Source organism: bacterium, assembly GCA_035307765.1.
GTDB lineage: Bacteria > Sysuimicrobiota > Sysuimicrobiia > Sysuimicrobiales > Segetimicrobiaceae > Segetimicrobium.
Genome location: DATGHU010000044.1, coordinates 286,443 through 344,113 on the forward strand (window position 1 = coordinate 286,443; position 57,671 = coordinate 344,113).

Sequence of the window (57,671 nt, forward strand, 5' to 3'; positions counted from 1 at the left end):
CCGAGCCCGCGGCGGCCGTCGGTCACGTATCCTCCGACGACGAATTCTTCGCGACGCCGGACGGGGATCATCACCCAGTCCGGCGATCTCGCCCCCGGCCGATAGACGCTTGCCCTCCGCTTCGCCACCACCCCTTCCAGCCCAACCTTGGCGCACTGGCGGAAGATCGCCCGGCCGTCCATTCCGGAGAGCGGCTCGGTCACGCGGACCACTTGCGAAGCGAGGGGGCGCGCCAACGCCCGCAGGACCGCATGTCGGTCCTCCAGCCCCCGGGCGATCAGTGAGTGGTTGTTGGCATACAGGCAGTCGAAAACCATGTACACCAGGTGTCCGGACGGTCGACGCGTTCCCGGGCGGAGCCACTGCTGGAGGCTCTCGAAATCGGGAAGTCCCCGTTCGTCGAGGACCACGACCTCTCCGTCGAGCACCAGCGACGCCGGAAAGCCCCGCAGGGCCTCGGCGACCGGCCGGAAGAGGTCGGTGAATGATAGGACGTTGCGGGAGAGGAGCCGGACCGAGCCGTCGCGGATCATCGCGATAACGCGGACCCCGTCCCATTTGGGTTCATACATCCACGCTGGATCGTTAAACGGGACTCCTGCCGATTCGGCCAGCATCGGCCGGATGACCTTGGGGAACGGCGAGTGCCCGGGAGGGTGCAGGCCTATCCGGACGAGGGCGCTGATCACCGTGAGGGGAAACACCATCGGTATTGATTATAAACCACCCGCGCGGGGGCAAGATGCCCGGGGTCACGTCCCGCGGGTTATCGCGCCGGAAGCATCCAGATGAGGACGAAATAGAACACGAGGGTGAACAGCCCAATCGGCGAGAGCACGATGGCGACAAAGTGCCCGAGTGCGAGCGCCGGCGAGAAGGATAGCCCGAAGACCGACACGGTGTACTGCATCGCGGTGCCGACGTGCCGGTCGCTGGAGAAGAGGTTGAAGAACGTCCCCACGTTCGTCTCGTTGTTTCGGATCAGGTTGGGGAAAAATCCGAAGAAGGTCAAGATCAGCACGATGAAGGCCAGACAGGCGAGATACCCGATGACATACCTCATGTTTCACCACCAGCCGACGGATCGCCGCCCCCTTCACTCTTATGCCCATCAGCCCTGAGTTGCAGACGCGGCGAGCGGGGGGCCTCCGCCCCCGCTGAGCCTTGCGCTCCTCAAACACTCCCAGGCAATCTCCACGAAGCTTCGTCTAAAGCTTCGCGACGCGGGGCATAGGGTACACCGGGAGCGGATCGATGGTGCGGGATCCGGGACCGGCCCGTCGGCCACCGCGGGAAGGGTGCGTAGATGAGCGTTGCGAGGGTGTTCTTCCATTCAACCCGGTCAGTGTGCCGATCCCGGAGTGGGCGCTGCCCCTCCGCCTCTCCGCGTACCGCCACGATTGCCGAGTGGGGGTGGCGCGGGATGATGACAGCGCCAAGGGGTTCCCGGATCGCACACCATCCACTGCCGAGTTGATGACGATAGACCCCGAACACTCGCCTGCTTCGTCGGCGCCCCCCGACCTGGAGATGCCGGGTCCCTCCCGGCCGGTTCCCACGAAACTGCGGGTGCTCATCGTCGAGGACCAACCCGCCGACGCAGAATTGACCGTGCGCGAGTTGCGTCGAGCCGGTTTCAACTTTGAATGGGCACGCGTTGAGGACGAGGCAGCGTACCGGCAACACCTCGCGCGCCTTCCCGATCTCATCCTCTCGGATTTTTCGCTGCCGAGGTTCAGCGCGGCGCGTGCACTGGAGGTGCTCCAGGAGAAGGGGCTCGACGTCCCGTTCCTCATCATCTCGGGGATGATGGGGGAGGAGACGGCGGTGACGCTGATGAGATGTGGGGCCACCGACTACCTCCTCAAGGATCGGCTGACACGACTGGGACAGGCGGTCGAGCGGGCCCTTGAGGATCAACGTCTCCGTCAAGAGAAGCGCAAAGCAGACGAGGATCTGCGGGCCAGCGAAGCGCGGTACCGGACCTTGTTCGAAGGCGTCCCCATCGGACTCTACCGAACCACCGTCGACGGAGAATTCCTCGAAACCAACCCGGCGTTCCTGCAGATCATGGGCTATCCAGATCGCGAGACACTGATGGCGGCCGGGGCCGCCGGCCTCTATGTCGACCCCGAACGTCGGAAGCACTGGCTGGCTCTCCTGGAGAGTGAGGGGGCGGTGACGGACTTTGAGAGCCAACTCCGCCGCCATGACGGGAGGCTGATCTGGGTGCGCGCCGGCGCTCGAGTCGTCCGTGACGCCACTGGCCGGAGCCTGTATGTTGAGGGGGCGGTTGTTGACGTTACGGGGCGGAAGCAAGCCGAGGAAGAGGCTCACCGGCGGGCCGCCCACCTCGAGACCTTGAATGCGATTATCGCCGCCTCGGGGGCCGCACAGGATGAGCCCGCCCTCCTGAAGGTGACGGTCGACGCGATCCTCAAGGCGCTCGGATGCGAGATGGGAGGGGTCTGGACGGAGCGGACCCAACTTGTCCGCGGGATGACCCACGAGGCTGGCCCCTCGATTCTCGGCGTCTTGGAGGCGGCGGGGTACACGCTGCTCAGCCCGCACGCGGTGGACGACTGGCGGATCTCAACGGGTTCGGAGATCGACGCGGCGGCGAGCGTCATGGGGCAGTTCGGCATCCGGGCCTCGATCGCCGCTCCCATTCGAACAGACGGCGGAATCCTCGGCGGCATCGCGGTTGCCTCCGCCGTCCCCCGCCGGTGGCTCCGCGACGAAGTCACGTTGGTAGAGGCCGTGGGCAAGCAGATCAGCGAAGCGATCGAGCGGCTGAAGTTGTCACAGGAGTCGCAGCGCCGGACCATGGAACTCGAGGCGTTCTACACACTGAGCCGCCAGTTGCGCGAAGCCCCGAGCGTCGATGAGATGTACCCGATGATCGTCGAACGCGCGATGACCCTTTTGGCGAGCGGCCACGGCTCACTCGCACTCCTCAACGCAGAACGTGAAGGATTCACGCGTGTCTACACGGTCGGGATCCCCACGGAGAGGATCGGGTCGACGTTTCCCGTTACCGGGACCCGGTCGGGGGAGGTGGTGAAGACAGGGACCGCCTACGTGAGTGAGGATTTCAGTGCCGAGCAGGTCCCGGCCATGCTGGACGCAGCGCAGTATCGTGTCCTTGGACCTTTTGCCATTGTGCCTATGCGGTCGGAAGAGGAGATCATCGGCACCCTCTGTTTGGCCCGCCCAAAGGCGCCGGAACATCCTGCGTTTACCGAGGCCGACATCCGCCTGCTCGAGGGGATCGCGGAAATCGCGGGCACGGCGATTCGTCGAGCTCGCCTCAATCACCACCTCGAGCAATCGTATATTGAGCTGGTGCTGGTGCTGGCGCGGGCGGCCGATGCCCGCGACAGCTACACGGCCGATCACAGCGAACGCATCGCGACCCGCGCGGTCACGCTCGCCCGAGCCATGGGGTGCAACGAGATCGACGTGCAGAATGTGCAATGGGGCGCGCTCCTGCACGATATCGGCAAACTGGGGGTACCCGACAACATCCTGAGGAAACCCGGCCCGCTGACCGAGGCGGAGTGGCACGTCATGCGGCAGCATCCGGCGATCGGCGAAGAGATCCTGCGGCCGGTCGATCGGATGCGCGACGTAGCCGCGTTGGTCCGGCACCACCAGGAGCGTTGGGACGGGGCCGGCTACCCCGATCATCTGCGCGGCGAGGAAATCCCGCTGGGCGCCCGAATCTTGGCCGTCGCCGACACCTACGGGGCGATGACCGATGATCGGGCGTACGGGAAGGGCCGGACGCTGGACGACGCGCTTGCTGAGATCTGTCGATGCGCCGGGACGCAGTTCGATCCCCGCGTGGTTGACGTGTTCTGCAGGATGCTCAGGGAGGGGGACGAGGGGGGGCGTCTGTCCATCGGCCGAGAACCCGATGCCGGGAAGGCGACGATCCGGCCGTCGGAGACGGCGATCGCTCGAGCCCTCTCGCACGCACGCCGGATCGGGCGCGTCGTCCCGGCGATGACGGATGTGGCGAAGCGCCTGTTGCGCCCCCTCGACCTCGCCGCCGTGCTCGATGAGATTCTCAGTCAGATCCAGGAGGTCTTTGGCTATCCGCTGTGCAGCGTGTTCTTCATCGATGGGCAAACCGGGGAACTCCGTGTCGCGGCCCAGCGCGGCGGCGATCCAGCGCTGACGGAGCCCCCCGCGGTCACGATAGGTGAGCAGGCAATCGGCAAATGGGTCTTGAACCACGGGGGGCCGTACTACGCGAGCGACGTCGACCAAGATCCAATGTACGTGACGGGCTCGCCTGGGGTTCGGTCTCACGTCGCCTATCCACTAATCGTCAATGATCGAGTCATCGGGGTCTTGCACGTCGAAAGCCCTCTGGTCGACGCGTTCCCGAAGGAGATCCGCGAACTTCTCGAGGCCTTTGTGTTTCTGGCCGCGCTCGGCATCCTCCGGGCGCAGCGCGATGAGGATCTCAGCCGCCTTGCCTTGACGGACGGTCTGACCGGATTGGCCAACCACCGGGCGCTCTGGGATGCGCTTGAACGCGAGGTCGCCCGCGCCAAACGCAGCGCCTCCCCCATCTCCGTCGCCATTGTCGAAGTCGACAAATTCAAGCAGGTCAATGATCGCTTTGGCCACCTGCAGGGAGACCTGGTCCTCAAGTTGGTCGCCGATGCCATGCGGAAGAACAGTCGCACCATGGATCTCGTGGCCCGCTTCGGGGGTGATGAATTCGTCCTCCTACTCCCGGATGTGCCGAAAGAGGCGGCGATTCAAATTGCCGAGCGGGTGCGGCGGCATGTCGAGGAGATGCTCGTCTCCGGCGGCCCCAGCCTTACGGTCAGCGTGGGCCTGGCCAGCATGCCCGAAGACGGCCAAACCGCGAATGCCCTGATGGAAGCCGCCGATCGGGCGATGTACACGGTGAAGCACATAGGGGGAAATCGCGTGTCCGTTGCTTGACCACCCCGACCGCACCACCGCCGCGCGGCGGCGCGGTCAGCCGCATTAGCCCTGCGTCCCCGCGTGAGCCCTCAGCCAGTCCGCCAAACCGTTCGGAACCGCATCATCCCGTCCGGCTGATCCACGTACCCACCGACCTTCTTGGAAATCAGCTTGTACTCCTTTGGAAAGTACATCCACACATACGGGACATCGTCGGCTAGGATTTTCGTTGCGTCCGCGTACAGGTTGCGCCGCTGGCTCATGTCGTACAGGGCGCGCGCGTGGTCGAGGATCTCCTGCACCTGAGGGTTCGTGTATCCGGCGAAGTTGAATGCGCCGATCCCCGACTTGGTGACGAAGGGATAGATGTCGAAGTCCGGATCCGGCCGCCCGCTCCAGTCGATGAACGCCGCCTGATTCTGCATCTGCGTGAGCCGTTGGACCAGCACGCCGCCCTCGAGGACCTCGATCTTCAGCTTCAGCCCGGCCTCGCCGACCATTGACTGCACGGCTTGCAGAATCGCCAGATGCTGCTGCCCGGGTGGAGTGATCACCGTGAACTCGACGCCGTTGGGCATTCCCGCCTGCTGGAGTTTCTCTTTCGCCAGCGCCACGTTTTGCGGGGGGAGCTTCCATGACGGGTCGAAGGCGGGCGTCCCGTTGGGGAAAAACGAATACGCTGGATATGCCGCCCCCTGCAACACGGCTCCGGCGAGCGCGTTCTGGTCGATCGCCGCCAGGAACGCCTGGCGTGCCAGTTTGTTGTCGAACGGCGGCGTGTTCACGTTCAACGACAGCGCGGCCCAGGCGATCGGCCCCCGTTCGATCAGGAGGAATGGCGAGGCGGGCTGCGCAGCCTGTTGGCCCAGGGTCTTCACCTGGGGGAGGGGGACCAGGTTGATGATATCCACATCCCCGGACTTGAGGTTCGCCACCCTGGCGTTGTCGTCGGAGAACGGTCGATAGACGAGCTCATCGAGATACGGCTCGCCCTTCGCCCAGTAGTCCGGGGCGCGCCGCAGGGTGATGTGGTCCTGCAGCACGCGCTCGACGAAGGCGAACGGGCCGGTTCCCACGGGATGCAGACCGAAGTCGAGCCCTGCCTTCCGCGCCGCCGTCGGGGAGACCATCATTCCCGCGCGGTCGGTCAGGACGTAGAGCAGGGGGCTGTACGCTTGGTCCATCACCAGCTTGATCGTGTACGCATCCACCGCAACCACTTGCTTCACCGGGCGAAGTTCGCTGCGCCGGACGGACGGGAAGGTGGGTTCGAACAGCATGCGGTGAAAGTTGTACACGGCCGCCGCGGCGTTGAACGGCGTGCCGTCGTGGAACCGCACCCCCTGGCGGAGTTTGAACGTGGCCGTCTTGCCGTCCGCGCTGATCGTCCATGAGGTCGCCAGCCTTGGCACTATCGCCAGGTGCGGATCGGTATCCACCAGCTTGTCATAGAGGTTCTGATACACCTGGCGCTCCACGTACGCGCCCGACCGGTGCGGGTCGAGCGTGGGGGGATCACCGTCGAGCCCGATCCGGAGGGTGCCCCCGCGGCGGACCCCCTGCGCGGACGCCTCTTTCTCCCCCGGCATCGCCAAGCTGAAGGCGGTGGTCGCCGCCACCCCGATGCCGGCCCGCAAGAACTCGCGCCTCGTCGGCCGCCCCGTCGCCTTACGGTCCATGCCGTCCCCCTCTCCGCTGCGCTACCCCTCGGATGCCAGCGTGCCGGACATCCTCGCGCATTCCAACCAGCGGGATTTTCAGGTGTGGACCGACGTTCTCCTCCCCCCGGCACGGTCCCATCTCATCGGCCGAGGCCGGTTTGGCGCACCGGACGTATCGGACGGGCGTGCCGGGCTGATCAGGTGCGCTCCCACCGGTAGCCCCCGGCGGCGACAATGCGCCCCCACGCCGGAAAGCGCTCGTGACTGAAGACGACCGTCGCGCCGCTCGTTGCCGCTTCCGCGAGCATCCAGCTGCGCGAGGCGCGTGCGGCCGCCACGTCGCGGTTGACCGGGACCCAGTCCGGGTGGGCCACCTCGCAGGCGTGATGGAACAGGTCCCCCACGTAGTAGAAGCTCTCTCCCGCCGTGCGGATGCGGACGACGCAGTGCCCAGGGGTCTCGCCCGGGGTAGGGATCATCGCCACGCCCGGGGCCACCTCGCGTGTCTCCTCGACGACCTCGAGGAGGCCCGCGCGGTCGATCGTCCCCAGCCGGATCGCCAGGTCCGAGGCCGGATCATGCCGCGCCGGATTGTCGATCCAATCTCGACCCCCGATGAGGTGGGTCGCCCGCGGAAACCGAACCGCGTCGTGTCCATCTCGTTCCACCGTGACCCCGGCGAAGTGGTCGGCGTGGGCATGCGTAATCAACACGTGCGTCACCTCGGCGGGGTCGACGCCGAGGTGGGCCAGCCCAGCCCGCAGGCCGGCGGAGCGTTGCAGCCCCGGCCATTTGGCGGCAAATCGTTCCTGCCACGACGATTCGGGGTCGTCGCATCCGGGATCGATCACAATCGAGGCGTCCCCGAGCGCGACGTACGCGAGATTGAGGCCCAACCTGAGCGTGCCCGTGTCGGTGAGCTCAGGGATCGCACGCCGGACCTCCTCCGCTGGAGCCTGCATCTTTGGCGCCCAGACGAGCGTCCCCTCGGAAATGACCGTCGTTGTGGCATCGCCGATGCGGCGCGTGGCGACAAAGTCCGTCCCTCCATCTGCTGCTCTCACGGCATCGCCCTCTCTCATACGTGGCTGGTATTGGTTCGCGCTTCCGAGGAGGTTCCGAAATGGGCTCGCAGTCTCCTCCCGCGCTTCCGGGATGTCTCGCCCCGGGGGGAATCCCTCCCGATCGATTCTAAAGGAGGGTCGCGGTGGTAGGGGGATGTATTTCATCGCCGGTTCGTGTCATCCCCCCCGGTGGCGACGGTAGTGGAAGCGAGCAGGGGACTGTGCACCTGCGGTCGGTGAATCCCAAACGCGACGAGCCGCGGAAGGAGCCCGCGGATCCCGGAGCGCGCAGAAGCAAGCGGAGAGCGGGGTAGTTGGCTGAGGCGTGGCCGGAGGAGGCCAGCACCGGCTTGATGCGACGCTGACGGATAAACGATTGCATCGCCTGGATGATGCGCAATCGCCTTAACTCGCCGGTGCTCCCGGCAAACGCGACGCTCGTGCCCAATATATCAACGGCCTGAGCGGATTCTTAATCGGTTACTTGTCCGTTGAGTTCGCGAACCTTTCGGGCGCGTCGGCCTCACGAAAACCGTTTGCATCATCTGCTTCTCCGGCCTGGGTCGGGATGCGCGATGGTCGCGATGCGAGATGCCTGGGGTAAGATGCCCCGGCGGTGGAGTCGGCATCGCAAGGGCCCGTCGGTGGTGCCGGAGAAAGGGCCATCGCGCAGGGGCACGGATCCCAAGGAGGCAGGACACATGAGCGAGTTCGCAAAAGTGATCGTGGAGGTCGCAGGAGCTACGGGCACGATCGTCGCGGATGCAAAGCAGTTCAAGACGGGATCGCGCGGGTTTTATGGGCAGGGTAAAGTCCAGGCTCCGGATGGGCGCCGATTCCAAGTCAGCGTCAACGTCGTTGAGATTGGGAGCAAAGGCAAAGCCACCACGTGATCCGGGAGTGATGAGTGCCGAGAAAGCCTCCGCGGGTCGCTGCCAATGTGTATTGGTCATAGCCTCCCATTCCCAGTGGCTTGCCCAAAGATCGCCGCCACCCGTGCGGGGGTTGCCGGGGCGGGTTTCGCGCGCTCAGTCCAGAAAATGCCGTTGGGGCGCGATAGATCCGTTACTGTGTGGCATCCCGATCGTGCTGAACAATCGAAGCTCGGCGGAACATTGACCAGAGCGCCAGATCATACAGGATCTTGATGCCACCGGCCAAGATAAATGGGAGGCCGTTGGCCGCCGCCTGAAAAGCAATGCCTGAGATCGCCGGCGCAAGACTGGCCGCCGCCGGGCGGACCGCATTGGTGAGGCCCGCTGCGGCGACCCGTTCTTCAGGGGCGACGAGGGCCATCGTGTAGGCCTGCCTGGTTGGGACGTCCATTTGCGACAGCGCATGACGCGCCAACAGCACAGCCGCGGCCACCGGCCACGTGGGCATGAACGGTATCAGGCCCAAGAGCACATTTGACGGGAGGTGAGTAAAGACCATCGTGTTGAGGAGGCCGACACGCGCTGCCAGCGCAGCCGCTACCAGAGACGAAAGAGCCGAAAGGAGGTTGGTGCCGAAGAACAGCGGCCCGAGGACCGCCAAACCGATCCCGAACCGTTGATGAAACCAGTACGCCACAAGGCTCTGCACGATCAGTCCCCCTGCCAGCGCATCGACGCCGAAGAGCGCAGTCAGGCGAAGAACGATGCCACGGGATCGATGGAGGCCGAGCAGGTGGCGTGGACTGCGCTGTCGCTGGCCCTCAATCGATGGGGAGAGGGGCAGGTACAGCCCGGCGAGGATGAGACCTATCACGGAGAACGCCCAGACCAGTGCCCGCTGAGCCTCCAGGGCGGACCACCCCGCGCCCTGGAGCGCTGCGGGGACCACCCCGGCGACCAAAGCGCCAACGGCGACGGCCAGGTAGCCGACGAGATTGTACCACGCATAGGGCATCACGTGGCTGGGATCGATGCTTGTCTCCGACAGGGCCGCCTGCTCCAGGGATTGGAACGGCCCAATTTCCTGGGCGGTCGGGCTCAGCGTCGCCAGAGCCGCGAAGATCAGCATCAGCGGGAACCTCCCTGTCGCCAGCGCGATGCCGCCGAGCGCCATGAGGATGGAAGAAGCGATTAAGATCGTGCGCCGTCCCCACCGGTTGGCGAAGATCGATACCCCTCCGGTGACGACGGCACCACCCGCGAGCGCCACGGTGAACAGTACGCCGATTTGAATCACCGAGAAACCCAGACCGGAGAGATACAGCGCAAGGACGACTGATAAGAACCCATAGGAAAACATCCGCAGCCCCCGCGCTGCGAGGAGCAGGTAACTATCTCGCGTAAGAATATGCCGGGTCGTCATCGTGTTTGAATTTGGCCTTTGCCGGGCCCGCTGCATGGCCGCGGCGTCCGCTCCCTACGATCGGCGCGCCTTCACGACCGCACGCGGGTGGTCTCCGAAAACACCGCGTGCGGGCCCTTGAGGCCGCGCCACCGAGTGGGCTTTGCCCGCCGGCTTCCGGATGCGCCTACCGCTCTTTAAGGAATGCGTGGACACCAGCTGCGCCCGGCGCGTGGAACCTTGTCGCCAATTTCGGCTTAGTGTATGACCTCGGCGAAGCGTGACGCCCGGACCGACCGAGGGCACCGCTCTTTATAACAGTATCATACATTGCTGTCGTGTGCAACACATATTACACTTCTTGCACCTCAGCCTGGCATGTGGATGGTCGGGGTCCAACACGAGTCCTTCTGGGTTCTCGAACAACTCGTGCAGCCGTGGCGTTGTCCGGCAGAGGCGATGAGAATTTTACCGATGCCGGCCGGGACGATCGGCATCGGGGGAGGTTTGCTTTGTTCCCGTAGAGCAAGGTGTGCGGTAAATCCGATTACCGAGAATTGGACGACCCATCGGTGCGCGCTTGCGGCAGGCGCCATAATTCTCCCAAATCACGGTCAAATTCTTTTGGACGGAAGACTGTCCTTCCAGCTCCGGGAGTCGTTGTGAGTTCCCCGAAATACACCCGATCTTCCGTGTCGTAGAAATCCGCTCGGATGAAGTCGATCCCATCGCCAAGGATCTCCGCGTACTCGATAATCTCGTTTAGGTGCTTGGGTCGATCTGCTTCTCCGCAGGCGCGCGTGGAGTTGATCGCCACGTGGACCTTGTTCCAAGATCTCCCGTAGATATACGCCGCATGGTCTTCAAACCTGCCGACGGTCACACTGATGAATTCTACCCTCCCATTGAACACGTATGGTTTGTATTCGGTCGGCGCCAAACCCGTCCCATCGCTTATGAATTCCTCGACGAGGATGCGTGGTTTGATGCGCCGGTACACCCATTCGCGATCGACATCATAATAATTCTGATTCAACCAGCGATTGCACGTGTCGAGAAACTCAAGCCTGTCAAGGATTGTTTTGTCTGGCACCAGGGTGACCCACCCGGATCCGTGCGTCGGCTTTACTACGAATTTGTCGGGAAGTTCATCGAGCGGGATCTTTGAAGGATCGGTCGTCGCGAAAAGCAATCTCGGCAGGACCTGTGGGCCAATTCGTTTCTCGACGTAGTCGCGTGCGGCCAGCTTATCCGCCAATTTCGACAATATTGCCCTGCGATCAAACAACATGCGATGTAGAACTTTCTCATTGAAGGTCCTGGGGTGCCGGATGTTTGGAAGCACTCCAAAGCGTCTTTTGTGTTTCCAGATGAGGTCCAGCGCCAACGTGGCACGTTCCGGCAGAATTCCTTCAACCACCATTTTGAGTGCGTCTCTCATTGCGGTCTTTCTCCCGGGACACGCGCAGGCACCACGGCCGATCCCTGTGGGGCCAGCGTACAATAATTACGGGAAGTCCTTGTCTCCTGCGTCCGGATGGTTCGCGTCGAGAAAGGATGAACGACGACTATCGAACGATAAGAAAAGGCCCGTGGGCAATGGGCCATTCCGCCTTTTCGCATCCCTCGGGTGGCCGCGGGGTGTCCCGCGGAACACCTTAGAGCGTCATCCTCGCATTTGGGCTGACCGGCGAGTGCGGTCTTGGGGTCGGCCGGCCGGTCACTCTTTTGGCTCGAGTTTCAGGGCGGCCGAATTGATACAATACCGCAGACCAGTCGGCCGAGGGCCGTCATCGAACACATGGCCAAGGTGCGCGTCGCACTTGGCGCAGAGGACCTCGGTGCGGACCATGCCGTGGCTTCGGTCGATCTCGCTTTCGACGCGGTCATCGGCGATCGGGGTTGTGAAGCTCGGCCACCCACAGCCCGCATCGAATTTGGCATCGGACTCGAAGAGTTCCTGGCCGCAGCAGATGCAGCGGTAAACACCGGGTGTGTCCGTCTTGTCGTACTCGCCGGCGAATGGCGGCTCCGTGGCCTTCTCGCGTGTGACGGCGTACTGCTCCGGCGTCAATTGCCTGCGCCATTCGCTCTCACTCTTCTTGATTTTCTCCGGCATCACGGCCTCCTGTCCATTCAGGGCTGATTCTTCTCCCCACCTTGAGCATGTCCTCTCGCGTCCGCGGCCCGCCGACCGAACCCTTCGGGGATGAGGTCGATGATGCCTGGTGCCCCTTGGCTTTCCGGACACCTGGCCCCTGAGCCTGCGGTCCGTCATCCGACCGACGATGCCCTTGGGGGATCGATCGAACCAACGCGGCAGCATCGCGTCACTCCGTCATGGGGTCGACGGGATCCACAAAGATATTTTCTCACGCGGCGCGTGTGGTGCCGACGGCAGCGACGCCGGTCAGGATGCTCCAGATCGTCAGGAACAAGTGCAGGAACCCGCCGCCGAGCCCGGGAAACCATCGGTCGATCTCCGAGCCAAGAACTGCGGTGCGCCCTCCCGTAGCTAGCCAGGGGACGCCGCGCGGAAGATCGTCGACCGGGAAAATTGTCATGCCGGGCCGGTCTACGTTGGGCCATCGGGAGCCAACGGTCTGGGTCAAGCACGGAATTCTCAGTCACGACTGAACGAGTGGGGATGTGACCCGGCTGCTCAAGTTTGACCTCTCGTCTTCCACGAAGCCAGCGATCCCCCGTGGGCAAAAGAGCCGGTTGCCTGCGGCCATCGGTCACCGGGCCGAGGACGATGGTCCCTGTCCGGATGGGACCGTGAGCACCTGCGGCTGCGGTCCGCGCGACCGATGAGCGGCAAATACGTCGGCACCATCATCCGCCGGCGCGAGGATCCCCGGCTCGTCACGGGCCGGGGTCAGTACGTCGATGATATTTCTGTTGACAAGTGTCTTCACGCGACTATTTTCCGCAGTGCCCATGCCCACGCTCGGCTGACCGCGGTGAGGCTTGAGCGGGCGCGCGCGCACCCGTCCGTCGTGGCGTGTTTCGGGTTTGCTGATCTTTCGAGCGTACTCCGCCCCCTCCCGGCGGCCGGCCAACCGACCCCGCCACTCGAATCACGTGTGAATTTTCTAGTGCAGGTCGCGGTGCAGATGCCGCTCGCCGCGCGATTGGTCCGGTATGTGGGCGAGCCGATAGCCCTCATCGCCGCTGCGGATCGCTCCGCGGCGGAAGATGCCCTGGCGCTCATTGAGGTGGACTACGAGCCCCTGCCAGCGGTGATGGATGTTGAGCACGGACTCGATTCCGACGGGCCGTTCATCCATGAAGAATGGGGCAATAATGTTGCGGTGCGTTTTGCGCTGACCATTGGTGATCCCGACCGCGTGTGTTCGGGCGCGCCGATTCGGCTGCAGGAGCGGTTCAAAGTGCCGCGATCCGCTGGCATGCCGATCGAGCCCCGGGGCGTCCTCGCGGTTCCAGATCCGCGAGACGGGGGTATGACCGTCTGGGCGTCGACGCAGGTTCCGCATCTGCTGCAGCGGTCGCTCATTGAAAATCTCGGGCTCGCGGCTCATAGGGTGCGGGTTGTCGCCCCCGATGTCGGCGGCGGGTTCGGCACGAAGTGCTCCGTCTATCCCGAAGACGTCCTGATTCCGATCATCGCCGCTCGCCTCCACCAGCCTGTTAAATGGATCGAATCCCGCCGGGAACACTTGCAGAGCGCTACCCATTCCAGGGAGCAGCTCCACGAAGCTGAGGTCGCTGCCGCTGCGGACGGCACCGTCCTGGCGTTCCGAGACCGTTTCCTGCTCGATCAAGGAGCATACAACCCCTGGGGGATTGTCCAACCGTACAACACCATCGCCCATATGCTCGGGCCATACCGCATCAGACACGCCGCCTTTGAGGCTCGATCCATCGTTACGAACAAGGCGCCGCACGCTCCTTATCGTGGCGCTGGCCGCCCGGAGGCGGTATTTGTAATGGAGCGGATGCTCGACCTCCTCGCGCGTCGGCTCGAGATCGATCCCGCGGATCTTCGCCGTCGCAACACCATCCGCCCAGAGGAGATGCCTTACGATGTCGGGTTGCTCTACCGTGACGGGAACCCGCTCATCTACGACACTGGAGATTTCTCCGGTACGCTCGAGCGGGCCCTGGCGGAGGTCGAGTATGATGCATTTCGCCAAGCGCAGCCGGCCCAGCGCGCACGGGGGGTGTACCGAGGAATCGGGATCGCCGCATATGTCGAAGGCACCGGGATCGGCCCCTACGAGAGTGCGACCGTGCGCGTGGACTCTTCTGGCGGGGTCGTCGTGGCGACGGGGGCCTGCTCGCAGGGCCAAGGACACGAGACGACGTTTGCCCAGATCGTCGCCGATTCCCTCGGCGTCGACCCTGGTGACGTTACCGTGATCGGCGGTGACACGAGGGAGGTCAGCGCTGGGGTCGGCACCTTCGCGAGCCGCAGCCTCGTCCTGGCCGGCAATGGCATCGCTCGGGCAGCGCAAGAGGTACGGCAGAAGCTCGTGCGGGCTGCTGCGGCGCTGTTGGAAGCGTCGGAAGCCGATCTTGAGGTGGCGGACGGCAGAGTTTTCGTTCGGGGGATCCCAAGCCGTGGGCTCAGACTCGCCCAGCTCGTACAGTCCAGCCTGCCCACGTTCCAGGGTCCGCGGGTGGCCGATCCGATTTTCGCCGCATCGACTTATCAGACCGTGCCGACCGTGACATTTGCGAGCGCCGCCCATGTCGTGTTGCTTGAAGTCGATCCGGAAACGGGGTTGGTCAGGATCCTCCGGTATGTGGTTGCGCACGACTGCGGTCATGTCGTTAACCCCAAGATCGTCGACGGGCAAATTCACGGCGGGGTCGCCCAGGGGATTGGGGGCGGCCTGTGGGAGGCCATCGTCTACGACGGGGGTGGGCAGCTTCTTACGGGATCCCTGATGGACTACGCCGTTCCCAAAGCTCGCGACTTGCCGCTGATCGAGACCATTCACCTCGACCATCCATCCCCAAGAAACCCCCTTGGTGTCAAGGGCGTGGGCGAGGGCGGCGCGATTGCGCCTCCGGCCGCGCTTGCCAACGCTATTGAAGATGCGCTCGCGCCCTTCGGGATCAGGATCACGGAAGGGCCGGTGACGGCCGAACGCATCGTCGCGCTCATCTCCACGTCCCAACCCCCCACATCAGGTTCAAGACAGGCGAGCCGTTTCAAATAAGACCGGGCGGCGAGTCCGGCGATGCCCGCCTCCCCCGTCGACGAGGCCATCCTCGAATAATTGGCCCCCGCCGGGACCATCCGGGCGACCCGTGGTCCTTGTAGCCTCCTCTGAAGGTCGCTCCCCCGAGCGCCAGACGGACGTGGGGGCGGCCGAGCATTGTCCACGGGGTGAGGGCGACGAGCCCCTGGGGTCGAACCAGAGGGTGCCTTTGCGTCTTTTAGTGCCGTGGTCTGGAGGACTCGCCGCGTGCTCGCCCCACTGACCCGGCTTTCCCTGGTCACCCTTGTTTTTAACCTGGGAGGGGGCTTGATCGCCCCGGTACTCCCGCTCTACGCCCGGAGCCTGGGCGCCGACTACCGCGCTCTCGGCGCTATCGGCGCCGCCTACGGCATCGCCTACGCGTGGCTGACCATCCCGCTCGGCCGAGCTTCCGACCGTTTCGGTCGCCGCACGTTGCTCCTCGCCTCGGCGCTGGCCATGGCCGTCGCCACCGGGTGCTACCTGGCCGCCCGCGGTGTGCTCGGCCTCGTTGTGGGCAAGCTCCTCGAAGCGGCCGGCTGGGCGGCTTTCTGGCCTGCGCTCGAGGCCTCGGTCGCCGAAGAATTCGGACGGCGCGCCGGCACGGCGATGGGCATCGTCTCCGGATCGTATGCCGCCGCTTTTGTCATCGGAACGTCGGCCGCCGGGTTCGTCATGGAGTCGGCGGGTCTCCGGGCGCCCTTCATGATTTACCTCGGAACGGCTTTGGCCGCCGTCGGCCTCCTGCTCGCCGCACCGGCGTACCGAACGATAGCCGAGCCCGCCGACGTCGGGCGCTCGGGCCCGCCGACGACGGTGCCGAATCGCAAGGGCCTCGATGCTCGCCAACGGTTCCTGGCGTACGGCACGGGGTTCGTCTATGTCTTCGGTCTCGGGACCGTGCTCTCGTTCCTCCCGGCCTACGCCGCGGATCGGGGGTTCACGCCGCATGCGGTGGGGCTGCTCCTCAGCGCCTACTGGGGGGGTCGGGTGCTGGCTTCGCTCACCGCCGGGCGTCTTTCCGACCGCTGGGGGCGTCGGGCGGTCCTCGTGCCGGCGCTGATCGGCAGCGCGCTCGCCGCAACCCTTGTGGCGGCACCCTTCGGGGCGGCGTTGCTGTTCCTCGGGACCCTTGCCCTCGGCCTCATGTCAGGGGCATGCGCGCCGGTCTGCATCGCGCTCCTCGCAGACCACACAACCCCCGACGACCGGGGCAAGGCCATGGGGCAGTTCGAAAGCGCCTGCGGGGTCTCGTTCCTCCTGGCCGGTATCCTGGGCGGCCAGGCCGCCTACGCCCTGGGTCCCGAGGTGCCGTACCTTCTCGTGGCCGGGCTAGCCGGTGCCTGGGCACCGATCCTCGCGCGGCTCCTTATCCCTTATCCCATCGGTCGCGCCGGCGACTGATTCGGAGGCGGCACAATGCTCCTTGGTGTCAATTTGGCCCTGCCATCCTGCGGAACTACCGCGATGCGTATGTCGAGGTTGATCAACGTTTGAAACATCGCCTGCCTGCCGCCGCCGGCGAGGGCCGATCCATCTTGGCAAGCTCCCGTGGGGGTTTGGTCCCTCGAACCTGTCTGACGCCCGCGAACGCGAGGCTGGTAACTGGACACCACCTCGCTTCTCAGCACGAATCCCGGATTCCACGCCACCTCCCTATGGATGGCCTTCAGGATCGTCGAAGTACCCTGAGGATCCGCCCCCCCGATTTTTCCTCGGCGTCCTTGACGATCCGCGCTCCGGCTTTGCTCGCCGTCCCGATGCGCCCAGCCGTCCCTTCGGGCCCGATGGGCACGGGCGACCCGCATCCCCTCGCGCTAGGTGCTCGCCTGGTTCAGGTGTGTAATCGATGCAGCATCGAGTTCGAGCCGGACCACTGCCGTCAGTTCGTTCAACTGCTCGACACTTGTCGCGCTGACGATGGGCGCGGTCAAGCCGGGACGCGACAACAGCCACGCCAGACCGACCGCAGCGGGGGTCGAACGGTGCTTCCGCGCGACCTCATCGAGAGCGCCCAGGATCCGGAATCCCCGATCGTTATAGTACCGCCGTTTCACCCCCTGACCGCGGACGCTCTTTGAGGTATCTTCCTCCGTGCGGTATTTCCCGCTCAGAAATCCGCTTCCCAAAGAGGAGTAACTGATCACGCCCACGCCCGCGGTCTGACACAGCGGCTCGAGCGCCGCCTCGTAATTGGCCCGATCGTAGAGGTTGTACAGCGGCTGCAGACTTTCATACCTGGGGTATCCGTGCTGCTTGCTGACCTGCAGTGCCTGCGTCAGCCGCTCCGCCGTGTAGTTCGACGCCCCAATCGCTCTCACTTTGCCCTGAGCGATTAGGTGGGCATAGGCGTCTAGGGTCTCCTCCAATGGAGTCTCCTGATCGTCGACGTGGGATTGATAGAGGTCGATGTAATGAGTCTGCAGCCGCTTCAATGAGGCGTCCACGGCGCGCGCAATGTAGGTGCGGGACAACCCCTTTCCCGGCGGGCCCATGTCCGAGCCTACTTTCGTGGCAATGATGACCTTGTCCCGATTCCCGCGCTGTTTCATCCACCTGCCGAGGATGGTTTCAGACTCGCCCCCCTGATTTCCCGGAGCCCACTTCGAGTAGACGTCTGCGGTGTCGATGAAGTTCATGCCGGCTGAGATGAAAGCGTCGAGCACTTTGAAGGATGTCGGCTCGTCCGCCGTCCACCCCAAAACGTTCCCCCCGAAGCACAGCGGGGAAACTTCCAGCCCGGATTGACCCAGCTTGCGCCTCCGCATCTCCCTTTGCACGGGTCCCCTCCTTGCCACACGAAGATCCCAATCTTGGCGACCTACGTGTAAGCCTCGATTACCTCAGATGACTAGATCTTACCACCAGCTCACGAGGGTTGCGGCAGAGGCGCGCAAGCCACGTTTAACTCCGGTGGGTGTGCCCTCCGTGGATCCCTGACCGTCGTTCCGGCATGACGTAGGGCGCAGGGGTCGCCGCCGCAGGGTGCCGTGTTCGGATCCGGAAGGGAGCGACCTTTCGGAGACTTGATTTTGGGTATGGAACGACGGTCATGCCCTGCCCTCTGGAGATCGTGGATCCGGCGGTCGTGGCGGACAGCTTTTGGATGTCTTGGTGCCAAGCACGGGGCGGTTCGAACAAGCACCTGTGGAACCGAACCGGGCGAGGCTCTGCGGTTCGCTTTACTCCTGCGCAGCGATCGATCCGGATCCTCCCAGGCAAACCGCGATGAGATCAAGGTCCGAGATCCTGCGGGGCGCCGAGCGGGCCGATCACCGACGCACTTGATGCCCTCGTCCCCGATGGCAAGTGTACGCGCCCTTCCTAAGAGTCCGATTTTTGGCACGTTTTCCAGGGGGGGATTTCCGCTCGGTTATCTAGAATACTACGCTGGGCGTGATTAGACTTTTTAGGCACCTCCTTTGCTCCTGATCCGTGCGACTTCTTCGTCCTCTGACTGGTTGTTCCAGCCCTTCAAGGAGGAAGAGGCGATGGACACAACATCGGGTAGAGGGCGGCAGGTAACAGAAGAGGTCGTCCACGCCATGATTCGATATCTTAAGGAGCGGATTGGGCGTGGCCCCGAGGGATACCGAACGTATGTGATGGATGATATGATCATCCTCCGCTTGCACAACGTCTTGACCCCCGTGGAATACGCCCAAGCGCAATCTCCTGAAAGCCGGAAGGTGATCAAGGACGCGCGGACGCGATTGATTGAAGATCTCAGGCCGTCCTTGGAAGAAGTCTTCCGGCAACTGACTGAGGCGAACGTCGTCAGCATGCACTCCGATCTGAGCACAAAAACCGGCGAAAGTATCATTATCTTTGTACTCGACCGTAAGTTGAGGGATGTGTCGGGGGGATCAGGCGGCGTCGCGTGACCTTCTGTCCTGGAAGGGACACCGCTACTGGACCGGGGCGATGCGCATCAACTATGCGGCTGGTATGCGGGGCAGCCTGGTCGTTGACCCGCCTGCTGCCCCGCCTCCCAGCCACCATCTCGGGTGAGGGTATCCCTCCCGCCACCGAAGGGTGACCCAGAGACGTTGGATTATCTCCGAGCCTCCCCCTACAGTCAAGCTTCGTGTATGCCCAATTTTTTTGTTAACTAGACTCTTCGAAATTCAGATGGCTCCGTCGAAGAAAATGGCTCCACCGTTGGAAGGGACGGATTCTGTCAGACCGTCTGCGGTTTGACACTCGACTTCCAGAGAGATCACGGCGAACTTTGTGTCCCTAAGGAACACCGCCGATGGCCGTGACAGGTGCCCCCCCCTGGGGCGAGTGAATCCATCGGCGTCTCCGCTGCCCTTGGCGAACTTCCCACGATCTTTGCCCTTTCCCTCCTGAACGCGCCTGCTTAACGACAGGCAAGCCGTGTGCAACTAACGCCCGGCGAAAGTGCAGCCCGACATCCCCATTTTGTACGCAGCGTTCCACGTTATGCGTCTAAGGAAGCCCGAAAATGGGCACCATACACACATCAAAGCGAGGTTCCGAGAGCACGGCACACGAGGCTCTCGAGCCTGGGAATACGGCTGGAAGACGAGGAGGGCGGGCTGCCGACTCCAACACAGCCCAGCCGCCCACGGTGAGCCAGTCGAGGGCATTCTCACTGGGTCCGAGACTTGTGGGAGGTGACCTCGTCTTGCAGCCACGTTCTGCTGAACCTGCACATCCATCCTCGCTTTGCCCCATCGTTCGATGCGGCGCCCTCACCGCGATTCCTTGGTCCTTTCTCGCGCGGTTACTGGGTGGGGTGTCCGGTTGCGGCCTGCCCGCGGCCTCCAGAGATCGTGAGAGGTTGCGCGGCGCCACCGAGACGCCGCGCCCGTTGCGGATTCCTCGCCAGAGCCGCCTCATTGAGACTGGAACGCTACCCCGTTGGGAGCCACGGAAGGGCGGCCATGGTGCCGTTCAAGATCGGGTCCTCTCCGAGAACCCTGATGTCATTCCCCCCATTGCCCGCTTCATGCGGTTCTGTGCCCTCTTAGCCGCTGAGGATCGTGTGCGAACATTTGAGGAAACGACTATTGTCGCTGAGTTGGGAGTGGTGGAAAGATGGCCAAGTCGAGCGGGCGGCGGCGTCACCGGCAGCCCCGCGAGTCGCAGGACGATGCCAGATGACCCCGGGCGTCAAAGCCTTCACAGAAAGAGAGTTCGGATGCACTCTCATTCGTGCCAAGCCATGAGCGCCAACAACGCGAGCGAGTTGGCATTTCCAGGGTGATGGAGGTGGGAAGCGTGAAGCGGCGCCCAGCTTTGGCGTTTGTCGCCAAAATGCTCAGCGTAGTCGCGTGGTTCATCGGGGGGTTCTTCGCCTTTGCGGGCATATATGTGTGGTTCGCGGGTTCTGTTCCAGAATACGAGGGGCAAGACCCCAGGTGGGTGGGGGTTGAATTGATCGTGGCCGGTGCATTAGCATGGATTGTCGTGAAGAGTGTCGCAGAAATCCTCGAAACCCTCATCAATATTGAGCGCAACACCTGGATTCTGGCGAAAGCGGCGACTGGGGACAAAGCGTCCGTTTCCAGGATCGAGCGGCGGACCGCCACGATGGTGTCGGGAGAGGCAAGTTAGAGAAGCGGTCACCAGGTCAAGAGATTGTTCTTTCGGAAGGTGCAGAATGGTGAACAGAGACACTGATGTTTCGGTAGGAAGATCCGCGAGTCGCGCGGCCTTGACCCTTTTCATGCAAGCCAACCAGTAAAACAGAACCGCCTTTCTCAAGTTGTTGGCCGGCGAGACAGGTTGCGCTTTGTCGTCAAAGCTAGAACTTCCCCTTCTCGGGCCGGCGGTGAATTTTCGATAGGGTCCATCATCGCCGGCCGGGTCCAGCCGCGCCACTCCTTGGCACAATCGCCGGAATCACGGTATTCCCGTGCTGCCCCAAACCAATGGCGGGGGTCATTATGACGGCATAACGGATCAACCGCCTGACGATGTGTCCTCACGAGTCAACCCCCGTTCGCCTTCAGTATGTTCTCTCCGGCCCCAGGTGGATTGCCGATCGAGCAAGGCGTAGGATGCCACCAAGCGTCTCCTGCGTCGTCCTCGCGGAGTCGGCATATCCGAGTGGAGACCCTTGACCGCATCTTGAGGATGCTCGTCCAATTCTTGTGCGCTTCTTGAGGCGATGTTGGAGCATAGTGAATGGCGGATCGCTGAGATCACGCGTCAATCGCTGTGAGGGGTGGTGTTGGTGTTGATGGATGTTGCCATGATCGCGTTGACGTTCCTGTTATTTGTGTCTGCGTTGGGGCTCGTGGGTGGTCTCACACGGTTAATGGGGCGGTGAACCCGATGGTCGGAGTCGCGACCGCGCTCTCGGTTGTGCTGTTCATCTATCTCGCCGTGGCCTTGCTCAAGCCGGAGTGGTTCGTATGAGTGGGAACGGTCTCATTCGCATTGTGCTGTACCTGGTAGTGTTGTCCTTGTTGGTCAAGCCGCTGGGCGGCTACATGGCGCGTGTGCTGGAGGGCAAGCGGACCGTCTTCGATCGGGCGCTCCGCCCCTTGGAGCACCTGCTGTACCGGGTCTGCGGGGTGAATCACGCGGAGGAGATGTCCTGGCAGACGTATTCGCTGGCATTGCTGCTGTTCAGCGTTGTTGGCATGCTACTCCTGTACGGGCTGCAGCGGTTGCAGGCGGTGCTCCCGCTGAACCCGCAGGGGTTTGGCGCGGTGCCGTACGATCTATCCTTCAACACCGCGGCCTCCTTTACGACGAACACCAACTGGCAGGCCTACGGCGGTGAGAGCACGCTGAGCTACCTTTCCCAGATGGCCGGGCTGACCGTCAAGAACTTCACGTCCGCCGCGGGGGGGATAGCGGTATTGGCGGCCTTGATTCGGGGCCTGGCTCGCGGGTCGGTGAAGGCGCTCGGCAACTTCTGGGTCGATCTCGTCCGGTGCAGCCTGTACATCCTCCTGCCGCTCTCGATTGTGCTGGCGTTGGTGCTGGTGTCGCAGGGCGTCGTGCAAACGCTGTCGCCGTACAGGACGGCGACGCTGGTGGAGCCGACCTCATACGAGCAGCCGATCACTGATGCCGCAGGCAAGCCCGTGCTGGACGCGAAGGGCCAGCCCACGACCAAGACGGTCAAAGTGAGCGAACAGTTGATCGCGGTGGGCCCCGCGGCCTCGCAGATTGCCATCAAGCAACTTGGCACGAACGGCGGCGGGTTCTTCAACACAAACTCGGCAACGCCGTTCGAAAACCCGACGCCTCTTTCGAACTTTCTGGAGATGCTGGCAATCACCCTGATCGCCGCGGCGCTGACGTACACGTTTGGCGTCATGATCGGCGACACCCGGCAGGGGTGGGCGTTGTTCGCGGCGATGATGCTGATCTTCATCCCGCTCCTCGGGGTGGCCGAAGGGTTCGAGCTCGGCGGGAACCCGCTCTTCAGGGCGGCCGGCGTGGATCAAGCCTCGAGTGCGCTGCAGCCCGGTGGAAACATGGAAGGCAAGGAGGTGCGCTTCGGCATCGTCGACTCGGCGTTGTGGGCCACCGCCACCACCGCCACATCCAACGGCTCGGTCAACGCGATGCACGATTCGTTCACACCGATCGCGGGGATGGTGCCGCTTGTCATGATGCACCTCGGCGAGGTGGTCTTCGGCGGCGTCGGCTCGGGGCTGTACGGGATGCTGGTCCTGGCGATCCTCGCGGCTTTCGTTGCCGGGTTGATGGTGGGACGGACCCCCGAGTATCTCGGCAAGAAGATCGAAGCCTTCGAGATGAAGATGGCGACAGTGATCGTGCTCATCATGCCGGCCGTGGTTCTGGTGCTCACGGCGCTCGGTGTCGCCACCGCCGCGGGACGGGCGGGGATCTCGAACCCGGGGCCGCACGGGTTCAGCCAGGTGCTCTACGCGTTCACGTCGATGGGGAACAACAACGGCAGCGCGTTTGCCGGATTGAACGCGAACACGCCATTTTACAATCTCGTCGGCGGCGTCGTGATGCTCATTACCCGTTTCTGGATCATCATCCCGACGCTGGCGATCGCCGGCTCGATGGGGGCGAAGAAGAAGATCCCGGTAAGCCCGGGCACCCTGCCGACGCACACCGGACAGTTTGTCTTGTGGCTGGTGGCGGTGACCATCATTATCGGTGCCCTGAGCTTTCTGCCAGCGCTGGCGCTCGGTCCGATCGTCGAGCACCTCCTGCTGCAGGCGGGCACGGTCTTCAAGTGAGGAGAGGGAGATGAGTGCACAAATGCAGCACGGGACACTACAGCCGGTCCAGACCGCCATGATCTGGCGGATCGCGGTCCGGGATGCGTTCCTGCGGCTGGATCCGCGCCAGCAGGTCCGAAACCCGGTCATGTTCGTCGTGGAAATCGGGGCGACCCTGACCGCGGTCCTATTCGTCCAGGCGTTGGGGGGACGGGGTGAAGCGCCCGCGCCCTTCATCGGCAGTGTCTCGGCGTGGTTGTGGTTCACGGTGGTCTTCGCGAACTTCGCGGAGGCCTTGGCCGAAGGACGGGGGAAGGCGCAGGCCGAGGCGCTTCGCCGGGCGCGCCGCGAAACGCCGGCGAGGCGCCTGCAGCGGCCCGAGCGCGGCGCCAAGGCCGAGATGGTTTCGTCGACCGGACTGCGGAAAGGCGATGTCGTGCTTGTGGAAACAGGGGAGATGATCCCGGCCGACGGCGAGGTCGTCGTGGGGATCGCGTCCGTGGACGAGAGCGCGGTGACCGGCGAGAGCGCCCCGGTGATCCGAGAATCCGGCGGCGACCGGAGCGCGGTTACGGGAAGCACGCGTGTCCTGTCCGACTGGTTGATCGTGCGCGTGACCGCGGATCCCGGCGAGGGGTTCATCGATCGCATGATCCGGCTGATCGAAGGGGCCCGGCGCCAAAAAACGCCCAACGAGATCGCCCTCAACATCCTGCTGGCGGGATTTACGATTCTGTTCTTGATCGTCTGCGCGACGCTGCTGCCGTACTCGGTGTTCAGCGTCGGGGTGGCCGGGCGAGGGACCCCCGTGACGATCACGGTGCTCGTGGCGCTCCTCGTCTGTCTCATCCCCACCACGATCGGGGGCCTGCTGAGCGCGATCGGCATCGCTGGGATGGACCGCATGATCAAACGCAACGTGATCGCGCTCTCCGGACGCGCGGTCGAGGCGGCGGGGGACGTGGACGTCCTGCTGCTGGACAAGACCGGCACGATCACGCTCGGCAACCGGCAGGCGGTGGAGTTCATTCCCGTCACCAACACGGACAACCGCCAGCTGGCCGAGATCTCGCAGCTCGCCTCGCTCGCCGACGAGACCCCGGAGGGCCGCAGCATCGTCGTCCTGGCGAAGGACAAGTACGGCCTGCGGGGACGTCCGGTGGGCACCGGGCCCGAGGCGCCGCAGGGCGCCAAGTTCGTGCCGTTCAGTGCGCAAACGCGGATGAGCGGGGTTGACTTCGACGGCCTGGTCATTCGCAAAGGGGCCGCCGACGCCATCGTGACGCACGTCCGTGCCCTGGGGGGGAGTGTTCCGGCCGAGCTCACCACCGTGGTCGACCGCATCGCCCGATCCGGTGGGACGCCCCTCGTGGTTTCGCGAAACAGCGAGATTCTGGGGGTCATTTACCTCAAAGACATCGTGAAGGGCGGGATCAAGGAGCGATTCCTCCAGCTGCGGAAGATGGGCATCCGCACCGTGATGATCACGGGCGACAACCCGCTGACGGCCGCGGCGATTGCGGCCGAAGCGGGCGTGGACGACTTCCTGGCGCAGGCCAAGCCGGAGGACAAGCTGCAGTTGATCCGTGAGCAGCAGGCCGGTGGGCGGCTTGTGGCCATGACGGGCGACGGGACGAACGACGCCCCGGCGCTGGCGCAGGCCGACGTGGCCGTGGCGATGAACACCGGCACGCAGCCCGCCCGCGAGGCCGCGAACATGGTTGATCTCGAGAGCAACCCGACCAAGCTCATCGAGATCGTCGAGATCGGCAAGCAGCTCCTGATGACCCGCGGCGCCCTCACGACGTTCAGCATCGCCAATGACGTCGCCAAGTACTTCGCGATCATCCCTGCGGCGTTTGCCTCGACGTATCCCGTGCTGGGAGCCCTCAACTTCATGCGCCTGGCGACGCCGCAGAGCGCGATCTCATCGGCGGTAATTTTCAATGCGCTGATCATCATTGCCCTGATCCCTCTCTCGCTGCGGGGCGTGAAGTATCGGCCCGCGGGGGCGGCGCGCATCCTGCGCGACAACCTGCTCGTGTACGGCGTCGGAGGGGTGATCGCCCCGTTCATCGGGATCAAGCTGATCGACGTCATTCTGATCGGGTTGGGCTTGCGGTAGGGCGTGGAGATGGAAGTAGGCGTGCTGACGGCGCGTCGCCCGTGGGCGGGCACCTGACGAGGAGTGTGAAGGGGATGCGTAGGCAGCTGTACCCGGCGATCATGATGACGTTGGCACTGACTGTCTTGTTGGGCCTGGTTTATCCGCTCGTCATCACCGGGCTGGCGCAGGTACTGTTTCCCCGGCAGGCCAACGGCAGCCTCATTGTCGAGCACGGCCGCACTGTCGGTTCGACGCTGATCGGCCAGCCCTTTGCCGACCCGAAGTACTTCTGGGGCCGGCCGTCGGCGACGTCCCCGCAAGCGTACAACGCCAGCGCGTCGAGCGGCTCGAATCTGGCGCCGACCAATCAGGCGCTCCTCGATGCGGTGAAGCAGCGCGTGGCGGACCTGCGGGCGGCCGATCCGGGAAACACCGCGCCGGTCCCGGTCGACCTGGTCACGGCGTCGGGCAGCGGGCTGGATCCGCACATCACTCCCGCCGCGGCCCTCTATCAAGTGGCCCGCGTCGCGAGGGTGCGCAAGTTGCCGGTGGACGCGGTGCGGGAGCTCGTGCAGCGGCATACTGAGGGTCGCCTGTTCGGCGTGCTCGGCGAACCGCGCGTAAACGTGCTTGCATTGAATCGAGACCTCGATCGCACCCCCTGAGTGGGGCGAGTGGGGAGGGGTTCCAGCAACCCGCACAGGTTCGCGCGCCCGTGCTACAGTAAGTGATAATCAGAACCAAGCGAGGTGGTGATCCCCCAGCCGGATGGACGTCGAATCTGATCGACCGCGCCCCGAGGCGCTTCTCGAAGCGGCGACGGCCGAGGAGCGGCGGAAGCGGAGGGGGAAACTAAGGATCTTCCTCGGCGCCGCCGCGGGCGTGGGGAAGACGTATGCCATGCTCGAGGCCGCTCAGGAGCAGCAGGCTCAAGGGCGGGCTGTGTTCATCGCCTACGTCGAAACCCATGGCCGGCAGGAGACCGAGGCTCTACTCACGGGACTGCCGCTGATCCCGCGGCGGCGAGTGGAGTACCGCGGGGTCACCATTGAGGAGTTGGATCTCGACCTCGCCCTCAACCAACACCCCCAGTTGGCCCTGGTCGATGAGCTCGCGCACACGAACGCGCCAGGGTCCCGGCATACCAAACGTTGCCAGGACGTTGACGAACTCCTCGCGGCGGGGATCGACGTCTACACCACCCTCAACATTCAGCACGTCCAAAGCCTCAACGATATCGTGGCGCAGATCACCGGCGTGACCGTGCAGGAGACCGTGCCGGACCGAGTCTTGGAAGAGGCCGACGAGATCGAGCTCGTAGACCTCTCGCCGGACGAACTCATCGTGCGTCTCCACGAGGGGAAGGTGTACCTGCCCGAGCAGGCGAGCCGGGCGATCGAGAAGTTCTTCCGGCCGGGCAACCTCAACGCCCTTCGGGAAATCGCGCTGCGCTACGTCGCCGGTCGCGTAGATCACCAGATGCGGACTTATATGGGTGCGCACGCGATCCCGGGACCGTGGCCGGCGGGGGAGCGGGTCCTGGTCTGCCTCGATCCCAGCCCGGTTGGGGAGCGGCTGGTGAGGACCGGCCGGCGTCTGGCCACCGGGTTGGACGCCGAGTGGATCGCTGTGCATGTGGAAACCGGCGAGGATAGTCGGTACACCGACGACGAGCGGGACCGGCTGGCCCGCCTGCTCCGGTTGGCGGAAGAGTTGGGCGCGGTCGTGGTCACGCTGCCCGGCACGGGCGTCGCCGAAGAGGTGATCCGGTACGCGCGCACCCACAACATCACCAAGATTATTGTCGGTGCGTCGCGCCGGCCGTGGTGGGCAGAGCTGGTGCGGGGAGCCGTCGTGGACCGCATCATCCGGGCCAGCGGCGCCGCCGACGTGTACGTGATCCGAGGCCCGGCGGAGCGGCTCCGGCACTTCCGCGCCGAGCGGCGCGTCCAGTCGCACCCGCGCGCGCACTACTTGTACAGCGCCGGCATCATCGGGCTGGTCACCGCGGGCAGCGCGCTGATCCAGACACGCCTCGACCCAACGAACCTGACGATGCCGTACCTGCTCGCCGTGGTGATCATCGCCTTGGAGTGGGGACGGGGCCCGGCGATCCTCGGCGCAGCGCTCGGCGTTGTGTCGTTCGATTTCTTCTTTGTCCCACCGTACTTCTCGTTCGCGGTGTCCGACACACAATATCTCCTGACCTTTGCCGGGCTCCTGGTGGTGGGCGTCGTCATCAGCTCGCTCGCCGGTCGGGCTCGGGAGCAGGCGCAGGCCGCCCGGCGGCGGGAAGCGTACACGGCCGCGCTCTTCGCCTTGAGCGGAGACCTGGCGGCGACAAGCGGCGTCGAGGCGATCGCCGCGGCGGTCGCCAGGCACATGGCGGCCACCTTCAGCCGAGAAGTCGCGGTGTTGCTGGTGGTGGAGGGACGGCTGCGGCCGATCTATCAGGCACCCGGCTTTCCTCTGGACCAGAACGAGCTCGCCGTTGCCACATGGGTGTACGAACACGGCGAAGCCGCAGGCTATGGGACCGATACGCTGCCGGCCGCGTCGGCCCGCTATCTTCCTTTGAAAACCGCGCAGGCCGTGCTCGGGGTGCTGGGCGTGCGCCCCCCGACGATCACGGAACCCTTGACTCCCGAGCAGCGCCAGCTCTCGGAGGCCTTCGCCAATCAAGCGGCCCTGGCCATCGAGCGCACCCAGCTCGCCGATGTGGCAAAACGCGTTGAGGTGATGCGCGAGACGGAGCGGCTGCAAGCGGCGCTGCTCGACTCGATCTCGCACGATCTGCGCACCCCCTTGGCCTCGATCACCGGGGCCCTGAGCAGCCTGACCGACCCAGGGACGGTTCTGGACGATGCTCAACGGTGCGAGCTGCTCGAGACCGCGAGGGAGCAGGCTACGCAGATGAACCAGTTGGTGGGCAACCTCTTGGAGATGACCCGGCTGGAAGCCGGAGCACTCAAGCTGCGCCTCGCCCCGACCGACATCCAAGAACTGATCGGCACGGTCGTGGGTCAGTTCGGGGACGCCCTCCGTGGGCGCGAGGTCACGATTGAGACGGCCCCGGACCTCCCCGCCGTGCCCATGGACTTCGCGCTCGTCACCCGGGCGCTGGCCAACATCCTGGACAACGCGTTGAAGTACTCGCCGGCGGGGTCGCCGATCGAGATCCGCGCCCGCATGGCTGGATCCGAGCTTCGGCTTCAGATCGCCGATCGAGGACCCGGTATCCCCCCAGGAGAGATGGAGCGAATCTTCGACAAGTTCTACCGGATCCGTCGGCCCGGGGACGCAGGCGGGGTTGGCCTGGGTCTCTCGATCTGCCGGGGGATCGCGGAGTTGCACGGTGGGCGTATTTGGGCGGAGCATCGGGAAGGGGGCGGGACCTCCGTGACGTTTGCCGCGCCAACGGCACTGGCCGCCGCTCCGGCTGCGCGCTAGCACGATGTCCGAATCGGGGCTGCGGGTGCTGGTCGTCGACGATGAGCAGGCGATCCGTCGGTTCCTCCGCGTATCCCTCACCGCGCACGGCCACAACGTTTTCGAGGCAGAAAACGGGGAGGCGGCGCTGGCAGCGGCGGCGGCGAACCGCCCCGACGTGATCATCCTCGATCTCGGCCTCCCGGACATAGACGGGGTCGCGGTCGCGAAACGGCTCCGGGAGTGGACCCGGACACCGATCATCGTCCTCTCGGTCCGTGATCAGGAAGACGCAAAGGTCGATGCGCTCGATGCCGGAGCCGACGATTACTTGACCAAGCCGTTTGGGGTCGGTGAGCTCATGGCCCGGATTCGGGTCGCGATACGGCACGCCACGCGGCCGGCCCAGGAGCCGGTTTTCACCGCGGGTGATCTTGTGGTTGACCTGACCCGGCGGCAAGTCACCGTCGGCGGACGCGAGGTGACCCTCACACCAACCGAGTACGACCTCCTGAAAGCGCTGATCACACAGGCCGGGAAGGTGGTGACTCACCGTCAATTACTGCACCAGGTCTGGGGAGCCGGTTATGAGCAAGGCGCCCATCTCCTTCAAGTGAACGTCAGCAACCTCCGCCGGAAGCTTGAGCCGGACCCGGCGCGACCTCGATTCATCCAAACCGAGCCGGGGGTTGGTTACCGACTGAGAGAGGGCGCCTGATCGAGGCGCAAACGGGCCCCGAGGATCCGGGGATGGGTGTCGCCGGGCGACGGACGCCCTAGGGGTTTTTGGGGGGGAATGTGTCACCGTATCGGAAAATCACCCTTCGAGATATGACAGCCTGGGGGACAATGAGCTCAATGGACGTCGTGGTGCGTCCGAATGTCAGGCGCGATGCCGGGACACCGGAACTCGTTCCTCTCGGAGGTCGATATGAGCGACGGGTTTCCCAGAGCACCTGCGCTGATGCAGAGCGGTTTAATTTCCTCGAAGTCGAGTGGGACGCTATCTACCGTTCTCCCCGACTCGATGGATCCTGGGGAGAAGGGCCCGGTTGGTGAGGTCGGATTGGGTTCGGTCTCGGTTCGGAATTGAAGCAGGGATAAGACTTACCGGGCTCCGGCTGAACCGGGCAAGTTCTCATCGTTTCTGTAACGCCCGGCGCACCAGGGTATCATGGAGCCTCGATCCAAAGCGGTTTGAGCGCAGGATTTCAACGCATCCGCGCGGAATGCCAGCGATCTAATGCGTGCACAGATTACTCAACAGGGAGCGAAAGTGCGGCTGATCTCAGACGAACGAAGCGGTGTCAATGGCGCCTGATGGCGTCGAGGTGCGAAGTGCCGCTCAGTGGCGCGGGCGACCTCAGGTACCGTACGGCTTGTACCTTGAGGAGCTGACCTGGGAAGAAGCCGAGCCAATCCTGGGGGCCGATCCGCTCGTGGTGATTCCCGTGGGTGCCGCAGCCAAGGAACACGGCCCCCATCTTCCCCTCGGCACCGATCGGATCATCGCGGAGTACTGTACGCGGCAGTTGGTAACGCGGCTCCCCGTCCTCGCGATGCCCACCGTGACGTACGGATACTTCCCACACTTCTCGCCTTTTCCCGGGAGTACACACCTCGAGGCTGATACGTTCGAGGCGATGATGAAAGAGCTGATCCTCTCCGTCCACCGGCACGGCCCGCGCCGCTTTTTTGTGCTCAACACGGGGGTATCGACATATCCCGTGCTGGAGATCGTCGCACGCGATTTGGATCGGTTCCACCGCATTGTCGTGGGCGTGACGCGCATCGGGGATCTTGGCGCTCACCGCACCTCGGGTCTGCTCAGCCAGCCCAAGGGCAGTCACGCCGACGAGCATGAGACCTCGCTGCTGATGGCGATTGCTCCGGCGGTGGTGCGGCGCGACAGGGCGCCGCGAGAGATTCCCGATCGGCCGGATGCCCGGGGACTGTTTGTGCCGCCAATGTACCACCGGGATCTTGGGCCGGGGCACTCCGCGACAGGCGTTTATGGAGATGCAACGCTTGCGACCTCGGTGAAGGGGGTGGCGATCGCCGAGGCGATTGTCGACGATCTCGTCACCGCTGCGGAACTGTTGCGAACGGTCCAGGTCGCGCCCGCGCGACCAGGCATTCCATATAGAGGGTCATGACTCCGGCAACCAAGGGACGTTGCTCGAACCTCGCGCGATCGATCAGGACGACCAAGGAGGCGCTGACTGTGCGTTACACAACATGGACCGCGATCGTGCTGTTGACCCTTGGGACCTGCGCCGCGACATACACGGCCGACGCACAAACCGGGGCGACACTTAGGGTGGCGGTGCAGGCCGATCCGGTCTCACTGGACCCTGCGTTGACCGACGATCCTACCGGCACCGCGATCCTTCACGACGTGTACAGCCCGTTGGTGGATGTCAATGGTCGAGGCGAGATCACAGCGCTCGCCGCAAAGAGCTGGACGGTGTCCCCGGACGGCATGACCTTCCGGTTTGTGCTGCGGGATGGCTTGCGTTTCCAGAGTGGTCAATCAGTGACCGCGACCGATGTCAAGTACACGCTCGACCGGCTCGCGAGCCCAAAGCTGAACTCGCCGAACGCCGATCTGCTATTGACCCCCATCGTAGGTTACGTGGATGAACAAGCGGGACGCGCGCCCGGACTCATCGGCGTACGCGTTGTTGGTCCGAATGAACTCGAGATTTCGGTTGATCCCACTCAAGGAGATATCCTGGCACGGCTGGCGAACGTCGCGACGGGGATCGTCTCCCGGGCCTCGGTCGAGCAGGGCGGGCAGAACTGGGGCACAACCCACTCGAACGGGACCGGACCCTACCGCGTCACCGAGTGGTCGTTGCGCAACCGGATAGTCCTTGATGCCAACCCCGGGTACTTCGGGGGCGCGCCGAAGATTCAGCACCTGACGTTCGAGATCGTCCCCGACCCCACCGTGGGGGTCGAGAAGTACGAGGCGGGTGAGATCGACCTGGTGCAGGTGCCGGGCACCGACTACACACGACTGAAGAACGATCCGAAGCTCGGTCATGAACTCATAGTCTACAGTCGGGCCGCGACCGTCTTTCTCGCGTTAAATCCGCTCGCGTATCCTCCGTTCAAGGACATTCGAGTCAGAAAGGCGATCGTGTACGCGCTCAACCGGCCCGCGCTGGTCAGTGCGGTCTTTGCCGGACTGTTCACGCCGGCCACCGGGATATTGCCGCCGCAGCTCCCGGGCTATCAAGCGCTGTCGGCGATCCCGTATGACCCAGCGCGGGCGCGCGCGCTCCTGGCCGAAGCCGGCTATGCGAAAGGCCAGGGGCTCCCGCCGCTGCTCCTGGGGCCGAACCCCCGGGGGTACGGTCCCCTGCAGGCGGCCCAGGTCCTCGCGGCTTTGATCCACCAGAACCTGAACATCGATGCGCGTGTGCAAGTGTACGATATTGCGAAGTGGCGGAGCGAGATGCACACGCGAACGGCCTTCTCTGCGGTTACGGGGTGGACGGCCGACTATGCGGATCCCAGCGATTATCTGTACGCGCTCTTCGGATCCAAGGCGCCGTTTGACTATTTCACCGGCTACGCGAACCCCGCGTACGATAAGTTGATTAGTACGGCCAGCCACCAACGGACACGCGCCGGCATGTTGCGGCATATGGGTGACGCCGAGCGCTATTTGATCTTGGATGACGTAGGCGTGGCACCGATCTACTACGTCCACGAAGCGATTCTCCGGAAGCCGTACGTCCGTAACATGTTGATCACCCCGTATGGCCTGGGGTTCATCGAGAATCTGCAGACGGCCGAGATCGTGCACTGACCGATCCCTCAGATGGGTGAGGCAACCGACTTCACGCTGAGCCTGCCCAATCGGGGAGTACTGCTGGGGTTCTTGACCGTGGGACAGCTACTGGACGCCGCCGAGGCCGCCGACACATCGGGGTCGTTCGGCGCCGTCAGCATCGGGGACAATCTCCTGGAGAAGCCGCGGGTCGAAGTCGTCGCGTTGTTGGGTGCACTTGCCGCCCGAACGCGGCGGCTTCGGTTGAACGTGGGATGCCTGTCCAGTTTCATCTTGCGCGACCCGATCTTGTTTGCCATTCAGTGGGCAAGCCTCGACGTGATCAGCGGGGGCCGGATGGAGCTCTGCGTCTGCATCGGCGGGGGAGATGACCGAGAGATGCGGCCGTACCACATGTCGAAGCGGGAACGCGTGCCCCGGCTTCTGGAGGCGATCAAGGTGGTCCGGCGACTCTGGGAGGAGGACCGTGTCAGTTTCGGGGGACGGTTTCACCGCTTCGAAGATGTCACCGTCCAACCCAAACCGGTGCAGCGTCACCTGCCGATCTACCTCGCCAACGCGCCGGATCCGGACGGGCCCACGGAGGTCGTGGACCGGATGTTGCTGCGCGCCCTGCGGCATGCGGACGGCTGGCATCCTACCGGACTGACGCCCACCCAGTTCGGGGTGCTTCGCTCGCGGCTCGAAGCGCTCGCGGCTGCGGAGGGGAAGGATCTTTCCACGTTCTCGATCGGCTGTGGGAGCCTGGTCAACATCCAGCCGGATCCCGTCAAGGCGCGACAGGAAGCGGAGGACTACGTCCGCCGATACTGGCCGGATACGTACGGACCGCGCAGCTTCGAACGGCTGATCTTCGGGCCGCCCGCCGCCGTGGCGGAGGGCATCCTGCGGTATTGGGAGGCCGGTTGCCGAAGGATCGCCGTCCGGCTAGGCGCTCTCAACTACCGCACCCAGATGCCGCTGTTGTTGAACGAGGTGATGCCCGCGGTGTGGGAGGGCGTCGCCGCCCGCGCCCGTTAGCCTGCACTACCGTCCGCCACCGTGGATCAAACATCTGGGCCACGCCCTCTCCCACGAATGTGAGCGAGAGAATGGCTGCGCACAGGACAAGACTTGGGACGACCGTTAGGTACGGGTACGTCCTCAGGTAGGGCAGACCCTCCGCGATCATCACCCCCCAAGACGGCATCGGGGGTTGCACACCAATCCCAAGAAAGGAGAGGGTCGCCTCCGCAAGGATGACGGGTCCGATGTCAAGCGACGCCCGGACGAGCGCCACGGTCATGATATTTGTGAGCACGTGACGTACCATGATGCGACGCTGCGGCGCACCGAGCGCCCGGGCGGCCGTGACAAACTCCTGCTCCCGAAGCGTGAGTACTTCCGCACGTACCTGACGTGCCATGCCCGCCCACCCGACCACGGAGAGGGCGATGATAATATTCAGAATGCTCGGTCCGAGCAATCCGGTAATGAGGATCAGGAACAGCAAGTCGGGGAACGCCAGAAAGATGTCCGTCACGCGCATCAGCCCGGCGTCGACCCGCCCTCCATAAAAACCCGCCAGCGTTCCCGCGGTCACGCCGGTCGCGGTGTGCACGACGACGGCAGTGCCGCTGATCAGGAAAGAGATGCGCCCTCCGTATGCCAGTCGCGTCGCAACATCGCGGCCGAATTGATCCGTGCCGAGCCAGTGGGTTCGGCTCGGGCCGTGGAACAACTGGGACAAGTCCTGCACATCGTACGCGGATCGCGTGGCGTACGGCAGGAGTACACAGGTACAGACGAGCGCCAAGACGGTGCCCGCCGCGAGGACGGTAGGTCGATCACGAAAGAGCGCGGTCATCTCATCACTCGTATCGCACCCTCGGGTCCAGCACCGCGTACGCGACATCGGTCAAGAGATTGAGGAGCAAGAACATCGCAGTGTACAGCATGACCACCGCCTGGATCACGGGATAGTCACGCTGAAGGATCGCGGTGACGGTCGCACGCCCCATTCCAGGGATCCCAAAGATCACCTCGGTGACGAACGCGCCGGTGAAGGCCAGACTGAGCGCGAGCCCGACCGTGGTGATGATGGTGATAGATGCGTTGCGCAGGGCGTGGCGGGAGGTGATGGTCCACGGGGTAAGGCCCTTTGCCCGTGCGGTGCGAATGTAGTCCTGCCCGAGGGTCTGGAGGACCGCGAGGCGCGTGATTCTGGTGATATAAGCCATCGGCCGAAGCATCAGCACCACAACGGGTAGCACTACATGCGCGGGATGGCCCCAGCCGGACACGGGGAACCACCGTAGGCGCAGGGAGAAGAGCAAGACAAGGCCCACGGCGACCACGAAGAACGGCACGGCAATGCCGAGAAGTGTGAAGAATCGTACGGCTTGATCGATCCCGGAGCGTGGATGCAGTGCGGCGAGCGTGCCGAGCGGCACCCCTAAGAGCACGGCGACGGCCAATGCGAGGATCCCAAGTACCAGACTTACGGGAAGCGCCTGCCGGACAACGGTGCCCACGCGAATCCCCGGGTAGGCGTAGGAGGTCCCGAGATCGAAGCGCGCAACGTGGACGAGAAAGCGCAGATACTGGAGGGGCAGCGGCTTATCCAATCCGAGCTGTGCGCGCGCTCGCGCTTCAGCGACAGGATTGCTGATATCGCCGAACAGGATCTGCACGGGATCCCCTGGTGCGAGCCGCCCGACGATAAACACGATGAGAGTGACGCCCAGGATAATCGGTCCCATTCCGGTGACTCGGTACGCGAGGTAACGCCACATTGCTACCAGCTGTCCTCAGGGGGTGGCATCTCTGAGCCCACAGAGGGCCACGGCGCCCAGATCACCGCCGGATGGCTCCTACGCACCCGGTCGCCGTTCGCGGGGAGCATGTGCTGAACTGCTGCAAGGGAAATGCCTTGCGGTCTGCTTTGGAGGCGTACATCGGTCCCTTGGGGGGCTTTTCGTGTGGCTGGGTTGCTGAAACCCTTGTCCTGCTTGGTCTGGAGCGGGAAACGGGACTCGAACCCGCGACCCTCTGCTTGGGAAGCAGATGCTCTACCAACTGAGCTATTCCCGCTCGTTTGTCGGCAATGCTGCTAGTTCGGCCATATTATATGCTCTCGGGCCTCCGGAGTCAAAGCCCTGAACGGCAGAGGATAGGTCCCGAATGTCCCGTTGCGCCGGGCGACCGAGAAGGCGCCACGCGCACCCGAGCCCGAGGGGCAGCCCATCGCCTGGGGACCTTCAAGTGAGATATTCCTGAGGTCGCGGAGAGGGGGCCGGAGCCGGTCGAGACTCCCTCAGAGCTGCGCGGTCCCCGGCGCGAACCGGCGGGCGCGCGCGGCGAACCGTCGCCCCGCGATGAGACAGCGGATCCGGCGGCGAGCTCGCGCAACGCCCACCCGGACCAGCAGCCCCGGTTCGCCTGTGGCGCAGCTTATTCAGAAACCCGCAAAGCTTTTGAAACGTTTATCTTCTGGAACTCCACGGCAAACGCCGACATATATTCGATGAACCGCTGGAGGCTTTCTCCGCCTCGACGCCGGAGTGCCTCCAGCCCACCCTTCTCGATTGACGGCGGGCTTTCAATGTCGATATCCCAGGCATCGACAGGAATGAGAATCTGCGCGCCTTGGTATTCGAAGTTGTTGAAGCCTAAGGGCGTGATTTTTTCGCCGAACAACTTTCTCATCGGGGGCGCGGAGCCCCACTCCCCCTTGTATCCTCCGGCTCTGAGGTCGGCGATCTCCGTCCCAGAGACAGCGAGCGCCACCGCAAACTCCCAGATGTGAGTGCCCTCGGGGAAGAGGTCGGGGGTCAGTTTCTTGCCTATCGTCCACCATTCCAAGATTGCGACCAGCATCCCAAGGTCTCGAACGTTGCGGCCGGTTCTCACCAGGGGCTCGCGGTTTCCGCCATGACCGTTAAGGAAAATGACCTTTCGAATGCCGTTTCGGTGCAGGCTCCGGCAGATGTCCGTGCAGAACGCTTCCATAACGTGGGGGCTGACGGTGAGCGATCCCGGGTATTCCTTCATCTTGTCATTTTCCCCGTAGGGGAGCAGCGGCAGTGTCATGAGCCCGGTTCTCTTCCCCACCTCATCCGCCATCTTTTGTACTGAGCTGCCATCAATACCGATGGGGGTCGGGCCATGTGCGTGCAGGGTCCCCACGGGCATGATCACCGTGTCGGTCTTCTTGAACGCCTCCGCGGCCTCCATCCAGGACATCTCATCCAGTCGGTGTTTCTTCATTCGGCGGCCCTCCGTGACTCTTGGCGGTAGAAAGATCTTCCCGATGGGCGATTCGGAAGCCTGCCTCCCGAAGTGCGTTGAGGGTGGCGACAAGCGCAGGGGGCGCGAGGACGCATCCGGCGCCGACCCAGAGGTCTTGAGATCTCGCCGGCGGAGCTACCCTGTTCGATACACCAATGGGCGCGGGCGGCGTGGTCTTGCTATCGGGGAACGTGCTTTCAAGAACTCAGCGGCGGATCATGCAAATTCGAGGAAGGCGCCCCGGCCTGTCGACGACGGCACGGGCGCGTCGAATGCTCGTGCCCGCTTCGTAGAGTCTCCAACACACAGGCATGGATCCGCCGCCCGAGCGGCAGGCGAAGCTGCACCATCAGCCAGGAGGGCCATAATGTGCCGGCACACCTCGCCGCCGCTCCACCCCAATGGCCAGCGAGGCGCCCCGCCGCCCCGCCGTCCACCTTCCGCCCGATCATGGAGTGCGTCGGGCCGTGAGTTGCAACTCCAATTGCGCCTGATTTTCTGCTTTCAACACGCCGAGAATCGATGGCGGATCGAACCCAAAATCGGTCATGAGAATGGCCGTGGTGGCGTGTCCGATCAACATGTCGCCCTCCAGCCTGACCGTGCCGGTGAAGGTGACCGGTTTCGTCACGTTCCGGACCTGTAGATCCCCCGCGATTTGGATCGGTACGTCCCGTCCATCGAGATACGTGTCCGGGAGTCCTTGGATCGACGTCGGTGCGAACACGGCCGCCGGATATTTGCTGGATTCGAGCCACTGCTGGCGGATGGCATTGTCACGTCGCCGGCTGTTCGAGGTGAGCTGGCTAATATCGACGGTGATGGGGCCCGCGCGGCTCTGACGGGGATGAGCCCGATCGATCAGGATCGTGCCCTGTATGCCGTGCGTGATCCCCACTGCGACGTTGAACTGGTTGTTTCGATCGATGAAGGTCTCGGCCACGCGATACAGGGCCTGGGACGCGGATGCGTCGATGACGTAGTGTTCCGCCCCCTGGGTCGCGGCGGGGGAGGCCGCCTGCGCCTGAGACGGGCCGGTCCCCGCATCCATGGCGGTCACGAAGAGGCCAACCAGCATCGTCGCCGCCACGGCTGCGCAGCGGGACGGCTGGGTCTTGTTCGAGATCTTTCCCTCGTGTCGTCGCATGTTCGTATCCTCTCCGCCGAAGTCCGCTTCGCCATCCTTGGAGGGCCATCGGTTGCCGAAACCCCTGGGGGGCCCCGCCTGTACCCGGTCGGGGCCCCCGCCCGATTTCCTATTGCCCCTGGTTATCGAGGTGCGCGTCGCGATATGGCCCAAGATCCTGCCCGGACGGCCCCGGGCCGGCGACGATTCCTTCGCCGCTTGCCGCGGGGAGGACAGTTGCGGGAGAGGCTGCCGGCTTCGGTTGGCCGGCATCGGTGTTGCCCTCGGCGAACGCTGTCGGCGCGGCGAGCGCCAGGATCGTCCCCAGGGTCATTGCTGCGAGTGTGCGGTGCATAGTGTGCCTCCTTTTCGTTTGTGGGGGCCGTCGACGCCCCCAGTGACACCTTACCCAGCGAAGGTATCGAGTTGATGACACAAAGGTATCAGAAGCTTATGACACTCCGATGACATGAATTTGCGCGAGGCTGGAAGAGGTCGCTATACTTTGAAACGACCCCCGGGATGACTGGTGGTCTGAGGGAAGAAATGCACCTCTTACTGGTTGAGGACGACAAGGCGCTCGGCGACGTAGTCCGCCGCGGCCTCGAAAGCTACGGGTACCAGGTCACCTGGGCGCGCGATGGGGACACGGCGTACGATCGCGCCTGCACGGGCACCTATGACGCGCTGATCCTCGACCTGATGCTCCCCGGGCTCGATGGGCTTGCCCTGTTGCAGGCACTGCGCGAAGCCGGTGTTCGGACACCGGTTTTGTGCCTCACCGCGCGAAGTCGCGTGGAGGATCGGGTCGCCGGGCTCGACGCCGGCGCCGACGATTACCTCGTCAAGCCATTCGCGTTTGAAGAACTGCTGGCCCGGCTGCGGGCACTGCTGCGGCGGCCGTCCGATCTGATCGTCCCTGAGATCCTGACGTCGGGATCGCTCCGCCTCTGGCCGACCGACCGCCAAGTCACCGTGGGGGATCAGGCGATCACCGTCCCGCTGCGGGAGTTTGACCTGCTGGAATTCCTGCTGCGGCATCCCGGGCGCACCCTTTCGCGCGAGGTGATTGTGGAGCGTATCTGGGGGGCGGGCGCGCCGCCACGGGCGAATGTGGTGGATGCCACCATCTCCCGGCTGCGGCGCCGGCTGCGGCGGGCGGGGTGGGACGGTCGGATCACCGCCGTTCCCGGTCTAGGCTATCGGATCGGCATTTCGATCCCGGGTAGCGCGTCGTGAAGGGGCTGGCACCGCACGTGCACCTTCGTTTGCTGCGGCGGAGTCGGTGGCGCGTCGCCGTGGTGGGCGCCCTCGTGGTGGGGATCATCCTGGCATGGCTCTCCGCCGGGGCGTATGTGGTGGCCAGGAAAGGCGTGTACGCGCACCTGCACGAGCGGCTGGAGCGCGCCGTGCGGCGGTACGGGGATCCAAGTCTTACGCCCGGGTCCCTCATCGTCGACGAGCGCGGGCGCCCGCTGCCGGACCTCGCGGTGACCGAGGGATGGGAGACCGGCGGGCAGGGGTTCCGCATCGTGTCCACCCCCCAACTCGGGGCGCTGGCCGTCCTGCAGCTGCCGACGCGCGGAAGCGGCCTGCGCGTCGTGGCCACTCCCGCCCAGGAGGAGCTTCGAGCGCTCACGATGTTTCTTCAGGTGCTCATCGCCTTGACCGTCACGGGGGGGCTTTTGGCCCTGCCGGTCGGATACGCGCTGGCCGGCCTGGCGCTGCGCCCGCTCGATGCGGCCGTTCGCGAGCGGAGCGAATTCGTCGCTCTGGCATCTCACCAGCTTCGGACCCCGTTGTCGGTGATCCGGACCGCGGTTGAGCTCGCCCGTGCGGGCCGCGGGGTGACGCGGGACGAAGCGCTGATCACGACCCTGGAACAGACGGAGCGCATGGAAGCGCTGGCGGCCAGGCTGACGGCGCTGGCGCGCGCGGAGGCGGGGTCGAAGGCAAGCGCGGAGCGCGCGGACCTCACGCGGGTGGCCGAGGCGGTGGTGACCGGCCTCAACCCGGCCGCACGCCAGGGGGGGGTGGGTCTGGCTCTGGATGCTCCCGGCCCGATCTGGGCGATTGTCGAACGGGACGAGGTCGCGGACGTCCTCACGGCCCTCGTCGAAAACGCGATCCGCTTCTCCCCTCGCGGAGGAGTGGTGACGGTATCCATTCGCGCGAATGATGCCCGGGCGATCGCCAGCGTGTCGGATCAGGGCCCGGGGATTTCTCCACAGGACCTCCCGCACGTTGCCGACGCCTTCTACCAGGGCCGAAACGCCACGGGCGGCCACGGGCTGGGCCTAGCCATCGCCCGAGCGATCGTTGAACGCCGCCGGGGACACCTCTCCATCGCGAGCTCCCCAGGGCACGGGACGGTTGTGCGCGTCACCCTTCCGGCCGGTCGCGACGCGACCGGTTGATCGTCCGCTGCGCCACCGGGATTTGGGAGAAATCCCATTTACGGATGCCGCGATCACGGCCGGGCCGTGCGCCGCGACGGCGGCCGGTCAGGTCACCGGTCAGCAGGGGACGCTCGGCGGGTGGGCACGATCACCCTAGGTGATTCCCAGGCGGCGGTCCAGGACATCCACCAGCGCCCGAGCGATCGACTCTTTCCCTTCCGCGACCCCCTCCACCTCGCCGTCGGGGCCCACCAGGTATCCGATGTGCGTCCCCCGCTCGATATCTCGGAGGTCATTTGCGATGACGAGATCTGCGCGATTGCGCGCCCGCCACGTGGTGGCGATGTCGATCAGTTCGGCTCGATGCTTTCCCACCTCCAGCTTGAACCCCACGAAAAACGTCTTGGGCGAGAGGGCGCGGATCAGCTGGGCGGCCTTCGCGGTTGGGACGAGGCGAACGACCCATTCCGAGAGGGCACTTGCCGTTTTCTCCTCGCGGACTTCAGCCGGCGCGAAGTCGAGGACCGCCATGGCATGAACGACCGCGTCGTAGCCCGTCGGCAGCTCCTGCTTGAAGACGACGATCAGGTCATCGACCGTATCGATCGGCACCAGCCGCAGTTGGTCTCTCCGCCCCCCCCGCACGGCCGGCGTGTCGCTCCCCCGACCGTAGACGAAAGTCACGTCGGCTCCATCCTGGACCGCGGCCTCCGCGATGAGGGATCCGAGCCGTCCCGTCGATTTGTTCGTGATGAACCGCACCGCATCGAGGGGCGCACGGGTCGGCCCCGAGGTGACGAGAATGCGACGGCCGCGGAGGCTCACGTGGCGTGCCCGGTGCTCGCGGCCAGCGCGAGGGTGATTTCTTCGCGCGCCGCCGCGTCCTTCTCGAGCGGAAGGCGCCTCTGGAGGCCGTCCCTTGCTCCTGCCGTTCCGATCCGGCCGAGAGCCCAGGCGGCGTGACCCCGGACCACCGGATCGCTCTCGTCGGCGAGGGCCCGCAGCAGCTCCGGTACGGCCGCCGGGTCTCCCGCGTTTCCGAGCGCCACCGCCACGTTTCGCCGCAGGCCGCTGCGTTTGGTCCGTTTGACCGGCGAGCCGCGGAAGCGCCGTTGGAACTCATGGTCGGTGATGTTCAGCAGGGGGAAGAGCTCGGGACGGGAGCCCACGCCGGGACGCGGGGCGAGTTCGGGATGCATCCGCGCGGCGGTCTTCGTGTTGTGGGGGCAGACATCTTGGCAGATGTCACACCCGAAAATCAGGTCCCCAATCGCGGGACGCAGCTCCCGAGGGATTGGGCCGCGGTGTTCGATGGTGAGATACGAGATGCACCGCCGCGCGTCGACCACGTAGGGGGCGACGATCGCCCCCGTTGGGCATGCGTCGAGACAGAGCCGGCAGTGACCGCAGTTCCCCTCCGCCGGGGTGTCCGGCGGGAGCGCCAGATCCGTGAGGATTTCCCCCAGGAACACCCATGAGCCGTGCCCGCTGCGGGTGATGATCAGCGTGTTCTTCCCGTACCAGCCCAGGCCCGCGCGTCGGGCCGCGGCCCGGTCGATGACCGGTCCGGTATCCACGTAGTAGCGGGCCACCTGCGCCCCTCGGTTCAGCAGGAACTGGGCCAGCCGCTTGAGGCGGGAGCCCATCACCTCGTGGTAGTCGTCCCCCCCCGCGTAGCGGCTGATCCGGCCCCGAGGTGCGGCCGGCTCACGGTCCGGCGCGGATGCGGCGTCGGAGGAACCGCCGTAATAGAGCCCCACCACCACCAGCGCGCGGGCGCCGGGCACCACGGCCGCGGGTCGGGGAGACCTGGTGGCGTTTCGGGCCATGTAGTCCATCTCCCCGTGATAGCCGCGGTTGATCCAGTCGACGAGCGCCCCACCTTCTTGGGGGAAAGGGGCGCTGGTCGTGATCCCGCACAGGTCGAATCCCACCTCGCGCGCTTCGGCTTTGACCGCGCGCGCAAGGGCCTGCGCGTCCGTGGGCAGGTGCGGGTCCATAGCTCCGCTTCAGTATAGCAAAGACGCTTGTGCGGCACGGCTCGGCCGGCCGGGAGGCAGAGGAGTTCGTCCCCAACGCTGGAACCTGTCCGGGCGTGGACGAACAGGTCACCACGCTCAGCGTGTCCGAGGTCGCCCGCGCGTTCGGCCGCCACGAGGTGCTCCGTGCCGTCTCCTTCGCCGTCCGCCGCGGCGAAATGGTGGGGATCGTCGGGGAGAACGGAGCCGGGAAGTCCACGCTGCTCAAGATCATCGCCGGGCTCCTCCGGCCCTCTCGGGGCCGCGTTGACGTCCGGGGGCGCATCGGCTACTGCCCTCAGGATCCCCAGGTCCACCTCGGCCTGACCGTCGCGCACAATCTGGAGTGGTTCCGCACCGCGTACCGCCTCGGCACCGTCCGCCGCGCGGAAGCCCTGATGGACGTGCTCGCGCTCAGTCAAAATAGGAACAGGCTCGTCAGCGACCTGAGTGGGGGCACGCGGCAGAAGCTCAACCTCGTCCTTGCCTTGATGCACGACCCCGACATTCTCCTGCTGGACGAACCGTATCAGGGGTTCGACTGGGAAACCTATCTGCGGTTCTGGGGGCTGGCGGAGGAGTTTCGCCGAGCGGGTCGGGTGATCGTGATCATCTCACACCTGTTTTTCGAACGCACCCGATTTGACACCCTCCTGCGCCTCCACGACGGGGTCATCACCCCGGAAGTCCGTTCGTGATCCGCCCGTCGCTCATCGCCTTCCGGCTCAGCCTGATCGAGCAGGCACACAACCGGTTCGCGATGCTGCTGCTCGCGCTCTACCTGCCCGCCTGGTATGGGACGATCTATGGCCTCACCGATGACTCGCCGATCGGGTTCAAGCTGCGGGCGTTCGGGGTGTTTGTCGCCACCAGCCAGCACCGCCTCGGGTTGCTCACAGGGATGCTGAACGCCACGACCCTGATCATCGGTTTTGTCTCCCTGAGCGCCGTCCGCCGGTCCGCCCTCGTGGACCAACGGTTGGTGCTCTGCGGTTTCCCGAGGGCGGCGCTCATCCTGGGGCGCCTCACGGCATTCGGCGTCGCCTCGGTGTTGATCGCCGCGTATGCGGTGGCCGTCCTGTCGGCGTTCACACCCCCCCGGCATCCAGCCGTGGTCTTCGCCGGGACGTTCGGAGCGGTGCTGACGTATGCGGCGATCGGCGTGGCGGTGGGGGTGGTGGCGCGGGGCGATCTGGAGGGGTTCTTCGTCATCATCATGTTGAGCCTCGTGGATACGTTCTTGCAAAATCCCATCGGGAACCCCGCCGCCAACCGGGCGGTGATCGAGTACTTTCCGTCCTACCTTCCCATGCAGATTGTGGCCGGCGGCGCGGTCGCCGACCACGTGGCCTGGTGGCAGCTCTGGGGGAGTTTCGCCTGGGCGGTCGCGTTTGGCGTTCTCGGCCTGGTGGGGTTCTGGCAGCGCACCCGGATCGCGCGGCCCCATCCCTGAGGACGAGGTTAGGCGGGACCCGCGCTGCGAAACCCCACGATCTGGAAGGTTCCCAAGCGGGTGTTTGAGGTCGGCTGCCAGTCTACCGTCACCGGGGCGGCGAAGTCCGGCGCGAGCCGCCCGTGCTCGATCCAGTACCGAGCGTGGGGATCGTTGAGGATTGCCGGACTCGCCTTCGCCACGAGCGTGAGCGGGCCGGCCACCACGTGAACCTCGTCCAATTGCTCAATCGCCCGTAGGGCCGCGGTCAGCCGCCCCCGCAGCTCTGCATTTGGGGCGGGCCGGACGTTGACCAGGCCGATGTTCCGCCCGAGCGGGCCGATGATCTTGACGTTGGCGAGATCGGGCGTCACCCCCGCCTCCCGCAGGACCGTCAGCACGACCTCGTTGGCCCGCGCGACGGCGCGCCCGTGGTACTCCGGCGCCGCGAGCGGTTTGAGGAGGTGCTTGAGCTTGCACCCCTCCCGCCCGGGGTTCTCGCCGATCCGGGGCGGGCGCACCCCAAGCGCATCGGCCAGCGTCCCAATTTCCGGTTTCTCCAGGTCGAGCAGCGGGGCGTAGTAGCCGTTGCAGACCTTGAGCCCGAACTGGCCCCACGTATCGCTGCGGTTGGCTCCCGTCAGGACCAGGCGCCCGCCGGCCACCGCCTTGACCATTCCCAGCTTGATCTCGCGTGTGCAGCGGTTGCAGGCCGGCCCCGCGGCCTGCACGCGGTGCTGCTTGAACTGTCCGAGTAGGCAGCGCTGGGGCAGGCCAAGCCGCTCGGCGACCTCCAAGACGATCTCGTTGCCGCGCGTGTACGCGTAGATGCCCATGTTAACGGTGATGAGCAGAACGCGGTCGCGGCCCAGTGCATCTCGGGCCAGCGCCGCGGTGACGGTGCTGTCCAAGCCCCCGCTAAAGGCCACCACGACCGGGTGCCCGTCCGTCGTGGTGCGGATCTCCTCGACCAAGGCTGCGTACCTGTCCACGCCCCAAGGGTAGCCGATCGACGTCCGGTTGTCACGAGGCTCGGGCGGAGAGAGGAGATGGAACGGTTCGGCGTGAAAAGGCGGATCGCGGGGTCGTCCCGGTGTCCCCCGGAGGTGAGCGATGACGCGGCGGATCCTCATCATGGTGCTCGCGGCGGCCTTTGCCGCCGGGCTGTGGCCGGCAGGGGCGATCGGTCAGGCCGGGGCGATGATGACGTTCTGGAGTTGGCGGGCCGAAGACCGCGCGTTCTACGAGAGCATGATCAAGAAGTTCGAGGCGCAGAACCCGGGCGTCTCGATCGAGTTCCAGACCTTCAAACCGACCGAATACAACACCGCGCTTTCTGCGGCGATGCAGGCCGGCAAGGGGCCGGACATTGTGCACCTCCGCGCCTACGGCGCCCTCCAGCCGTTTGCGCGACCGGAGTTCCTGGTGCCGCTCGACGATAAGGTCCCCGAACTGAAGACGTTTCCTCGCCAGTGGCTCGGCGGGGCGAGGAGCCAAGCCGACGGCAAGATCTACGGGGTGCCGTTTGCCGTGCAGGCGCTCGTGATCTTCTACAACCGAAAGCTCCTCCGGAAAGCCGGCGTGACCCCGCCCACCACCTGGGACCAATTCCTGGGCGCGCTCAAGGTGCTCAAAGACCACGGGATCACGCCGCTGGCGAACGGCGGCAAGGAGGGCTGGACTCTCGAGGTAGCGTTGGGAGTCCTCGGGCCCAACTTCTACGGCGGGTCAAATTTCTACGAGGCCGTGACCCGCGGGCAGACGACGTTTCGGAGCCCGCAGTTTACCGCCGCGCTGGCCAAGATGGAGGAGATCCGGCCTTTTATGCCCCAGGGGTTTATGGGGATTTCGTACACCGACATGCAGCAGTTGTTCATCAACGAGCAGGCGGCGATGTTTGTCGGCGGCATTTGGGAGCTGGGGTACTTTCAGAGCCAGAACTCGTCACTGGACATCGGCGTGATGCCGGGGCCGGTGGCGAAGGCGGGCGACACGCCCTGGGTCAGCAGTTACGACGACGGCAACTACGGGGTGAACGCGAAGAGCGCGCATATGGACCTGGCGCTGAAGTTCATCCGGTTCACCGCCACCAAAGACTGGGGGCAGGCGTTCACCGATCAGCTCAAGCAGATCTCGGCGGTGCCGGGCGTGACGATCCACGACCCCCAGCTCCAGCAGGTTCAGATGTGGATGCGCCACGCCACCCCCTATATCATGCTCGTGGGGTTCCGTTGGAAGAACCCGACCGGGAGCGAGCTTATCCAGAACGACCTGCAGGGGCTCTTCGCCGGGAAGATGACCCCGCAGCAGGTAGGCGACGACGTCACGCGCGGATTGGCCACATGGTTTGACCCCTTCCGCGGGCGCTGACCCTATCGCGACGCCGTCTACGCAGGATCCGCAAGGGCTGGGGGCCGGGGCGCGGTTCGCTCCCGGCCCCCGCCGCGTGCCCTACCGGACGGCCCGGGCGCTGTGGGTCGCCGCGTTTCTCGCGCCGGCGGTCCTCCTCTTCAGCGTGATCGTAGCGTATCCGATCCTGAGCGCATTGGCCTACAGCCTGTTTCAATGGGATGGGATTGTCCGCGGCGGCTACGTCGGCCTCGCCAACTTCCAGCGCCTCTTGACGCAGTATCCCTACAGCGTGCGGATGCTGACGGCGCTCTGGCATAATGTCTGGGCGTTCGTGTTGACGATGGGGGTTCAGAACGGCCTCGGCCTCGTCTTCGCGGTCCTCCTCGCCGGGCGTGCCTGGGGGGCGCGGCTGTACCGGGCAATCTTCTTTATGCCGGTGACCCTCTCGCTCGTGATCGTGGGGTTCCTTTGGCAGCTGTTCCTCAATCCCATCTGGGGCGTCGTGAACAAGGGTCTTGCGCTCGTTGGGCTCGGCGTCCTGGCCCGGCCCTGGCTTGGGGACACCCATACGGCCCTCATCACCATCGTGCTGGTCAACGCTTGGCGCTGGGTGGGGTTCCCCACCATCGTGTTCCTCGCCGGCATCCAGGCGATTCCCGACCAATACCTGGAGGCGGCCCGGCTCGACGGGGCCGGCGCGGGGGCGGTCTTCCGCCGGATTATCCTGCCCCTGCTGGCGCCCCAGGTGAACATCATCGTCATTCTCACGTTCATCGGGGCGTTCAACTGGTTCGAGCTCCCCTACGTGATGCAGGGCGTCACCGGCGAGCCCGACCACGCCACGGACGTGCTCGGGCTGCTCTTCTACCGTTCGGCGTTCGGGGCGGTGGACACCGGCAACCCCGATGTCGGGATCGGCTCGGCGATCGCGGTGGTGATGTTCGCGATCCTCCTCGTTGTCAGCGGCTTGGGCGCGGTCTACCTCCGCCGCCGGGAGGTCGAGATGTGACGCCCTGGCGGCGTTCCCAGCGCGCCCGCCCGGTGACGGCTGCGCTCGCGCAGGTGCTCCTCGCCGCAAACGCGCTCCTGGTGCTCCTGCCGCTTGCGTTCATGGTGATGTCCTCGTTCAAGACCACTCGCGAGATCTTCCAGCGTCCTTTCGCGCCGCCCGAGACCTTGAGCTGGCGCAACTACGCGGCGGTGTGGGAGACAGCGCACTTCAGCGTTTACTTCGTCAACAGCGTGATCGTCACGGTCGGGTCGATGGTCTTGATCCTGGCCACCGGCACGCTGGCCGCCTATGCGCTCGGGCGGTACCGGTTCCGTGGAAACGATCTGCTCTATCTGTTTTTCCTGACGGGGATCATGGTGCCGATCCGGCTGGCGATTATCCCGCTGTTCATCTTGATGCGCGACCTCCGGCTGCTCGACACCGAATGGTCGTTGATCCTCGTCTACGCCGGCTCGGGGCTCCCGAGCGCAATCTTCATTCTCACCGGATTCTTTCGCGCGCTCCCGCAGGATCTGGACGGCGCGGCGCGCATCGACGGGGCCGGTGAGCTCGGCATCCTCCTGCGGGTGATGCTGCCGCTCGTCCGTCCCGCGCTGGCGATCGTCACCGTCTACAACGTCATCCCGATCTGGAACGACTTCTTTTTCCCGCTCGTCTTCATCCATCAGGACCGGCTCAAGACCCTCCCGCTCGGCCTGACGGTCTTTTTCGGCGAGTTCGCGACCAACTGGGGGCTGCTGTTCGCCGGCCTGTCGCTCGCGGCGATCCCTGTGATCGGGCTCTACCTCGTCCTGTCACAGCAGTTCATCAAGGGGCTGACGGCCGGGGCGGTCAAGGGATAGGCTCAGACCCGGGGCGAGAAATCCGTGGCGGCGAGCAGGGCGGTGCGGATGTGCTCGACGATTACGCCCTGGGCATGAGACTGTTCGCGCGCCCGCTGCCAGTCCGGATCCGCCTGGAACGCGGCCCACCTTTTCCCCCGGTCTTCCCACGACGCGAACTTGGTTATGTAGATGAGTTCGTCTTGCTCGCCGACCAGGGTCTCCCAGAAGCCGACCACCTCGACGCCGTGTCGCTTGAAGAGTCCCATCGTATGGTCCCGGAACCGTGCGAGGACATCGCCCTTGCGTCCCGGCATGCACTGATAGATCCGGAGCTCGTAGAGCATTGGTGTCGACCTCCAGGAGAGAGAATATCCTAGGGGTTCGCATCGCTACATCGGCAGCCCTTTGCCCGGTCCCAACGCGGGGGCACCGAACGCCTGATCGAAAGGCTCGGGTGCCGCGTTGTGCGGGGCCGCGGCAGGACCGCTGTAGCCGGTTCGGGAATCGCTAAGGCGGCGCGGACAACTCGCACAACAGCATCCGATAGGGGTGAGGGGGTACCAATGGCGCGGTTTTTCGTTGGCGTGCTCCGGCGCGCTCTGCCGGCCCGGAGCGCGATCTTGGGTGGGTGCCTCCTCGGCCTGCTCACGCTCGGGTTCCCGCGGCTGGGGTCCACTCAGGGGGCTCCGGCCCGGAGCATTATTCACCTCGTGGTGATGAAGCTCGAAATCAGAGGCTATCAGTCCGCGTATCAGGACATCGCCGAGGGAACGGGGTTTTTCATCACCGCGAGCGGGATCGCCCTGACCAACAGCCACGTCGTCAGCCTCGCCCGGAAATTGCCCTCCACTTACAAGGTGATGGCCATCGTCGGCGGGGAGTTCTACGGCGCCGCACTGGTTTGTGCCGATGCGCTGGCCGATGACACCGGCGGGCGGCTCGTTCCCAGTCGCGATGTGGCGGAGATTCAGCTGATGCCGCCGGACCTTCCCTTTGAGGAGCTGAGCTTTCGGGGCGTTGGCTTCGCGCGAGCCCATCGCGGACCGCTGCCTGCGTTTTTCGCGTTGGCGTTGGGGGCGTCCCCCGCGGTCGGCGATCCCGTCCGAGTCCTAGGATTCGGACACCAGGGAGACGCGGCCCTTCCGTTGGAATGGTCGGCACCTGGAACCGTGCGCGATCTCGGTCGCGCAAGCGACGGGACGCAGATATTCGGCATCAAGTTTGAAGGCGAGGCCGAACCGGGGCACAGCGGCTCGCCGGTACTTAACAGGCAAGGCGAGGTGGTTGGGATTTTGACCTGGACCATCGCCTCCGATCGGACGTGGGGCATCGCCATCAGCCGCACCGCACTGGATCCTGTGTGTCTATGACTTCCTCGGCTTGGTCCGGAAGAAGGCGATGGGAGCTGCTGAGCCACCTGGCGGAGGGAGTGAGATTCGAACTCCCGAGGGGTTTCCCCTCGCGCGGGATGACGAACCCCCGTTGGGCGCGACTACTTCGTCCTACGCAAATTCTGTTTCACTCGAAACTTCACGAGCCGATCCACTAAAGCCAGCGGGAGGGGCTCGGTGTGCGGAAATTGTACGGTTCCCTTGGCGCCTTTATAATTTGATAGCGCCTCCTTAAATGCCCTGATCGCCGAACCTCCTGGATAGAATCCGACATGGCTCTTGTACGCCGCGAACCAGACCAGATTTCCGTTTAAGGTAAACGCAGGGATGCCATAGCTAATCGTTTCCTTTGTTTTGGGTGCGGCCTTTTTATGGTCAGGCGCATCTTCTTTAATCGTTGCTGCACGTCTTTCGGAAAGCGATTTACGTAGTGATCAATATTCTCCGGGATTTTTTCGTTTTTCCCCATACCTCGACTATACCCCCCAACACCATACCCCTTAAGCGGCTGACGGCATGGAGGCTCCGTTTGCCTTTCTGCGGCTCGGAACCCCATATTTTCGGGGTTCACCCCTAGATCCGACCGAACCAACGGCTCTCTCATAGTTAGACTCGACCACCAGAAGCGATCCGGGCTCGGTCAGAAGGGAGCGGCAAGCGTCCATTAGCGAAAACAAGGGGATGTGGCCGTTACCAGGAGGCGGCCCGGGTCGATAAGCCCTTGAGCGCATGGCGGAGGGAGGGAGATTCGAACTCCCGAGGGGTTTCCCCCTAGCGGTTTTCAAGACCGCCGCAATCGCCCGCTCTGCCATCCCTCCGCGGTCAGTATAACATACGCCCCCTGGCGAGAGCGGTGGATAATTGCCACGTCAGTGTAGCGAGCGCTCAAGCGGTTTCCTCCAACCTCCCCGTTTCCGGTATTCCCTTCAAGGCGATCAACACAGCCGCGGTCCCGATCGGCAGGCAGAGGACAAACGGACCCCACAATCCAAGGAGCGACGCCGCGCCGCCGATGAGCGGGCCGACAAAGAAACCTAGGTCGCCGGAGCTATTGTAGATGCCCATTGCGGTCGTGTACTTGTCTTGCGGAACCAACCGCGCAACGAGGGTTGTGAAAGCGACCGGGATCGTGCCGCCGACCAAACCATACAGAGCCCCCAGCGCAATGAACGCGGCCGAGCCGTTAGGATGAAGGAGGGGCACGAATAGGGCAATCACGGAGCGACCGATTACGCCAGGCAGGATCAGTCGCTGCGAGCCCCACTGATCGACCATCCTGCCGGTGGGCAACTGGACGAGCGCATAGGTCAGCCCTTGGACGGTCAACACCCACCCCACAGTGACGACCGAGAGCCCCTGGCGAGCGATGTAGAGCGGGAGGAAAGTCGTCCAGATTCCCGTCGCCGCGTAGTAGAGATGGTTGACGAGGCAGACCCGGAGAATCAATCCGTTCTTGAGAACGTCGCGGACGCCTCCGGTGGGCACGCCCGGACGCGGGCGCCCTGGTGTCGTGACGGCGATGACGACGGGGATGGCGACGAGGCTGAATGCCGCTCCAAGGTAGAACGCGGCCCGATCGCCGAAGTGGGCCGCGATCAGCCCGCCGATCACGGGCCCGGTGAGGAACGCCACGGACGTCCAGAACCAGAAGACGCCGAAAGCCTGGCCGCGCTTCTCGTCGGATGCCGTGTCGGCCACCGTTGCATGAAGGGGGGGCCAGAATGTGGCGCGCGACACGCCGACTGCGGCAAGCGCCGATCCCATCGCGCCCACGACTCGCGCATGCGCCACGAGCACCATGCCGATTGAATTCGCGAACAGGCCGCCGAGCAGCGTGTGGCGGCGTCCGAAAACCCCAACGATGCGGCCGACTTGCATCTCCACCAACCCCATGGCCAGGCTGAGCACACTGACGAGCGTCCCAACCTGAGCCGGGGTGTATCCGATTTTGGAGAGATGCAGGGGCAAGACCGGGACCACAACCTGCCAGGAGATCGCGACGAGAAAACCTCCCGCGCCGATCAGCAAGAGACGCGGAATGGGTCGCTTGGCCCGGCTGGGCTCCGGGGCGGCCCGGGAGGAGACCAGCGGCGTTGAACGGCTCACATTCATTAAAAAGGTGTTTTCGAGGACGGGGCCGAGAGTCCTGGACTCAACGGTAAAGGACGATATCCAGTGATTTCGTCGGGCGCGCGCGTGTTCTCAACGTGCGACTGTCACTGACTCCTCGTCACTGGCCGGCGACCTTTTCGTGCCAAAGGCGCTTGATGTCGGGGAAGTACTTAGGATTGGGATACGGAGAGAATTCTTTCACTACGTCCTTTGAACTGCTCACGCAGCGTAGCGCGATAAGGGGTAGACGGGGTCGTGTCTTCACGGTCAAATCCACGCGAGCCAGTTGAGGGAAATCACTCGTCACGCGTGAATCTCGGGACAACCGGCGTTTGCGGTTGGGCGCCCGCGGACCCGGCACCGCCGGAGGGCATGCCAGGAACTGTCGTCAGTGCCAGGCGGCCAGCAAAGCCCCGGTTATGAGGAGTGCGACGAGGTTGTGGCCGCTGGTGACCAGATAGAGGCCGGTCGGTCGACCGGTGAAGAGATACTCGCCCGCGCGAGTTGTTGCGATAAACCCAAGCCACATCCAGAATCCGATCTTCGCCCCCTGAAGGACCGTCCCCGACTGCGTCCAGATGATCACCTTGTCGAGCACTGACGACGTGATCAGGGCGACGATGAAGGCCCCGAGGAGGAGGCCGGGCTCGGGGCGGCTCCCCTTCCTGTCGTCCTTTTTCAAGCCGGCGAGCGTCATGAACTGTTTTCCGAAGACGGCGGGCGAGTACCATATTCCTCCCACAATGAAGGAAACGACCGCCGCGACGAGGACCGCGAGCCAGTTGACGTTCATCCGTCACCTCCTCGAGCAATATGTGGAGCGCGTGGGCCAAGCGTGCCGCAGTCCGCGGGGCCTCGATTCGTGTTGGTGCTTCCTTGATTAACTAATGAAAGGTATGGATTCCAATGCGCTTCGTTCGGTCTCGCTTCCCGATCTCCTCCGCAGATTCCCCTGATTCGCTCCCATTTGTCCCCCTCTGCGCCTCGACCTTGGTCATGAGATATTGGATCCCCTATCACTTTTGGCGTAGCCTCCGTAGCGTACGATCATTATTGCCCGAAGCATTGGTCCAGATCTTTCCCCGTCTCCGCCATCGAGCTGGCGTTCCCCTTAGTCGCCGTGCCATCCACATGTCCTACGGCACTTTGCGACAGCCTCGTGGCTGCCCGAGGAGGCCGGCAAGCTTGGCCTGGGTTATGCGAGCTTCGTAACCCTGACCGAGAGGGTGGTCAGTTGTGATAAACTCTTGGGGGAGCACGGTTCAGAGGGAAGGTAGTAAGGGGTTCACCCTGCTACAAGCCTTATAAATCCGGGGACGTAGCTCAGTGGGAGAGCACCTGCTTTGCAAGCAGGGGGTCGCGGGTTCGAATCCCGCCGTCTCCACCAGCCCAATAAAATCAAGGCTTCTAGCGGGTTCGCCCCGATAGAAGGGCCCCAAAAAGCAGGGGGTCACCTGTCTACCAGCTTTGAGGCCGCCCTTGAGTCCTTTCTCCTGAGCCGACGGGTCAACAACTGCTCACCCCGGACTGTCGAAGGATACGCCGGCGTGCTGCGCCGGTGCGCAGGCGCGCTCGGCGTTCAGGACCCTCATGAGTTCACCCCCCTGGGCATCCAGCACTACCTCACGCGCTTAGGTGAGACGCTGAAGCCCGTGAGCGTGCACCACTGCTTCCGCCCCCTGAAGACCTTCTTCCGGTGGTGCGTGGAGGTGGGCCTGCTCGCGGACAATCCAGTCCGGGGGATCACCATACGCGTCCCACGGACTCTGCCGCGCGTGCCGGAGGACGACGACGTCCGGCGCCTGCTGCAAGTGTGCCCACCGACGTTCGAGGGACGCCGGAACCGCGCTCTGATCGCGCTCTTGGCTGATTCCGGGCTGCGGATCTCCGAGGCCCTTCGTTTGCGCATCGAGAGTGTGAATTTCTCTGCCCGCACTCTAGACGTTCGGGGCGGCAAGGGCGGGAAGGACGGCGTCGGGTTCTTCGGCGCCGAAGCCGCGCAGTTGCTGCGGGCGTGGCTGGGCGTCCGTCGAGTGGCCACACTTGAAGACTACCTATTTCTTGATCGGAACGGACGCAGCCTCACGCGTAACCATGCAAGGCATATTCTCCATCGGCTGTCGGTTAAGGCTGGACTCGGTCGGAAAGTAGGCCCTCACGCGCTGCGGCACTACGCCGCAACGAGCATCCTCAGGCAGACTGGTGACCTCGAGCTGGTGCGGCAGGTGCTGCGCCACGAATCACTGGCGATGACTCTGAGGTATGCCATCGCCAAACCGGAGATCAGCCGCAAGTTCAGGCGCGCATCCCCTCTTGATAACCTGAGGGCAGGGCGATGAGGATGACCTGCACGGGATCATCGGGGGCGCGCTGGCGTAGGGCCTCGCCCGGTCAGCGCCTCCCGCGGCCGCTTCGGGGGTCGAGTGCGTCGCGCAGCCCGTCGCCGAGCATGTTGAAGGTGCCGACCGCGACGGCGATCGCCGCGGACGGCCACACGAGCAGCAGCGGCGCGAGCTGCATGTAACTGCGGCTCTCGCTGACCATGCGCCCCCACGTGGGGGCGGGCGGCAGGACGCCGAGCCCGAGAAAGCTCAGCCCCGACTCGACCAGGATCGCAAACCCGGCGGAGAGCGAACACTGGACGATAAGCGGTCCCGCGATGTTGGGGAGGATGTGCCGGCGCATCTGGTGCCAGACCGACGCGCCGAGCGCGCGCGCCGCGTCGACGTACTCCCGCTGGGCGACGCCGAGCGCGCCTCCGTACGCGAGGCGCGCGAAGGCCGGCAGGTACAGGACCGCGATGACCGCCGACAGCTTCCCGAGGCCCTGCCCGAGGAACGTGACCACCGCGATCGCGAGCAGGATCGGCGGAAAGGCGAGGATGAGGTCCACGACGCGCATCACCGTCCACTCCACCCCACCCCGGTACGTGGCGCCGACCAGGCCAAGCAGCGTTCCGCCGGCGGAGGCGATGAGGGCCGACGAGAGCGCCACCGCGAGCGACACCCGGGCGCTGTAGAGGAGGCGCGCGAGGGTATCCCGCCCGAACGAGTCGGTGCCGAGCGGATGGGCGTGCGAGGGCGGGGCGAGCAGCGACGGGCCCATCTCCAGCGGATCGGCGGGCGCGATCCAGGGCGCGAGGGCGGCCGCGGCCACCATCACGGCGAGCAGGCCGCCGCCGATCCAGAGGCGCGGGCCGAGGCGCCTCACGCCAGGCGGATCCGGGGATCGATCACCATGTACGCGAGATCGACCAGGAGGTTGATCAGGACGAACGAGAACGCGATGACGACCACCACCGCCTGCACGAGCGGGTAGTCGCGCTGGAACACACCCGAAAGCAGGAGCGTCGCAACGCCGGGCCAGTTGAAGATGTACTCGATCAGGACGATCCGGCCGATCAACTCGCCGGCCTGCAGCCCGAGTACGGTGACCACGGGGATCAACGAGTTCCGCAGCACGTGGCGGACCAGCACCGCCCGCTCCGCCAGGCCCTTCGCCTGCGCCGTCCGGACGAACTCTTGCGACAGCGCCTCGAGCATGCCGGCGCGGGTCATGCGCATAATGACCGGCGCGAACGTGAGCGCAAGGGTGACCGCGGGCAAGACTAGGTGGCGGAGGTGCCCGAGCGGATCGTCCGACCATGCGACGTAGCCCGTGGCCGGGAACCAGTGCAGCACGAGGCCGAAGACGAGGACGAACACCGCCGCCACGACGAACGCCGGAAACATCAGGCCAAGCGACGAGACGCCGCTGAGCGCCAGATCGACGGGGCCGCCCGCGTCGCGCGCGGCCAGGATGCCGAGCGGGATCCCGAGCGCGATGCCGGCCGCGAGCGCCACCGCCCCGAGCTCCAGCGAGTGCGGCACGCGCACCGCGAGCTCGCCCCGGATCGACAGCCCGGACAGAATCGACGTGCCGAAGTCGCCGCGGGCGAACCGGCCGAGCCACTCGCCGTACTGAACCGGCAGCGGGCGGTCGAGGCCGAGCGCGTGGCGCATCGCGGCGATCTTTTCCGGCGAGCCGCCGTTCTCGCCGAGCATGACGACCACGACGTCCCCCGGGACCGCGCGCAGCAGCAGGAACACGGCCGTCGCGATCGCCAGCGTCATGCCGGCGGCGGCGACGACGCGGCGGACGATGTAGGCGGCCACGGCGCGGACGCCGGGCTACTTAGCGATCCACGTCGTGCGCAGCGAGAAGCCGGAATACCGGCCGATCGGCCCGGGGAAGTGCTCGTAGCCGCGGACGTAGGCGCGGCCGGCCTCGCCCTGGTCGCCCCACGCGAGGTACACCCACGGCGACAGCGCGAGCGCCCGCTCCGTGATCTCCGCGTAGAGCCGCTTCCGGAGCGCCTGGTTGCCGGACACGCGGGCCTGCTCCAGCCACCCGTCGATCTGCGCGTCTTTGAATCCCACCTGCTTCGCATAGTAGGGGTTGTCGGATTGATAGAAGAGGGTCAGGAAATCCGGATCGCTCACGGACGCCGAGAGGCCCCGCACCTCGACCTGGTAGTCGCCCGCGAGGTGACGGTGCAGCACGACGGCCCACTCCGGGAGGTCGAGCTGGACCTGCACGCCGGCCTTGGCGAGCTGGGCCTGCAGCACCTGGGCCGTGCGCGTGTGGAGCGTGAACGTGATCGGCGCCAGGATCGAAATCCGCAGGCCGTTCGGGTAGCCGGCATCGCGCAGAAGGGCCTTCGCCTTGTCCGGTTGATAGGTGTACGTCCCGTCGGCCTTCGCGTCGTGCGCCCACCAGGCGGACGGAATCACATCACCGGTGATCGGGGTGCCGCGGCCGTCGAAGATCGTCTTCACGATCGCGTTCCGGTCGACCGCGTAGGCGATGGCCTGTCGCACCCGGACGTCGTCGAACGGCTTGCGCGATGGGTTGAAGATGATGCACATGAAGATGCCGACAGAGTAGAACAGCTTCAACTGCGGGTCGCGCTGGATCGTGTTCATCTGCTCCTGGGGCACGAAGTCCGCCAGCATGATGTCGCCGGCGCGCAGCGCGGTGAGCCGGGTCTGGTCGTCGGGGATCGGCAGGTAGTTGATCGCATCCAGGTACGGGACGCCGCGGTCCCAGTACTGCTCGTTCCGCACGACCCGGATGCGCTGCCCGGGCTCCCAGGACACGAACTTGAACGGACCCGTGCCCATCATGGTCGCGCGGAGGTTGGCGCCGCCCTGCACGAACTTCGCGTCCACGATCGCGCCGTACGGCTGGGCCAGGTAGGCGATGAGCGGCGCGAAGGGCTCGCTCAGGACGATCTTGACCGTGAGCGGGTCCACGACCTCGATCTGCCGGACGGCCATGAGATTCCCGCGCAGCGCCGCACCGGTCTTGGGGTCGAGGATGCGCTCGAGCGAGAACTTCACGTCCGCGGCCGTGAGCGGATCACCGTTGTGGAACCGGATCCCCGGCCGCAGGTGGAAGACGTACTGCGTGTTGCCGACCAGGCCCCACCGCTCGGCCAAATCCGGCACGATCGCCCCGCCGTCCCCGTACCGGACGAGGCCTTCGTACACCGCCTCCTTGATGTACCCGGAGGCCACGCCGGAGTCGACGTGGGGATCGAGATCCGGCGGGTTCGCCGACAACCCCCAGATGAAGGTGCCGCCCCGCTTGGGCTGCTCCGGGGCCGCCGCGCCCCACGACGCGGCGCCGGATGCGAGCAGCGCGCAGGTGACGATCACGCCGAGCAGGAGCCGCATCATCTCCCCTCTCTCTGGGCCGCGATCTCCTCGAGCGTCTTGCCTGCCTCGAGGGAGGCCCGGGTCTCGCGCTCGCGGCGTGAGGCGGCTTCTCCGCGCTCGATGATCGCCTCCACCCGGGAGGGCGGAATGATCAACACGCCGTCGTCGTCGGCGAGCACGTAATCCCCCGGCGCCACGCGAACCCCGCCGCAGGTCACCGGTTCCCCCACCGTGCCCGGGGGGCTCGCCGGTCTCGACGTCAGCGCCGAGATCCCGCGGGCGAACACCGGGAGGCGGAACTCGAGCAACTCCGGGAGATCGCAGACCGGCCCGTCGATCACGACACCGGCGATC

Annotated in this window: 48 protein-coding genes, 3 tRNA genes and 1 pseudogene (2 of these 52 cut by a window edge); 25 read left to right on the plus strand and 27 right to left on the minus strand. The window is 64.9% G+C overall.

Translation table 11 applies throughout. The features are described 5' to 3' along the window. Positions 1–707, minus strand: the 5' portion of a protein-coding gene (locus tag VKV57_16055; protein HLW61418.1) for a hypothetical protein. 346 nt of this gene lie to the left of the window's left edge; only the first 707 of its 1,053 coding nucleotides appear in the window; its start codon is at positions 705–707; its stop codon lies beyond the left edge, outside the window. A gap of 59 nt (positions 708–766) precedes the next feature. Continuing rightward, positions 767–1,063, minus strand: coding sequence for a hypothetical protein (locus VKV57_16060; protein HLW61419.1), 297 nt, complete (start codon positions 1,061–1,063; stop codon positions 767–769). Positions 1,064–1,530: 467 nt separating this feature from the next. Here VKV57_16060 and VKV57_16065 point away from each other — a divergent pair, with 467 nt between their 5' ends. Beyond that, positions 1,531–4,965, plus strand: a complete 3,435-nt coding sequence (locus tag VKV57_16065; protein HLW61420.1) for a diguanylate cyclase — start codon at positions 1,531–1,533, stop codon at positions 4,963–4,965. A gap of 71 nt (positions 4,966–5,036) precedes the next feature. On the opposite strand, the gene VKV57_16070 is transcribed toward VKV57_16065, so the two are convergent. Both VKV57_16070 and VKV57_16075 read right to left on the minus strand, forming a co-directional pair. Beyond that, positions 5,037–6,626: an ABC transporter substrate-binding protein gene (locus VKV57_16070; GenBank protein ID HLW61421.1), complete on the minus strand. Its 1,590-nt coding sequence runs from the start codon at positions 6,624–6,626 to the stop codon at positions 5,037–5,039. A 179-nt stretch (positions 6,627–6,805) separates the two neighbouring features. Then, positions 6,806–7,672, minus strand: a complete 867-nt coding sequence (locus tag VKV57_16075) for an MBL fold metallo-hydrolase (protein ID HLW61422.1) — start codon at positions 7,670–7,672, stop codon at positions 6,806–6,808. Between the two features lie 701 nt (positions 7,673–8,373). Between VKV57_16075 and VKV57_16080 the strand changes: the two genes are divergently transcribed. Then, positions 8,374–8,565 (plus strand): hypothetical protein, encoded by a 192-nt coding sequence (locus VKV57_16080; GenBank protein HLW61423.1) that lies wholly within the window; start codon positions 8,374–8,376, stop codon positions 8,563–8,565. Positions 8,566–8,737: 172 nt separating this feature from the next. On the opposite strand, the gene VKV57_16085 is transcribed toward VKV57_16080, so the two are convergent. The 4 genes from VKV57_16085 to VKV57_16100 form a co-directional block, all read right to left on the minus strand. Next, positions 8,738–9,970 (minus strand): MFS transporter, encoded by a 1,233-nt coding sequence (locus VKV57_16085; GenBank protein HLW61424.1) that lies wholly within the window; start codon positions 9,968–9,970, stop codon positions 8,738–8,740. A gap of 526 nt (positions 9,971–10,496) precedes the next feature. Then, complete coding sequence (locus tag VKV57_16090; GenBank protein ID HLW61425.1) at positions 10,497–11,390, minus strand: ATP-grasp fold amidoligase family protein; 894 nt, start codon at positions 11,388–11,390, stop codon at positions 10,497–10,499. Positions 11,391–11,669: 279 nt separating this feature from the next. Continuing rightward, positions 11,670–12,068, minus strand: coding sequence for a peptide-methionine (R)-S-oxide reductase MsrB (gene msrB, locus VKV57_16095; protein ID HLW61426.1), 399 nt, complete (start codon positions 12,066–12,068; stop codon positions 11,670–11,672). Between the two features lie 253 nt (positions 12,069–12,321). Next, a complete protein-coding gene (locus tag VKV57_16100; GenBank protein ID HLW61427.1) occupies positions 12,322–12,513 on the minus strand; it encodes a hypothetical protein in 192 nt (63 codons plus the stop codon). A 246-nt stretch (positions 12,514–12,759) separates the two neighbouring features. Here VKV57_16100 and VKV57_16105 point away from each other — a divergent pair, with 246 nt between their 5' ends. Both VKV57_16105 and VKV57_16110 read left to right on the plus strand, forming a co-directional pair. Continuing rightward, positions 12,760–15,138 (plus strand): xanthine dehydrogenase family protein molybdopterin-binding subunit, encoded by a 2,379-nt coding sequence (locus tag VKV57_16105; GenBank protein HLW61428.1) that lies wholly within the window; start codon positions 12,760–12,762, stop codon positions 15,136–15,138. 249 nt (positions 15,139–15,387) lie between these two features. Further along, positions 15,388–16,563, plus strand: a complete 1,176-nt coding sequence (locus VKV57_16110) for an MFS transporter (GenBank protein ID HLW61429.1) — start codon at positions 15,388–15,390, stop codon at positions 16,561–16,563. 413 nt (positions 16,564–16,976) lie between these two features. Here VKV57_16110 and VKV57_16115 read toward each other — a convergent pair whose 3' ends face one another. Further along, positions 16,977–17,927 carry an aldo/keto reductase gene (locus tag VKV57_16115; protein HLW61430.1) on the minus strand — a complete coding sequence of 317 codons (951 nt, stop codon included), beginning with the start codon at positions 17,925–17,927 and terminating at the stop codon, positions 16,977–16,979. Between the two features lie 723 nt (positions 17,928–18,650). On the opposite strand from VKV57_16115, the gene VKV57_16120 reads away from it, so the two are divergent. The 11 genes from VKV57_16120 (at position 18,651) to VKV57_16170 (ending at position 33,703) form a co-directional block, all read left to right on the plus strand. Next, on the plus strand, positions 18,651–19,043 hold the full coding sequence (locus VKV57_16120; GenBank protein HLW61431.1) for a DUF2294 domain-containing protein: 393 nt from the start codon (positions 18,651–18,653) through the stop codon (positions 19,041–19,043). Between the two features lie 1,363 nt (positions 19,044–20,406). After that, on the plus strand, positions 20,407–20,742 hold the full coding sequence (locus tag VKV57_16125; protein ID HLW61432.1) for a hypothetical protein: 336 nt from the start codon (positions 20,407–20,409) through the stop codon (positions 20,740–20,742). Between the two features lie 723 nt (positions 20,743–21,465). Beyond that, a complete protein-coding gene (gene kdpF, locus VKV57_16130; protein HLW61433.1) occupies positions 21,466–21,549 on the plus strand; it encodes a K(+)-transporting ATPase subunit F in 84 nt (27 codons plus the stop codon). Then, positions 21,546–23,363, plus strand: a complete 1,818-nt coding sequence (gene kdpA / locus VKV57_16135) for a potassium-transporting ATPase subunit KdpA (protein HLW61434.1) — start codon at positions 21,546–21,548, stop codon at positions 23,361–23,363. The genes kdpF and kdpA overlap by 4 nt, the downstream gene beginning before the upstream one ends. A 10-nt stretch (positions 23,364–23,373) precedes the next feature. Beyond that, complete coding sequence (gene kdpB, locus VKV57_16140; protein ID HLW61435.1) at positions 23,374–25,470, plus strand: potassium-transporting ATPase subunit KdpB; 2,097 nt, start codon at positions 23,374–23,376, stop codon at positions 25,468–25,470. Positions 25,471–25,544: 74 nt separating this feature from the next. Further along, the gene (gene kdpC / locus VKV57_16145; GenBank protein ID HLW61436.1) at positions 25,545–26,117 is read left to right on the plus strand and encodes a potassium-transporting ATPase subunit KdpC; all 573 of its coding nucleotides are present in this window, start codon (positions 25,545–25,547) and stop codon (positions 26,115–26,117) included. 103 nt (positions 26,118–26,220) lie between these two features. Then, complete coding sequence (locus VKV57_16150) at positions 26,221–28,902, plus strand: sensor histidine kinase KdpD (GenBank protein HLW61437.1); 2,682 nt, start codon at positions 26,221–26,223, stop codon at positions 28,900–28,902. 4 nt (positions 28,903–28,906) lie between these two features. Beyond that, positions 28,907–29,599 (plus strand): response regulator, encoded by a 693-nt coding sequence (locus VKV57_16155; GenBank protein HLW61438.1) that lies wholly within the window; start codon positions 28,907–28,909, stop codon positions 29,597–29,599. A gap of 592 nt (positions 29,600–30,191) precedes the next feature. Further along, entirely contained in the window at positions 30,192–31,037 is an 846-nt protein-coding gene (locus VKV57_16160; GenBank protein HLW61439.1) for a creatininase family protein, read from the plus strand. A gap of 68 nt (positions 31,038–31,105) precedes the next feature. Next, on the plus strand, positions 31,106–32,701 hold the full coding sequence (locus VKV57_16165) for an ABC transporter substrate-binding protein (protein HLW61440.1): 1,596 nt from the start codon (positions 31,106–31,108) through the stop codon (positions 32,699–32,701). Between the two features lie 12 nt (positions 32,702–32,713). Continuing rightward, complete coding sequence (locus VKV57_16170) at positions 32,714–33,703, plus strand: LLM class flavin-dependent oxidoreductase (GenBank protein ID HLW61441.1); 990 nt, start codon at positions 32,714–32,716, stop codon at positions 33,701–33,703. Here VKV57_16170 and VKV57_16175 read toward each other — a convergent pair. From VKV57_16175 to VKV57_16200, 6 genes are all read right to left on the minus strand, one after another. After that, a complete protein-coding gene (locus tag VKV57_16175) occupies positions 33,621–34,529 on the minus strand; it encodes an ABC transporter permease (GenBank protein ID HLW61442.1) in 909 nt (302 codons plus the stop codon). The two genes, VKV57_16170 and VKV57_16175, sit on opposite strands and share 83 nt — an antisense overlap. A gap of 4 nt (positions 34,530–34,533) precedes the next feature. Next, entirely contained in the window at positions 34,534–35,457 is a 924-nt protein-coding gene (locus VKV57_16180) for an ABC transporter permease (protein ID HLW61443.1), read from the minus strand. A gap of 222 nt (positions 35,458–35,679) precedes the next feature. Continuing rightward, a tRNA-Gly gene (locus VKV57_16185) sits at positions 35,680–35,755 on the minus strand. 360 nt (positions 35,756–36,115) lie between these two features. Further along, positions 36,116–36,931 carry a creatininase family protein gene (locus VKV57_16190; protein HLW61444.1) on the minus strand — a complete coding sequence of 272 codons (816 nt, stop codon included), beginning with the start codon at positions 36,929–36,931 and terminating at the stop codon, positions 36,116–36,118. Between the two features lie 469 nt (positions 36,932–37,400). Then, on the minus strand, positions 37,401–38,099 hold the full coding sequence (locus tag VKV57_16195) for a YceI family protein (GenBank protein HLW61445.1): 699 nt from the start codon (positions 38,097–38,099) through the stop codon (positions 37,401–37,403). Positions 38,100–38,208: 109 nt separating this feature from the next. Further along, positions 38,209–38,433 carry a hypothetical protein gene (locus tag VKV57_16200; GenBank protein ID HLW61446.1) on the minus strand — a complete coding sequence of 75 codons (225 nt, stop codon included), beginning with the start codon at positions 38,431–38,433 and terminating at the stop codon, positions 38,209–38,211. A 191-nt stretch (positions 38,434–38,624) separates the two neighbouring features. Between VKV57_16200 and VKV57_16205 the strand changes: the two genes are divergently transcribed. Next, on the plus strand, positions 38,625–39,317 hold the full coding sequence (locus VKV57_16205; protein HLW61447.1) for a response regulator transcription factor: 693 nt from the start codon (positions 38,625–38,627) through the stop codon (positions 39,315–39,317). Then, positions 39,314–40,495: a HAMP domain-containing sensor histidine kinase gene (locus VKV57_16210; protein HLW61448.1), complete on the plus strand. Its 1,182-nt coding sequence runs from the start codon at positions 39,314–39,316 to the stop codon at positions 40,493–40,495. The genes VKV57_16205 and VKV57_16210 overlap by 4 nt, the downstream gene beginning before the upstream one ends. Positions 40,496–40,630: 135 nt before the next feature. Here the strand turns inward: VKV57_16210 and VKV57_16215 are convergent, their stop codons facing one another. Further along, on the minus strand, positions 40,631–41,302 hold the full coding sequence (locus tag VKV57_16215; GenBank protein ID HLW61449.1) for a phosphopantothenoylcysteine decarboxylase: 672 nt from the start codon (positions 41,300–41,302) through the stop codon (positions 40,631–40,633). Continuing rightward, positions 41,299–42,477, minus strand: a complete 1,179-nt coding sequence (gene queG, locus VKV57_16220) for a tRNA epoxyqueuosine(34) reductase QueG (GenBank protein HLW61450.1) — start codon at positions 42,475–42,477, stop codon at positions 41,299–41,301. The genes VKV57_16215 and queG overlap by 4 nt, the downstream gene beginning before the upstream one ends. A gap of 29 nt (positions 42,478–42,506) precedes the next feature. On the opposite strand from queG, the gene VKV57_16225 reads away from it, so the two are divergent. Together VKV57_16225 and VKV57_16230 are read left to right on the plus strand one after the other, a co-directional pair. Beyond that, positions 42,507–43,193 (plus strand): ATP-binding cassette domain-containing protein, encoded by a 687-nt coding sequence (locus VKV57_16225; protein HLW61451.1) that lies wholly within the window; start codon positions 42,507–42,509, stop codon positions 43,191–43,193. Continuing rightward, positions 43,190–43,948: a hypothetical protein gene (locus VKV57_16230; GenBank protein ID HLW61452.1), complete on the plus strand. Its 759-nt coding sequence runs from the start codon at positions 43,190–43,192 to the stop codon at positions 43,946–43,948. Before VKV57_16225 ends, VKV57_16230 begins: the two co-directional genes overlap by 4 nt. Before the next feature lie 8 nt (positions 43,949–43,956). On the opposite strand, the gene VKV57_16235 is transcribed toward VKV57_16230, so the two are convergent. Beyond that, positions 43,957–44,919 (minus strand): ExsB family protein, encoded by a 963-nt coding sequence (locus VKV57_16235; protein HLW61453.1) that lies wholly within the window; start codon positions 44,917–44,919, stop codon positions 43,957–43,959. A gap of 121 nt (positions 44,920–45,040) precedes the next feature. Between VKV57_16235 and VKV57_16240 the strand changes: the two genes are divergently transcribed. The 3 genes from VKV57_16240 (at position 45,041) to VKV57_16250 (ending at position 48,133) form a co-directional block, all read left to right on the plus strand. Further along, positions 45,041–46,297, plus strand: coding sequence for an extracellular solute-binding protein (locus tag VKV57_16240; protein ID HLW61454.1), 1,257 nt, complete (start codon positions 45,041–45,043; stop codon positions 46,295–46,297). A gap of 76 nt (positions 46,298–46,373) precedes the next feature. Beyond that, the gene (locus VKV57_16245; GenBank protein ID HLW61455.1) at positions 46,374–47,288 is read left to right on the plus strand and encodes a sugar ABC transporter permease; all 915 of its coding nucleotides are present in this window, start codon (positions 46,374–46,376) and stop codon (positions 47,286–47,288) included. Beyond that, positions 47,285–48,133 (plus strand): carbohydrate ABC transporter permease, encoded by an 849-nt coding sequence (locus tag VKV57_16250; protein HLW61456.1) that lies wholly within the window; start codon positions 47,285–47,287, stop codon positions 48,131–48,133. Before VKV57_16245 ends, VKV57_16250 begins: the two co-directional genes overlap by 4 nt. 2 nt (positions 48,134–48,135) lie before the next feature. Here VKV57_16250 and VKV57_16255 read toward each other — a convergent pair whose 3' ends face one another. Then, the gene (locus VKV57_16255; protein HLW61457.1) at positions 48,136–48,459 is read right to left on the minus strand and encodes an NIPSNAP family protein; all 324 of its coding nucleotides are present in this window, start codon (positions 48,457–48,459) and stop codon (positions 48,136–48,138) included. A 219-nt stretch (positions 48,460–48,678) separates the two neighbouring features. Between VKV57_16255 and VKV57_16260 the strand changes: the two genes are divergently transcribed. Further along, entirely contained in the window at positions 48,679–49,485 is an 807-nt protein-coding gene (locus VKV57_16260) for a serine protease (protein HLW61458.1), read from the plus strand. A gap of 122 nt (positions 49,486–49,607) precedes the next feature. Here VKV57_16260 and VKV57_16265 read toward each other — a convergent pair. The 4 genes and pseudogenes from VKV57_16265 to VKV57_16280 all read right to left on the minus strand — a co-directional run bounded on the left by VKV57_16265 (position 49,608) and on the right by VKV57_16280 (position 52,411). Then, positions 49,608–49,975: pseudogene (locus VKV57_16265) on the minus strand (DUF1801 domain-containing protein). Between the two features lie 261 nt (positions 49,976–50,236). Next, positions 50,237–50,324, minus strand: a tRNA-Ser gene (locus tag VKV57_16270). 67 nt (positions 50,325–50,391) lie between these two features. After that, on the minus strand, positions 50,392–51,612 hold the full coding sequence (locus VKV57_16275) for an MFS transporter (protein HLW61459.1): 1,221 nt from the start codon (positions 51,610–51,612) through the stop codon (positions 50,392–50,394). Positions 51,613–52,006: 394 nt separating this feature from the next. After that, positions 52,007–52,411 carry a DUF1761 domain-containing protein gene (locus VKV57_16280; GenBank protein HLW61460.1) on the minus strand — a complete coding sequence of 135 codons (405 nt, stop codon included), beginning with the start codon at positions 52,409–52,411 and terminating at the stop codon, positions 52,007–52,009. Positions 52,412–52,930: 519 nt separating this feature from the next. Here VKV57_16280 and VKV57_16285 point away from each other — a divergent pair. Then, positions 52,931–53,005 (plus strand) — tRNA-Ala (locus VKV57_16285). Continuing rightward, complete coding sequence (locus VKV57_16290) at positions 52,962–53,957, plus strand: tyrosine-type recombinase/integrase (GenBank protein HLW61461.1); 996 nt, start codon at positions 52,962–52,964, stop codon at positions 53,955–53,957. Before VKV57_16285 ends, VKV57_16290 begins: the two co-directional genes overlap by 44 nt. A gap of 52 nt (positions 53,958–54,009) precedes the next feature. Here the strand turns inward: VKV57_16290 and VKV57_16295 are convergent, their stop codons facing one another. The 4 genes in view from VKV57_16295 to VKV57_16310 are tightly spaced (at most 15 nt apart) and all read right to left on the minus strand, a layout consistent with a single transcriptional unit that may run on beyond the window. Beyond that, complete coding sequence (locus VKV57_16295) at positions 54,010–54,828, minus strand: ABC transporter permease (protein ID HLW61462.1); 819 nt, start codon at positions 54,826–54,828, stop codon at positions 54,010–54,012. After that, a complete protein-coding gene (locus VKV57_16300; protein HLW61463.1) occupies positions 54,825–55,772 on the minus strand; it encodes an ABC transporter permease in 948 nt (315 codons plus the stop codon). Before VKV57_16300 ends, VKV57_16295 begins: the two co-directional genes overlap by 4 nt. A gap of 15 nt (positions 55,773–55,787) precedes the next feature. Further along, complete coding sequence (locus VKV57_16305; GenBank protein ID HLW61464.1) at positions 55,788–57,338, minus strand: ABC transporter substrate-binding protein; 1,551 nt, start codon at positions 57,336–57,338, stop codon at positions 55,788–55,790. Then, positions 57,335–57,671: the 3' portion of an RraA family protein gene (locus VKV57_16310; protein HLW61465.1), read on the minus strand. The gene runs 272 nt beyond the window's last position; only the last 337 of its 609 coding nucleotides appear in the window; its start codon lies beyond the right edge, outside the window; its stop codon occupies positions 57,335–57,337. The genes VKV57_16305 and VKV57_16310 overlap by 4 nt, the downstream gene beginning before the upstream one ends.

Bases quoted from the DNA above. Each gene is read 5' to 3' on its own strand.
- VKV57_16260 (HLW61458.1), top strand. From the start codon at position 48,679: ATGGCGCGGTTTTTCGTTGGCGTGCTCCGGCGCGCTCTGCCGGCCCGG.
- kdpF (HLW61433.1), top strand. From the start codon at position 21,466: ATGGTCGGAGTCGCGACCGCGCTCTCGGTTGTGCTGTTCATCTATCTC.
- VKV57_16150 (HLW61437.1), top strand. From the start codon at position 26,221: ATGGACGTCGAATCTGATCGACCGCGCCCCGAGGCGCTTCTCGAAGCG.
- VKV57_16155 (HLW61438.1), top strand. From the start codon at position 28,907: ATGTCCGAATCGGGGCTGCGGGTGCTGGTCGTCGACGATGAGCAGGCG.
- kdpC (HLW61436.1), top strand. From the start codon at position 25,545: ATGCGTAGGCAGCTGTACCCGGCGATCATGATGACGTTGGCACTGACT.
- VKV57_16175 (HLW61442.1), bottom strand. From the start codon at position 34,529: ATGACCGCGCTCTTTCGTGATCGACCTACCGTCCTCGCGGCGGGCACC.
- VKV57_16170 (HLW61441.1), top strand. From the start codon at position 32,714: ATGGGTGAGGCAACCGACTTCACGCTGAGCCTGCCCAATCGGGGAGTA.
- VKV57_16205 (HLW61447.1), top strand. From the start codon at position 38,625: ATGCACCTCTTACTGGTTGAGGACGACAAGGCGCTCGGCGACGTAGTC.
- msrB (HLW61426.1), bottom strand. From the start codon at position 12,068: ATGCCGGAGAAAATCAAGAAGAGTGAGAGCGAATGGCGCAGGCAATTG.
- kdpA (HLW61434.1), top strand. From the start codon at position 21,546: ATGAGTGGGAACGGTCTCATTCGCATTGTGCTGTACCTGGTAGTGTTG.
- VKV57_16160 (HLW61439.1), top strand. From the start codon at position 30,192: ATGGCGCCTGATGGCGTCGAGGTGCGAAGTGCCGCTCAGTGGCGCGGG.
- VKV57_16280 (HLW61460.1), bottom strand. From the start codon at position 52,411: ATGAACGTCAACTGGCTCGCGGTCCTCGTCGCGGCGGTCGTTTCCTTC.
- VKV57_16190 (HLW61444.1), bottom strand. From the start codon at position 36,931: ATGAAGAAACACCGACTGGATGAGATGTCCTGGATGGAGGCCGCGGAG.
- VKV57_16115 (HLW61430.1), bottom strand. From the start codon at position 17,927: ATGCGGAGGCGCAAGCTGGGTCAATCCGGGCTGGAAGTTTCCCCGCTG.
- VKV57_16070 (HLW61421.1), bottom strand. From the start codon at position 6,626: ATGGACCGTAAGGCGACGGGGCGGCCGACGAGGCGCGAGTTCTTGCGG.
- VKV57_16305 (HLW61464.1), bottom strand. From the start codon at position 57,338: ATGATGCGGCTCCTGCTCGGCGTGATCGTCACCTGCGCGCTGCTCGCA.
- VKV57_16090 (HLW61425.1), bottom strand. From the start codon at position 11,390: ATGAGAGACGCACTCAAAATGGTGGTTGAAGGAATTCTGCCGGAACGT.
- VKV57_16065 (HLW61420.1), top strand. From the start codon at position 1,531: ATGCCGGGTCCCTCCCGGCCGGTTCCCACGAAACTGCGGGTGCTCATC.
- VKV57_16105 (HLW61428.1), top strand. From the start codon at position 12,760: ATGAGCGGCAAATACGTCGGCACCATCATCCGCCGGCGCGAGGATCCC.
- VKV57_16240 (HLW61454.1), top strand. From the start codon at position 45,041: ATGACGCGGCGGATCCTCATCATGGTGCTCGCGGCGGCCTTTGCCGCC.
- VKV57_16195 (HLW61445.1), bottom strand. From the start codon at position 38,099: ATGCGACGACACGAGGGAAAGATCTCGAACAAGACCCAGCCGTCCCGC.
- VKV57_16255 (HLW61457.1), bottom strand. From the start codon at position 48,459: ATGCTCTACGAGCTCCGGATCTATCAGTGCATGCCGGGACGCAAGGGC.
- VKV57_16180 (HLW61443.1), bottom strand. From the start codon at position 35,457: ATGTGGCGTTACCTCGCGTACCGAGTCACCGGAATGGGACCGATTATC.
- VKV57_16120 (HLW61431.1), top strand. From the start codon at position 18,651: ATGGACACAACATCGGGTAGAGGGCGGCAGGTAACAGAAGAGGTCGTC.
- VKV57_16100 (HLW61427.1), bottom strand. From the start codon at position 12,513: ATGACAATTTTCCCGGTCGACGATCTTCCGCGCGGCGTCCCCTGGCTA.
- kdpB (HLW61435.1), top strand. From the start codon at position 23,374: ATGAGTGCACAAATGCAGCACGGGACACTACAGCCGGTCCAGACCGCC.
- queG (HLW61450.1), bottom strand. From the start codon at position 42,477: ATGGACCCGCACCTGCCCACGGACGCGCAGGCCCTTGCGCGCGCGGTC.
- VKV57_16085 (HLW61424.1), bottom strand. From the start codon at position 9,970: ATGACGACCCGGCATATTCTTACGCGAGATAGTTACCTGCTCCTCGCA.
- VKV57_16200 (HLW61446.1), bottom strand. From the start codon at position 38,433: ATGCACCGCACACTCGCAGCAATGACCCTGGGGACGATCCTGGCGCTC.
- VKV57_16080 (HLW61423.1), top strand. From the start codon at position 8,374: ATGAGCGAGTTCGCAAAAGTGATCGTGGAGGTCGCAGGAGCTACGGGC.
- VKV57_16060 (HLW61419.1), bottom strand. From the start codon at position 1,063: ATGAGGTATGTCATCGGGTATCTCGCCTGTCTGGCCTTCATCGTGCTG.